This window comes from Paraburkholderia sediminicola (genome assembly GCF_046026855.1).
GTDB lineage: Bacteria > Pseudomonadota > Gammaproteobacteria > Burkholderiales > Burkholderiaceae > Paraburkholderia > Paraburkholderia sediminicola_A.
The window spans coordinates 115,344-173,014 of sequence record NZ_JAQQET010000017.1 but is presented as its reverse complement, the minus strand read 5'-3'; the positions used below and the strand labels follow the sequence as shown (position 1 = coordinate 173,014).

Sequence of the window (57,671 nt, the reverse complement as noted above, 5' to 3'; positions counted from 1 at the left end):
CGCCGTCTGTGGCGTGAAGCGATACATCAAGGCTTTGCCGTGTGCGTCTTCCTCGACCAGCACGAGGTATTCGCCCGACGCAAGGCGATGAGCGGTAAGCGGCATCGGCACATCGATCCAGCCGCTCGTCGAGCCGACTTCCTTGCCCGGTTCGAGCCGGCCCACATCGCGGCCGGTGGCCCGGTCGTAGACACGCACGATCGCGCTTCGGGTTTCGATGGCAAACACGTAATCACCCGCCACTGCGAAGCCGCTGATCGACGACCAGTCGGGCGCGCCGCGATCGGGCAAGCCGATGATGTAGCGCAGCAGTGGCTTGCCGTTCTTCCAGTGGTCGTAACGCGCCAGTTGCGAACCCGCGCTATTCCAGTTGTCCTGAATGAATGGATGCGCCGGCGTCGACCCGGAGACGAACATCGTGTCGTCGGCGGGGAAGTAATTCAGGCGCGCAATGCGGTAGAACGGCGCGGGCGGCGGATACTGCCGCATCGCTGTATAGCGGTAGACCGGATTGCCAACCCGGTCGAAACCCTGCAGCGGAAACGAGCGGATTCCCTGCGACTCAGTGCCCTGCCAGATATCGCCCTGGCTGTCGACCCACCACGCGCGCATCTGCGGCGCGTCGGTGCTGCCGGTGTTCTGGTCGAACGCGCCGGAGGAAAAGTCACCCTTGCCGCTCGCGTCGCGCCAGATCCATTCGCCTTGCGCCGGCTGGTTGGGCGGCCACGCGCCGTCGATGTGCGACTGCGAAAAGAGACCCGAAGGAATCGCCGTCTCGCGATCGGCGGTAAAGCGGTAGATGCGCAGAAACGACGAGTACATGTCCGTCGTATAGAGCAGCCGGTGTCCGCGAACATCACGCACGAGCGGCATGCCGCGCTGACCACCCAGGTACAGATGAAAGTACGGATCGTAGGGATAGCGAAAACGGTCGGCGGTGTAGCCGGCGTAAGACCATTCCTCGCCGGCAGGGCGTGTCAGGTCGAGTGTGAAACGCTTGCTGCCGCTATAGACCGAGGGCGGCTCGCCATCGACGAACTGCGCCCCATCGACGAACAACAGCCCTTGCAGACTGAAGCGCTGCTTGCCATCGGGCGCATAGCTCTCAATCAGCGCACCGTCGTAGGTGCTCAGACCGGTGCCGATGGGACGCGGTCCCGCGCCGTTCATCGACACATAAATGTTGCCGGCCCGGTCCACGCCTACGCCGGTCAATCCATTGAAGCGCCGCGGCCCCGGCGCACCGGCGCGGCCCGCATAAATGCCGCCCTCTTCTCCAAAACTCGCCGACAGTTGCATGCCCGCTCCCGGCTGCGCCGTGCGGGATGCCGTTACGCCAGGGTTCGCTGGATTCGCCGTGAAAATCAGGATCTGCTGGCGCGCGCCGTTGTCGGCGATCAGCAGCCGTCCGCGTGTGTCGACCGTCAGATCCGCGGGCACCACACCACGCGGCAATGCGAGCTCTCCAAGACGCGCGCCATCGCGTGCCCGGTGGACCACACGTTCGGCGCCATCGGTGCGGCTGTTCTCGACGATCCACAGCGAGCCATCGGGCGCGAGCGCGAGGCGCCCCGGTTCGTGGACCGGGAAACTGCCGACCGCCTGCATCGTTTGGGCATCGAAAATCTGAATGCGGTTGTCTCGCTGATTCGATACGAAGAGCCGCGTCTCGTCGGCGGCGAGTCCGCGGATCGCGTAATCCTCCTTGCTCGAAAAAGTCGAGACCAGCAGAAACGCCAACCGGCTACCGCCCGGCCAGCTCACCTGACCGGCGAACGGCACGCCGTCGCGGATATCGGCGCGGCTACGGCGAGCGACGCCGCTCCACTGCTCGCCCTCGCGCGGCATGCGCCGGTGTTGGGCCATCTCGTTGCCGAGACTGACAACCGTTTGCGCGACGAACACGTATTCGTCGTTCACGGCGATTGCGTCGCCGCCCATCATGCCCCAGCCGTGCGACTCGCCACCGTAGCGAACCAGTTGACCGTTACGGTACTGGCCGATCTCGCCGCCGCCTTCGTCCCAGGGCGCATTCGTGAAGACGTCGCCATCAGGCGTGGCAGCGAGCGCCTGCACATCGATCTGCATCCAGCGATGGTCCGCGTAGCCCCAGGTATTGCCAATCCACGACGTGCGGTACGACAGAGACGGATGCGCGACCGCCGCGCGCGCTTCGGCCGCGGGCTTGCCGGCAGACGCCACGAAGATCGCATCCGACGCGGCTCCGGCTGTCTGCGCCAGCGCAAGTGTCGCGCCGCCCCCTGGGTCGCTCGCCGCGATCAGTACGAGCACCGGTAACGCCAGAGCAGCGGCGCATACGAGGCGTTCGAAGGTTTTGCGTGCAAGACGTCGCATGATCTCTAACGCGTCAGAACGCGTCGATCGCTTCGCGGTAGACGTGCGCAACCTGCGCGGCGACTACCGGCCGGTCGAAATGCCGGCGGGCATACGCGCGGCACGCCTGCGAATCCGGCACCACGCGGCGGCCAAGCAGGACATCCGTGATGCCGTCGCCAATCGCCTTGAAGCCGCCCGAGGGCAACACCAGTTCGGCCGATAAGGGCGCCACCGCTTCCGGCAGGCCACCCACCGGTGTCACCAGCACCGGCGTGCCGGCCGCGAGCGATTCGATCGTCGTGAGCCCGAAGCCTTCGAGCGACACGGTCGGCACCACCGTCATATCGGCGGCGCGATACCAGAGCGGCACCTTGTCGTCGGGCACGTAGCCGGCGAGCCGAACGTGGCGCTCGAGCCCGCGCGCCACGATGCGCGCCTGCAATTGCGCCTCTAGCGGCCCTTTTCCGGCGATCATCAGGAGTACGTCGGGCAACACCGGCTTGACGATGGCGATCGCATCGATCAGGTCCTCGAGTCCCATGCGCGATACCAGACGCCGCATGCAGAACAGCAACGGCCGGTCCAGCGGCAAACCGAGGCGCTCACGTGCCTGCAGTTGCGTCACGCGCGTGTCGAATTGCGCGACATCGACGCAGCCAGGCACGATCCGGATGCGCTCGTCACGCACGCCATAGGTCTCGCGCAGAACCTTCCCGAACGCCTGCGATAGCACGATGTGACGCGTTCCGCCCCGGTACACGAAGCGCTCGAGCGCCACACGCATCGCGCGCGACCAGCCGCCACCGCCACCCGGATAGGACTCGGCGGCCCACGGTCCGTGAAAATGCACGACCTTCGGCACGCTTCTGAAGAGGCCTGCGGTCGGCGCGGCATAGAGCGCAAAATGCGTGGCGACGACGTCGGGCATCTTCGCCGCCCGCAGCGCACGCGACTGCCTGCGCGAGCCCCACAGGCGCGTGCCGAGCGGCGTCTCTACGCCCGCGAAGGCCAGCACGCTGCCGCCCGACGCGTCGAACACCCCTGGGGTGCCCGCCACCATCCCGCGGACATTGACCCCCTGCGCCGGCAGCGTATCGATCAGCGCCTTGAACATGCGATCGAGGCCGCCTGGCCGTTCGTTGAACCAGTGCATGCCGATCTGCAGCGAATCGATCGGCGCGCTCATAGTTCCACCGACGCGGTAGCACAACCGGCGGGCAACGATTGCGCCGTGCGCCGCGCATGCACCTGCTCGTAGAGCGACAGATAGCGCTCCGCCATGGCTTGCCAGCTCAAGGTTCCAGCGACTTCGCGCGCCGCCTGCCCCAGGCGGTGGGCGTATTCGGGATCGCTCGCGAGGCGTTCGATCGCCGCGGCAAGCGCAACCGCATCGTTGGGATCGTCGAGCACAATGCCGCTTCTGGATGAAATCACTTCAGCGCCGCCCGCGGTCCGTACGGTAATGACCGGCAATCCCGCGGCCAGTGCTTCGAGCAGCACCAGTCCCATCGGTTCGTAGCGCGAGGGAAACACGAACGCATCGACCGAACGCATCAACGCGGGCATGTCCATCACCATGTCCGTGAAGTGGACCCGTTCCGTCAGCCCGAGTGAAGCCACCAGCGCCGGATAGGGACTGTTATGCAGAATCCCCGCTACGGCGAGATGCACGTTGGCCGAGGTATGCACAAGCGCGTGCAGCACCGTGTCGAGATTTTTGCGCGACATGCGCAGGTCGCCTGCGAACAGCAGCATGAACGGCGCCGACGGCAAACCGAAGCGGGCCCGCTCAGGCGTACCGGGCGCGAATTCGTCGACATCGACGCCGTTATGAATCACTTGCAGCTGCGCCGGTGCGATGCCCAGCGCGCGCACCTCGGCGGCGACCGTGTGCGACACCGGCACGATGACCTCCGCATGCCTGAATGCCCATTTTTCGCAACCGATGTTCAACAGCGTGTAGATGACCTGATACGCATCGTAGAAGCTGCGTAACAGGCGAAACGGATAGAAACCGCAGCGATACCAGCCGTCATGAACGAAGTGCGCCGCATTGATATCGGCGCGCGCCCATGCAATGAAACCGTTCACGTGAATCACATCGAACTCCTGACGATGTGAACGGATCCACGCACCGCAACGCCACGCGAACATCTGGTACTGGGCGAGTTTGCCCGGCAACCTGCTTTCGCCAATCGGCACGAAGCACACGCGCGGGTGCTGCACCAGTTCAGGCGCAGCACCCGCGGCGAGCAGCGTCACGGAATGACCGGCCGCGAGCGCCGCCAGTACGATCTCGTAGTTGACGCGCCCTTGCCCATCGTTCTTGCGCACGACATGAGTGACGATCAAAATCCGCATCCGGGTGTCCTTCATCTGGATATCTTTTAGGGTCGTGCCGGGGCCGCGGCGATCACGCTGTGGCGTTCACGCGCGTAGCGCAGCGAAATCACCGGCAGGGTCACGCCGATAAAGAAAAACATGCCCGACACCGCGGTCAGCGTGTTAATGAAAACCATCATCGAGAAAATCGCCACGGCCACGCCGACGCCGGAGATCGCCAGCAGATCAGTCGGGTGCTGGCGGCTCGCGCGATACGCGCGCCACAGCAGCATGACGATGCCGGTGGTGTAGAGCAGCGTGCCTGGCCACCCCATCACGTAGGGCACCTCCATCAGGCCGCTGTCGAAGTTGAGCATCGCCTGTGCGCCCGTGTCGTCGGAGAGCTTGCTGCCAAGGCCGATCGTGCCGAGCCCCTGGCCGGCGATATCGGTTAGTGCCGACGACATGAATGATTTGTAGAATTCCGCGCGCGCCTGGTAGCTGTCGTCCTGAGCGAGATCCTGAATCGAGCTCAACCGCTGCGTCACCGGCTCCGCAACCTGATCGATCATCATCAGCGGCGCAGCCACCACGGCCAGCCCGAGTACTGCCGCGACCAGCCGCATGCGGCTTTTACCATCGAGCATGGCGAAGGAATACACCAGCGCGATCGCAAAACCACCCCACGTGCTGCGCGCGCTGGTGAGCAGCAGCACGGGAACCCCTACGCATCCGAGTACGATGCGCGCTTTACCGCGCGCGGCCAGCGACATCAGCAGAATCGTCATGAGCGTGACCGCGAACGGCCCGCACGAATTCATCGTGCTGCTCACACGCATGCCGAACGGCACCGGCTGCCCCTCGGACAGCATCTTCGAAGAGATCAGCCAGAAGGCGTCCCACGGCATCGGCGAAACGAACTCGAGCAAACCGTACACACTCATCAGGAGTCCGCCATAGACAAAGGTCTTCAGCAGAACCCGGTGATAGTCCGGATAGTGGCGCCACGTCACAGTGAGATAAAACGCCACCATCACGGGATACAGCCAGTTGATGAGCGTAAACGTCGCCGCCGCCGGACCGACCTGCGCCATACCGACCACAAAGGCATAGAGAAGCGCGATCACGATCAACACCAGCGGCGCCGCACGGCGCTGCCCCAGCAACGACACATGCTTGAGCAAGGTCAGGCCGGTGAGCGCGACGGCGAGCAGCGTCGCCACCATGATGGGACTCTGCGGATTGAACGTGCCGTTGACGAAGTCCGCGAGGCGCCGCACTTCCGGCGTCAGAAAAAACAGCCAGCAGACAAAACCGATGTAATGCGCGGGCGAGCGCCGATACAACACCAGCGCCACGCCGAACGCACCGAGAGGATAGAAATACTCGACCAGCCTGCCTTGATGCAGAAGGATCAAGGCCAAGGTCGCGGCAAACAGGAGCACCGGCAAGATCAGCGGATGACGCAAGCCTTTGCGCCGCGCGCGTGCTGCCTGAGTGGGACGGCCTGAACGTGGAGCCGGTTCGTCTGGCGAAAACGCCCCGCCGGGCAGAATTCGCCGCTGGCCCTGCGATGCCGGCAGTCCAGCCTGCATAGAAGGCGTGATCAGCATTCGCGCCATTACAGGAGCTCGAACGTGTTGACGAGCGCCACACCATCGCGCTCGCGGCGCCGCGTACCGAAGAGCGGCTGGCTGCCGCGCACCTGGCGCGTCAAGCCGATGAACGGCACGCCATGTTCGAGGTACGGCCCTTCCGTCTTACGAAAACCGAATTGCTCGTAGAAGTCGCGCAACCCGAGCGGAGCGCTCACGCGCGTGGCATGTCCCGGCCAACGCTCGGCGATCGCCTGCAGCACCCGTTCGAGCAAGAGTTCGGCGGTGCCGTCGCCGCGCCGCAACGGGCTGGTCAGCACCTTGTCGATGGTGATTTCCGGATCTTCGGCGTCGCCGGGTTGCAGGCGTGCGTAGGCCAGGACCGGCATGGGCCGTGCCATGTCCTCAACGGCGAAGACGTGCAGCGCGTTCTCATCGTGACCGTCGGCGTCAAGACAGACATGCGATTGCTCGACCACGAAGACCGCACTACGCGCACGCAAGATCAGATACAACTCGCGTGCCGAAAGCTGCTCGAATTCCAGCGTTTTCCAGTTCATCACGTTCCCCAGCGGTAAATAAGTTCAGCGAGCACGGCATCGCACGCCGCCCTCGACGGCCTGGCTCAACACGCCGGCCTGTTGTCATGGCTACACGGTACGTCTGCGAAACGCGCGTTTCCGTGCGCCATCGCACTGACGCTGGGCTTTGACAATTCTTAAATACGAGGCGTCGGAACACGGTGCCGCAGGAAACCGTAAAAAACGGTCTCAGGGCACCGTGCAAGCGCGGCAACGATGCGCGTCGATCCGCCACCAGACGCGCCGCGATGACGCCAAGCGCCGCGATAAACGCCAAAAACGACGATGTCCGTTCGTTTTACGACAGCAACATTCGAGAGACCGTTGACCAACAAGGGGGCACCTCAACATGAAAACCGCACTGCGACGCATCCTTTCCGAATCGGCCCGCCTCGACGTCCCGCCGGACACCCTGGCTGACGACGCCGACCTGTACGCCGCGGGCCTGTCTTCGCTCGCAACCGTGCATCTGATGCTGGCCATCGAAGATGAATTCGACATTGAAATTCCAGACCGCATGCTGACGCGCCGGTTGTTCTCCAGCATCGCTTCGATGGCCGCCGCGGTCGCCGAGCTGCAACAGGCGAAGGCGGCAGCATGAACGCCCCGTTGCTGGACACGGCCGCGGTCGCGACGCCGCTCGCCGCGACCGATGCTGCGCAACCCGCCAACGCCGCAGTCGTGCTGAGCGCGGTGGAAACCGAACCCGGCTGGCGCGCGGCGGCGCAGCGCTGCGCCGCCGTGGCCGCGCAGTTCGCCGATTCGGTGGACCGCGAAGCGCGTTTTCCCCTCGAGGCTTTCGACGCGCTCAAGCACGAACATTTGCTGTCGGCGATGGTGCCGGCCGCGTTCGGCGGCGCGGGGCTCTCGCTCGCGGATGTCGCCGCGATCTGCGACACGCTCGCGCAGGGCTGCGCCTCCACCGCGATGGTGTATGCGATGCATCAGATCCAGGTGGCCTGCATCGAGGCGCACGGCAGCGAGTCGGCGTGGCATCGGCAATTGCTCGCGCAACTCGTCGAGCATCAATGGCTACTGGCTTCGGCGACCTCCGAAGAGACCATCGGCGGCAATATGCGCACCAGCGCCTGCTCGGTCGAACTCGAAGGCGAGCCGGGCAAGCAGCGCTATCGCATCGAAAAGCTCGCGCCGACGATCTCGTACGGCGCACATGCGGACGGCATTCTGGTCACCGCGCGCCGCACCGCCGAGTCGGCCGCGGCCGACCAGGTGCTGATCGTCGCGTTACGCGAAGAAACTCAACTGGAAAAGCGCGGCGGCTGGGATTCGATGGGCATGCGCGGCACCTGCAGCGAGGGCTTCCGGCTCGTCGCCACGGGTCTCGCCGAGCAGATCCTGCCAACACCGTTCGCCGATATCGCCGATCAGACCATGCTGCCGGTCTCGCACACGCTGTGGGCCTCGGTATGGACTGGCGTCGCCAGTGACGCGGTGAATCGCGCGAAAGCTTTTTTCCGTGCGCAGGCCCGCTCGAAGCCCGGCTCGATTCCACCGGCCGGCCTGCGCCTCGCCGAAGCGGTCGGCCTTCTGCAGATGATGCAGGCACGCCTGTCGGTCGCGCTCGAAGCGGCACGCACCGCGCACCACGCGAAACACGGCGGCTGCCAGGCCGATGCGCCGCTGTCGGCCATGCTGGGGTTCGCCTCCGACATGAACACGCTGAAAACCAGCATCTCGACCACCGCGCTGCAGGTCGTGCAGGAAGTGCTGATGATCTGCGGCATGGCGGGCTACAAGAACGGCACGGAATACAGCGTGGGACGGCATCTGCGCGACCTCTATTCCGCGCCGCTGATGATCAACAACGACCGTATCGCGCAGAACACGGCGAGCCTGTTGCTCGCACAGCGTCCTGCCGCCCCGGGGAGAGCCTGACATGAACACGATGACCGATACCGCCGCGCTGGCCGCCGCAACGACCGCTGCGGCCCAGGAACAGGACCCCGCGGCGCCGACGTTCCGCGACGAACTGCTGGCCGCCGGCCTGTTGATCGATACCGGCGAAAACGGCCTGTACGGCCGCAGCCAGATTTTCGAAGACGTGGTGGAGCGTCTGAACGTGGCGATCACGCATCTCGGCGCGGACCAGCAGCCGGAAGTGCTGCGCTTTCCGCCCGCCATGCGCCGCACCGATTTCGAAGACAGCGAATACCTGAAGAGCTTCCCGAACCTGGCCGGCACGATTCACTCGTTCTGCGGCAACGACATGGGCCACCAGCGCCTGTTGCGCGCACTCGACGACGCGATGACCGAAAGCGACGACGAACGCAGCGAAGAATGGATGGCGCAGCAAAAACCAACCCGCGTGGTGCTGACGCCGGCCGCCTGCTACCCGATCTATCCGGTGATGGCGCGGCGCGGCCCCCTGCCCGCCGATGGCCGCACTATCGACGTGTTGTCGTATTGCTTCCGCCACGAACCGTCGCTGGATCCGGGCCGCATGCAGATGTTCCGGCAGCGCGAATACGTGCGCCTCGGCAACGCCGACCAGGTGATGGCGTTCCGGCAGATGTGGGTGGAACGCGGCTCGCTGCTGATTACGCTGCTGCAACTGCCGGTGGAAGTGGACCTCGCCAACGATCCGTTCTTCGGCCGCGGCGGCAAGATCGTCGCCGATAGCCAGCGTGCTCAGGCGCTCAAGTTCGAACTGCTGATTCCCGTGGCCGACCCGCGCGGCAAGACGGCGTGCCTGTCGTTCAACTATCACATGGAGCACTTCGGCGCGATCTGGAAGATTGCCTGCGAAGACGGCACGGTAGCGCATACGGGTTGCGTGGGCTTCGGCATGGAGCGCATTACGCTGGCGCTATTCCGTCATCACGGGCTCGACGTCAACGCGTGGCCGGACGACGTGCGCGCGCTACTGTGGGGCGACACGGAGGCGCGCGTGGCGCAAGGCATGCTGTCCATGCCAGCGGCTTCCACGGTGAATGCGCAGGGTGCCGGAGACAGCGTATGAATCCATCCGTGATCCCTGCGCCGAAGGGCGTGCAATCCACCTTCCCGATGCCCCGCCGGCTCGATCTGCCAGCTCCGGGCGGCGCGGCCGCGCCCATAGCACCGTTGCGCCAGCATGCGCCGCACGCGCTGCATCAAGGCGAGCGCGTCTGGCAGGAGACCAACTGCTACGTCGACCTGTGGATCGAGCTGCTGCACGGTTTCGGGCTCGATCCACGCGCGGCGTTCGGGTTCACCGTCACGCAGGATTTCGAAGGCGATCAGTTCACGTTCTTCAAATTCCCGCTCGAAGACCTCGAGCGGCTCTATGGCACCCAGGTGCAGGAACTGGCGATCTACGACTCGCTCGAAGCCCGCGTGCTCGCGCAGACCTTGCGCGGCCATACCGTGCTGGTGGAAGTGGACGGCTATTACCTGCCGAATACGCGTGCCACGTCGTATCGGCGCGAGCATCCGAAAACCACGGTGGGGATCGACTTCATCGATCCGCCTGCCCGCCGCCTCGGTTATTTTCATAACACCGGCTATCACCTGCTCGAGGGCGTTGACTACGACGGCGTGTTTCGCAAGCTGCCGCAATTCGCGCAGCAACCGGACTTGCTGTTTCCGTATGTTGAATTCGCCAAGCAGACGCGGCCCGCGCTGGAAGGCACGGCGCTCGCCGAAGCATCGGCGGAATTGTTGTGCGCGCATCTGGGCCGACGGCCGCTGACCAATCCGATCTCGCAGTGGCGCGCGGCGTTTCCCGCGCATCTCGAGACGCTGCTCGAACGCGGCGAGGCGTTCTTCCATCCGTACTCGTTCAACCTGATGCGGCAGCTCGGCGCGAACTTCGAGTTTCTCTCGAAGTATCTGCTGTGGCTGTCGGCACAAGGCTTCGAGGTGCCGGCGTCGATCCCGGCGGCCGCGCAGAGTATCGCGTCGGAGTCGATGGTGATGCAGTTCCGGCTCGTGCGGGCCATCACGCGCGGGCGCCGCGATTCGTGTGAAGACTGCTTCGATGTGCTCGAAAGTGCCTATGAAAAGACGCTGCCGCCACTCGCCGCGCTTGTGCTGTGACGCGCTCGTTTCGAGCTTCAGGAAATCGCCGTGGATGCGCTGACGACTGATCTGGTACCGGATGAAGACGAGTCGCTTCCGGCAGCGTTCGCTGAGACGGCTGCCGAAGCTGCCGAAGCTGCCGGCATTATCACGGCCGTTGCAGCGGCCAACGCTATACCCCAGGACCTCTGGCCGCAGCAACTCGACGCGGGGTGGCAGTGCATCAGCACGCCGGCCGGTGCATGCGCGTCGCCCGCCGACTTACCCGCGCAAGGCTGGCTCGCCGCGCCCGTACCCGGTACGGTGGCGAGCGCGCGCCGTGCCGCGGGCCTGCTGGACATAGCGAATCCGCCGCCGCTCGCCTTCGACGATCACTGGTACCGGCTCACGCTGACCGGCACAGGCAAACGCCGCTTGCGCCTGCACGGCCTCGCGACTCTCACCGAAGTCTGGTTCGACGGCGTCAGGCGCCTCGACTCCGATTCGATGTTCGTCGCGCACGATCTCGACATCGAACTGCTCGGCAGTGCGACACTCGCGCTGTGCTTTCGCTCGCTGACTCCGGCGCTGGCGGCAAAACGCTCACGTGCCCGCTGGCGGCCACGGCTCGTTACACCGTCCACCTTGCGCAACGTGCGCACCACCCTGCTCGGCCATATGCCCGGATGGTGTCCGTCAGTACAGGCAGTCGGCCCATGGCGGCCAATTGAATTGTTGAGTGACGCGCCGCACGCATTCGACACGATTGATCTGACAAGCCGCCTCGACGACGAGGACGGCGTTGTTTCGCTCACGCTACATTTCGTTCATCCGCACAACGTCGACACGTGTGCGGCCTCGTTGAATTGCGGCGGCTTTGTTTCGTCTTTGCAATGGTGCGATGCATATACACTGACCGGCAGCGTCTGTGTCCCGCATGCCAAACGCTGGTGGCCGCACACGCACGGCAATCCCACTTTATATCCTCTGACGTTGCAGCTTGATGACGAGCGCGCGACTTCCCATCCATTGGGATCGATCGGCTTTCGCAGCATCGAAGTGGATCACGGCGCGGACGGCGCGGGCTTCGCATTGCGCGTAAATGGCACGCCGGTGTTTTGCCGCGGCGCCTGCTGGACCAGTGCGGATCTCGTCACGCTCACCGGCACCGAGACGCAACTGCGCCACACTTTCGCGCTCGCCCGCGATGCGGGAATGAACATGCTGCGCGTAGGCGGCACGATGGTGTACGAGTCCGACACCTTCTACGCACTCGCTGACGAATACGGTCTGCTCATCTGGCAAGACTTTGCGTTGGCGAATTTCGACTACCCGAACGATGCCGCCTTCAGCGCTTCCATCGAGCGCGAAGCGACGCAATTTCTGACCCGCACGCGGCGCTTTGCCTCGCTCGCGGTACTGTGCGGCGGCAGCGAAGTCGACCAGCAGGCCGCCATGCTCGGCCTGCCCGCTTCGATGCGCGCGCAACCAGTATTTACCGAACAGCTACCCGCTATCGCCGCGCGCGAGCGGTCAGACATACCGTATGTGAGCAACTCGCCCTCAGGCGGCGCGTGGCCGTTTTCAACTAATGAGGGCATCACGCACTACTACGGTGTGGGCGCCTATCAACGCCCGCTCGACGACGTGCGCCGCTCGCTGGTACGGTTCGCCGCCGAATGCCTCGCGTTCGCCAACGTGCCCGACGATGCCACCTTGCACGATGCGCTCGGCACGATCCATCTGCATGACCCGCGCTGGAAAGCGGCCGTACCGCGTGACCCCGGCGCCGGCTGGGATTTCGACGACGTGCGCGACCATTATCTTCAGACGCTCTACGGTGTCGAGCCGGCGCAGCTGCGTTACGAAGACCCTGAGCGCTATCTGGATCTGTCACGCGCGGTGGTCGCCGAGCTGATGAGCGACGCGTTCGCCGAATGGCGGCGCGCCGGTTCGACGTGCGGCGGCGCGCTGGTCTGGCAGCTCCAGGATCTGCGCCCCGGCGCAGGCTGGGGCTTGATCGACGCCACAGGACGGCCTAAAAGCGCCCTGCACGGGCTCGCACGCGCGCTGCAACCCATCCAGATGCTCATGACTGACGAAGGCCTCAACGGCCTCGATATTCATTTGCTGAACGAACGTGCGGAACCATTGCTCGCGCAACTGGACCTGGTCTGCCTGCGCGACGGTAGCGTCAAGGTAGCGTCGGCTAGCCGCGCAGTCGAACTGGCGCCGCGCAGCACGCGGCGTATCGGCGCGGCGGAGTGCCTCGGCCAGTTCTTCGACTTCACGCACGCATACCGCTTCGGCCCGCGTGCCCACGACGTCACAATTGCGACACTGCGCGATCCGGCGAGCGGCCGGATCATTTCTGAAGCGGTTCATCTGCCGCAGCGGCGTGCCGGCGAGCGCCACGACCTCGGCCTGACAGTCCGTGCCGAGCGCACAGCCGACGGCTGGCAACTGATCATCGAAGCGAAGCGCTTTGCGCGCTTCGTTCATATCATTGACACGCATTACCGTGCCGCACTCGACTGGTTTCATCTGCCGCCCGACCGCCCTTGTGCCGTGCCGCTCATCGCCATTGAGAAACTCGTTGTGCACGCATCTAACGCAGCGTTTAAAGCTGACGCAACATGCGAGGCACCCGCCGGCGAAGTGCGCGCGATCAATGCGATATCCGCCACCTTCTACGGTTAACTGTCGCCCCTGAACGAGCTACCCCCTCGCAAGCCGCATAAAACCTCGCGCTGCGCGAATCCGCCTGTCTGGTCTACAGAATCACTGTTGGTTTTTTTACGACTTCCCGATCGTCAAAACGGACGCTTCGTACGGGACCGTACGCAACGTATAGAACACATCTGAATCAATTCCGGCACACCTTGGACGGCCCCCAACAACGCGCGCACAAGGGCTATTTCATCTCTGAGACACCCTCTGCAAAGATATGCTGCTCCGCCGCTAACCCAATCCGATCAAGGACTTGGCTCGAATAAAAATACCCTTCGAAGAAGGTACGCGTTAAGCAGGCGTTGTACAGAATTGAAACAAAAAGCCACGTTTGGCTTCGCGCGCCGCTGAGGCCTCGTTCGTTGCGCCGCACCAGCACTCGTTTCCCCTATGGCTGGCACGCTCCTCGCTAAAGAGAAAGTGCAACATCGCGTCGCCGCAACGATATCTACAAAGACGGCTGCGACGCATCAGGCCAATACGGGGCCGTTCCTGTTCATCCCTCGCTGCTCGCCAGGCAGCACGTCGTTTATTCAAGGATGCGGGCATCGGATCAAAAACACGAAGTCACGCTGCGCGCGGCTTCAGCGAGGACCGATCATGTTGACACTTCAATCAGATCTGCACGGCAACCATTTGCTCGGCGCATTGCCGTCACACGAATGGCAAGCTCTTGCCCCTCATCTCGAACTGGTTCACCTGCGCAACGAGCAGTTGCTGTGCGATTCAGGTCAACGCATCCATCACGTCTACTTCCCGACCACTGCGATCATCTCCATGCTCTCGACGATGGAAGACGGCAGCTCCGTCGAAATCGCCGCGGTCGGCCGCGAAGGCATGACCGGCGTGCCGGTGCTGACCGGCGGCGAAACCATGCCGAACCGCGTGCAGGTGCAATGCGCCGGCTTCGCCTACCGGATGAGCGCACAGGCACTCAAGCAGCAATTCGCACGCTCTGACTTCCTGCGCCGCCTGATGCTGCTGTATATGCACGCTCTGCTCACGCAAGTCGCACAAACCGCCGCCTGCAATCGCCACCACGCGCTGAACAAGCAGTTGTGCCGGTGGCTGCTGATCGAAGTGGACCGCGTGGCATCGAACGAGCTGACGGTCACCCAGCAACTGATCGCCGACATGCTCGGCGTGCGCCGCGAAGGCATTACGGAAGCGGCCGGCAAGTTGCATGACGAAGGCCTGATTCATCACAGCCGCGGCCACATCAGGATCCTCGATCGCAAAGGTCTTGAAGCTCGCGCCTGTGAATGCTACGGCCTCGTCAAGCGCGAATTCGACCGCCTGCTGCCGCGCCTGCGCCAGGCTGAAACGGTCGAGTAAGCAGTCAACCAAGGCTGCATCGTTCGATTACAGGGTAGATCATCATGTTCAGGAATACTGCGCGATGTCTCGACGCACTCTTTGTGATTGCGGGCGGGCTGCTCGCTCACGGAATGCGCTTTTCGACGCCGATTGCATTGTCGGACACCGAGCGTCTTCTGATCGCCTTCAACTGCGTACTCGTGCTGCTGATGTTTCCCGGCTTCGGCGTGTATGAAACGTGGCGCGGCAAGGCGCTGCCTTCCATGCTGTTGAGAGTTGCCGCCGCGTGGCTGGTGGTGGTCGCCACCGCCCTCGTGCTGGCGTTTACCTTGCACCGCATGGATGCCGTTTCGCGGCTGTGGTTCGGTTACTCGACGCTGATCTCCGGCGTGCTGATCATCCTCACCAAGTGCCTCGTGCATGTGGCGCTGCGCAGCGTGCGCCGGCGCGGCATGAACTTCCGCACGGTGGCGATCGTCGGCGCGCCTGGTTTTTCGCGCACACTGCTCGCGCATCTGGACCGTGCGCCGCAAGCCGGCTTCAAGCCGGTCTGCGTCTTCGACACCAGTATCGAAGCGGCCGGCACGTACGGCGTGCGCCTCAATCGCCTGCCGGTGCTGACCGATCTGAATGCGTTCGCCGCCAAGGTGCGCGAAGAGCATGTGAACGAAGTGTGGCTCGCGTTGCCGCTCTCGGAAGAACATACGATCTATCGCTTCACGCGTATGTTCAGACATGACTTCGTGAATTTGCGCTTCATCCCCGATGTACGCAGCCTCTCGCTGTTCAACCACGCGCTGGTCGATGTCGTCGGTTTACCGACGCTCAATCTGAGCGCCACGCCCGTCTCGCCGCCGCAGATGTGGCCGAAGCTGATTTTCGACCGCCTGTTCGCCGCGGCCGCGCTGCTGGCGCTCGCGCCCGTGTTCATCGTGCTCGCGATCGCCATCAAGCTGGGCTCGCCAGGGCCGGTGTTCTTTCGCCAGACCCGCAAAGGCGTGGATGGCCAGCCGTTCGCGATCTACAAGTTCCGTTCGATGACCGTGCACCACGAAGCGCACGGCCAGGTCACGCAGGCCGCGCGCAATGATGTGCGCATCACGAAACTCGGCGGCTTCATGCGCCGCACCAGTCTCGACGAACTGCCGCAATTCCTGAACGTGCTGCTCGGCCAGATGTCGGTGGTCGGCCCACGTCCCCATGCCGTTGAACACGACGATCTCTACAAGGATCAGGTGTACGGCTATATGAACCGCTACCGGATCAAGCCGGGCATTACCGGCTGGGCGCAGGTGAACGGCTATCGCGGCGCCACCACCAAAGTCGAAAAGATGGAGACGCGTGTCAAGTTCGATCTCTTCTACATCCATAACTGGTCGTTCTGGTTCGACATGAAGATCGTGTTCGTCACGATTTTCAAGGGTTTCGTCGGCCGCAACGCATTCTGACCATGCCACTCCGGGAACCGTTTGTGAAAGTCTCCGTGATCGTGCCGACGTACCGGCGCACCGCCGACCTCGCACGCTGCCTCGCGGCACTCGATGCGCAGGAGCGCCGCGCCGACGAAGTGATCGTGATCGCCCGCCACGACGATTACGCGACACTCGACTGGCTGCGCACGCGCGAAACGAACCGGCCCGACCCGCGCCGCTGGATCGTGCTGGTGCACAAACCGGGCGTGGTGGCGGCCTATAACCTCGGTGTCGACAGCGCCAGCGGCGACGTGCTCTGCTTCACCGACGACGACGCCGCGCCGCATTCCGACTGGATCGCGCGGATCGCCCGCGCATTCGAAAACGATCCGGCGCTCGGCGGTCTGGGCGGACGCGACATCGTGCATGAACGCAATGGCATTCTCCAGGGGCAGAAACCAAGCGTGGGCCTCGTGCGCTGGTATGGCCGGACCATCGGCAATCATCATATCGGCCACGGCGCGGCCCGCGAAGTGCAGGTGCTCAAGGGCGTCAACATGGCGTTTCGCCGCGAGGCGATCGGCACGCTGCGCTTCGACGCCCGCCTGCGCGGCACCGGCGCGCAGGTTCACTGCGAGATGGCCTTCAGTCTGGACGTGCAGCGGCGCGGCTGGACCCTGATTTATGACCCGTCACTGCTGGTGGAGCATTTCCCGGCCCAGCGCAGCGACGAAGACCAGCGCTTCACATTTAACGACGCCGCTTTCTATAACGCGTCATTCAATCTCCGACTCATCATGTGCGAATACCTGACGCCACCCGGCCGATGGGCGTTCGTCGTTTACTCGACGCTGATCGGCGATCGCGCGGACCCGGGGTTCCTGCGCGCATTGTCGTTGGCATTCGAGCGCGGCGGCGTGGCACTCGCGCTTCGCAAATGGAGAGTGGGTTTACGCGCAATGCGCGGGGCATGGCAGGAGGCGGCGCGCTGATCGATCAGCGCGCTACTTCACGCGAGGGACCACCAAAATGACTATCAAAACAATTGCCGCAGGGCTCGCGGCCGCATCTCTATGCGCCTGTTCACTGGCGCCCGGACCCTATCTCGACACCAAGCGGCTGGAGCCGCCTGCTCCGCCGGAGCAAACCGCGGAGAAGTTTCCGGTGCACACGATCGACGTCGGGTATTTTCGCCAGCAACGCGCGGCCGCCGTACCGGCTGTCTGCCCGCTGTCGTGCCTGACGGCGAAGACCCGTGGCGCTTACGACTACCGGCTCGGCATCGGCGACCAGTTGAGCATCATCGTGTGGGATCACCCGGAACTGACCGGTGGCGGCACGGGCGTGAATATGCCTCCGCTTCCTTCCGCCAGCAGCGGCTCAACGCCTTCGCCTGGCCCTACGCAGACGCAAGGCGCGACACCGATCGCGCCGACGCTGACGGGCGGCGGAGAAGGCGGACTAACCGTGCGGGTTGCCAATAACGGCACGATCTTCTTCCCACGCGTAGGCCGCATCAAGGTGGTCGGCATGACCGCGCAGCAGGTCCAGGAATCGCTAACGAAGGGGCTCTCGAAGACGATTCGCAATCCTCAGCTGGACGTGCGCGTGTCGGGCTTCAACAGTCAGTCGGTGCAGGTGACCGGCAATCTGCGCACACCCGCCTCCGAAGCGATTACCGATACGCCGCTGACCGTGCTCGATGCGATCAATCGCGCGGGCGGCGCGCTGCCCGACGCGGATCTGCAGAACGTCGGCGTGACCCGCGACGGCAAGCGCTACACGGTCGATGTCGCCTCACTGCTCGAAACCGGCGATCCGCAACAGAACGTTTTGCTGAAAGACGGCGACATCATCGATGTGCCGGATCGCTCAAACAGCCGTGTCTTCGTGCTCGGCGAAGTGAACAAGCCGACCTCGCTGCCGATGAACCGCGGCCGCCTGACGCTCGCCGATGCGCTCACCGGCGCCGGCAGCCTCGATGTCAAAACCGGCGATCCGCGTTTTGTTTACGTGGTGCGCGGCGCCGACAAGACGCTCACGCCCGACGTCTATCAGCTCGACATGACCCAGGTCGACGCGTTGATGCTGATGACCAAGTTCGAATTACAGCCGAAGGATGTGGTGTACGTACAGGTCTCGAGCGCAGCACGCTTTAACCGTGCACTCGAACAGATCACGCCGACCCTGCAGTCCATCTTCTACACGGTGCAGTTGGGCCGGTAAAAAAACGCACGCAACGGAGTATCCCTATGAGTACGTACGACATGCTGGACCACGGACCCGCGCCCAGCAGCGACGAGGATGCGGTGATGCGCGACTTGCTGCGCATGATCATGGATCAGATCTGGTGGGTGATCGGCATTGCCGGCTGCGTGATTCTCGCTGCGGTGATCTACACGAAGATCGCCACGCCAATCTATTCCGCCGACGCGCTGCTTCAGGTCGACGCACAGACCAACGGCATCGGCTCGCAAAGTCAGAGCGCGCTGTCGCTTATGCCGTCGATTGGCCCGATGCGCACCGAGGCGGAAATCGAAATCATCAAGAGCCGCGCGGTGGTCGAGCCGGTGGTCGAGCAGTTCAAGCTGAACTTCAGCACGTCTGCGAAGACCATGCCGGTGCTTGGCAAGATTTCGTCGTGGTTCGCGCATCCGGGCCGTCCGCTCGGCGCCGCGTTCGGCATGAATTCGTATGCGTGGGGCGGTGAGGAATTCGAGGTCGGATCGATTACGGTGCCGAAATCACTGGAAGGCGCACGCCTGACACTACGCGTGCTCGATTACGGCCGCTATGAAGTGACCGACTCGTTCGGAACGCAGATCCTCACTGGCGTGGCGGGTCAGCAAGCGAGCGGCAACGACGTCACGCTGTTCGTCAAAACACTGGTGGCCCGTCCCGGCACCGAGTTCTATGTGACGCGCTTCAACCAGCTGGACGCGGTCGCCGGGCTCTCATCCGGATTGCAGGTAGGCGAAAAAGGACGCGACACCGGCGTCGTTCAATTGTCATACATGGGCCCGGATCCGCACGCGATCACGGCGATCACCAATGCGGTGGCGGCGTCGTATCTGGCGCAACGCACCGAACGCGCGCAGGAAGAAGCGAGCCACATGCTGAGCTTCCTGAATAGCGAATTGCCACGTCTGCGCGCCGAGGTGAAGAAAACCGAGACCGCATTATCGGAGTATCAGTCTAAAGCCGGTTCGTTCCAGCCGACTCAGGAAGCAGGCGTCTATCTCGCCGGGGGTCTCGACTACGAAAAGCAGATTGCAACGCTACGCATCCAGCGCGCGCAACTACTGCAGCGCTTCACCGAAGAGAGCCCGGAGGTGCAGCAGGTGGACGCGCAACTGGCGGCGATGTCGCGCGAAAAGGCTCGTTTCGAAGATCACTTCAGCACCCTGCCGAGCTCCGAACGCAACGCGCTCTCCTTGCAACGCGACGCGAAGGTTGCCGAGGAAATCTATGTGGCGCTGCTGAACAAAACCCAGGAGCTGTCGATTTCGCGTGCCGGTACGATCGGCAACGTGCATATCATCGACGAAGCCTTGCTGCCGTCCCAGCCGGTGCGGCCCAAGTCTGTTCTGATCATTTCGGCTGGCACGCTGCTAGGCGTCATCGCGGGCATTCTGTTCGCGTTCTGCCGTCGCACGTTCTTTACCGGCGTGGCCGATCCCGAGTTCGTCGAGCGACGTTTCCAGTTGCCGATCTTTGGCTCGATCGCCTTCAGCCCGGAGCAGGCTCGTAGCGACCGGCAGTTGAGCGCAGCACGCGCCGCGGCGCTCCCCAGCCCAAGGTCGACACCGACCGAAGTGTCGGCGCAGTCGTCGGGCATGACGCGAATACTTCGGCCTGGTTCGGTGCCGGGTAGCCACGACAGGGTGCAGGTCGGTACGCAAACTGTCGTTGCGTCGCACAAGACACCCATGCGGCCGCTGCTGGTGAAGACCCATCCGTACGACTCAACGGTGGAGAGCCTGCGCGGATTGCGCGCCACGCTGCAATTCGGCCTGATCGATGCGCCCAACCGCATCGTAGCGATCACAAGCCCGGCACCCTCGGACGGCAAAAGCTTTCTGTGCGCCAATCTGGCTGCTCTGATTGCGGAATCGGGCAAACGCGTGCTGCTGATCGATGCCGATCTGCGGCGCGGCCGCCTCGCGCAGTATCTCGGCCGCTCACCCAATGGTGGCCTGACCGAACTGCTGACGGGTCAGGTTGATCTTGAAGTCGCGGCTCGCGCTACGGGCGTAGATGGCTTGCACTTCATCGCAACGGGCGCTTATCCGCCGAATCCTTCGGAAATTCTGACGTCGGCGCGCTTCGGTGAGATCCTCGCGCGCTTCGAGCAGGAGTTCGATCTGGTGATCGTCGATACCCCGCCGCTGCTAGCGGTGGCCGATGCGGCGGTGATTGCCCATATTGCCGGTTCGACGGTGCTGGTGATGCGGGCCGGCGCTCATACAGAGGGCCAGGTGGCCGAGGCACTGAAGAAGCTGCGGCGCGCACGAGCCCGGGTGGTGGGCGGCGTGATGAACGCGGTGCCGCTCAAGAGCCACAACAAGAACGGCACGTACGACTATGCGTATGCGTACACCTACTCCGCCAGCGATCCGCTCGATACTCACGGACCACGATAGATCGGATTAAAGGCTGGTCAAAGAAAAAGGGCTGTGCCGGATCGAGGCACAGCCCTTTTGCATTGGTGTGAGGTTCAGGCGTATAGAACGCGGCGACGCTCTTACAGAAACGCGCTGACATCGGTACGAAAACGCACGGCCAGCGCCTTCGCCACCTTTTTGCTGATGGCGCGCCGGCCTGCGAGGATATCGCTCACCACGGTGGGCGATGCGATACCGATCAGATCCTTCTGCTTGAGCCCGTGCGTCTCCAGCAGATGCCGCAACACCTCGCGTGGCTCCGCTTTCGGGATCGTCACGTTGTGCGCTTCCCAGCTTTCGATCAGGTCGGTGACGATCGCGAACAGATCGGCCAGCGGATCCTCCTCGTTACCGTTCAGGTGATCGGCGAGCGCGTTGGCGAGCCGCACCATCTTCTGATAATCCTGCTCGTTGCGAATGGGCGTGATCGGCAACTGGCTTTGCAGTGCAGCCCAGGTTTGAGCGATGTCGGGAAAGGCTCCCGGAAGGCGATCGGCATTCATGAGTTTAAATTCTTCCTCGTCCAAAGGTCGTATTCCGCATGCGTCAATACATGACGAACGAACAACGACTGCCTGTTGTAGTGAATCGCCGCGACGATCCGGAACCGGTTGCCGCCTACATCGAAAACGGTGTATTGCGGTGACACGTAGTCCACGCCCGCGAACGTCTGCTTCAGGTCGTTATAGCCATACGCGAGGCAAGCCTGCGCCAGTGAGTACCACGTCAACAACGCACTGCGCGCCTCCGGATGTCGCTTTATAAAGTCCAGCAATACTTTCTTCGAAATGACCCGCATCGGATTTCCTCACACGTACACGCGCACTGAACATGCACGCTCTACCTGTAAGGCTAAAGGGATGGGATCGACACCGATAGCCAGCCGGACGGCATAGTCCGAACAGCTAGCAACGTCTTGCTGCAGTAAGACAAAATCCATTTTATTCGCATATCGAGAAGTTCGCAATATGCGAATATAGAGATATTCGATTGTGCTTTGAGACCCTTTCGCGAACTCACGCCACCCGTGTCACGACTGCACTCGAACTCGCCGGCGTCAGCGTCCCCAACTGCCGCCCTGCACGCGTTCGGCGGGCCACGCGAGGTCTTCGGCGACCAGATCGTCTTCGATCCGCTCGACCGCCGCCACCCGCAGACGCCAACCCGACGCCGCGATCGTGCGCGTCACCTCGGCCATGAAGGCGCGCCGGAAAACCGCCGCGGAAAAACGCTCGGCATTCGCGCGGCATGCCGCCGGCGTGATCTGGTCACGCTGCCGTTCGAAGCGGTCGATTGCGTCGAGCATCGACACGACTGTTTGGCGTCCGAAATACACGCCGGTAGGATGCGCCTCGCCGACCGGTATCACCGTTTCGAGCGCCCCACCCTTGCCGAACGCAATGACCGGCGTGCCGCACGCCTGCGCTTCGAGTGCGACGATGCCGAAGTCTTCTTCGGCGGCGAACACGAAGGCGCGCGCGCGTTGCAGATGATCCTTGAGAACCTTGAACGGCTGATAGCCGAGGATCGTCACATTCGGACCAGCCTTGGCGCGAATCGCAGCCATCTCGGGGCCATCGCCAATCACGATCAGCTTGCGGTGCGGCGTGGCGTTGAAGGTTTCGACGATCAGATCGATGCGCTTGTACGGCACCATCCGCGAGGCGGTCAGATAGAAGTCGTCCTTGTGCGTGCACAGTTCGAATTTGTGCACGTCGACGGGAGGCGGAATGACCGCGGCATCACGCCGGTAAGTCTTCATCACGCGCCGCGCAACGAATTGCGAATTCGCGATCAGCCGGTCGACACTGTTCGCCGAGTGCGAATCCCAGCCGCGCAGATAATGAAGCAACGCACGCACGGCCCATGACTTCGGCCCGCGCGTCAGCTTCGCTTCGCGCAAATACTGGTGTTGCAGATCCCACGCGTAGCGCATTGGCGAATGCACGTAGCTCACGTGCGTCTGATCGGGGCCGATCAGCACACCCTTGGCGACTGCGTAGGAACTCGTGATGACGAGGTCGTAACCCGAGAGATCGAACTGCTCGATCGCCAGCGGCATCAACGGCAGATACGCGCGATAGCGACGCCGCGCAAACGGCAGGTGCTGGATGAACGACGTCGTGACAGGTTTGCCGCCAACAGGTCCGCGATCCTCGAGAAAATCGACGAGACTGAAGAGATCGGCATCGGGGAAGCACTCGATGATCTGTTCGAGCACTTTCTCGGCGCCGCCGGGTGCGACGAGCCAGTCGTGCACGATCGCCACTTTCATGATCTCCCCACCTATTAGTAAACGACCCATGGCCATAGCAACGAGTGTATGTGCCACATCATTTACGTTGCGTGCGTATGCCCACATTCGACGCGTGACAGTCCGCGAATAATGAGGACTCGCTATTCGCCTCTTGCGAATCGTGTGTTCAATCATTTCGCCCGACTTCGCACCTTATGCGCCCGACGATCGACGTTTCTCCACTCGCCCATTCTTTGCCACTGGTTCAGCCAGCCCGGATCGATCCCTCCGCCGCGCCGGCATCATCGGTACCGACGGCAACATCGGCAACACTTTCGCCGACGATGCCGAGTGTGCTATTTGTCGATCAGAGCGGCCAGCTTGGCGGTGCCGAATTCGCGCTCCTGCAACTGGCCGGAAGCTGCATCGCACGCAGCGAAGTCGTGCTGCTTTCCGATGGCCCATTCCGCAGACGTCTCGAAGCGCTCGGCGCTCGCGTGCAGGTGCTCAACGACGCGCGCGTGTCTGGCATCGTTCGGCAAGCGTCCGGATTGAACTGTCTGCGCGTCGTGCCAGGCATTGTGCGCCAGGTCCGTGCGATCGCGGCGCGTGCGCGCACATTCGACGTGCTGTTTCTCAACACACAAAAAGCACTCGTGCTGGGTGCGCTCGGCAAACCGCTGCATCGCAAACCAGTGATCTGGTATCAGCACGACATTCTCACGCGCGAGCATTTTGGACGCGTGCAGCTGAGCGTCATCAAGTGGCTGGTGCGTTTCGCCGTTGATCAGGTGATAGCGAATTCGCAGGCATCGAAACGATCGTTGATGGCGCTGACCGGCATCGCGGCCGACTCGGTGCCGGTCGTCTACAACGGTATCGACGCCGGCGCGTTCAAGCGTATCGATGGCACCGACATGGCCGCGCTGCGCCGGCGTCTGGGCTTGCCCGAGCATGCGTGGCTCGCGGGTTTGTTCGGTCGTCTCGCGTCATGGAAAGGTCAGCACATTGCGCTCGAGGCGATGGCGCGGTTGCCCGACGTGCACCTGGTGCTGGTCGGTGCGCCGCTATTCGGCGAGGACGCGTACGCGCAGCGTCTGCATGAGCAGGCCGATGCACTGGGCGTAGCGGATCGCGTGCATTTCGCGGGCTTTCAGGACGACGTGCCCGCATGGATGAAAGCGATGGATGTGATCTTGCACACGTCGACCGAGCCGGAGCCGTTCGGGCGGGTGATCGTCGAAGGGATGGCGGCTGCGCGTCCGGTGATTGCAGCGGCCGCGGGCGGTGTGACCGAGATCGTCCGGCATCAGCGCAATGGCTGGCTGGTGAAACCGGGGGACGTGGCCGCGCTGGCCGATGCGATCGGCGCATTGCGCGCCGATCCGGCACTAGCGCAGCGTCTCGCGGATCAGGCGCTTGCCGATGCGCAAAATGAGTTCTCAGTGGATCAGTATTTGCAGCGGATGATGCAGGCGATCGGGCAAGCTGCGGGCTAGCGCTGGTTGACGTTGATTAGTGCGGGCAGACGTTGGACTTTGCGGGAGCGGGAGCGTGCCGAAGTAGGCTGGTGCCGGTCAACGCGGGCTCATACTGGGTCAATGCTGGCGCGCGAGTCCGCCGAAGCAGGCTCGCGCTTCACTGCAGAAGCGCCCTACTCAGCTCCTGCTGTATTCGATCGTCTCAACGCCCGTATCCGTGCCGAGCATGCACAGATTCGCGCCGCGGCCTGCGAAGAGGCCCGCCGTCACCACACCCGGCCATGCATTGATGTGCATTTCCAGCGTGCGCGGGTCGCTGATGCGCAGACCCTTGACGTCGATAATCTCGTTGCCGTTATCGGTAATGAACGGCACGCCTTCCTGGGTCACACGCACCACCGGCACACCGCCGAGCGCCGTCACGCGACGGCCGATCGCGGTACGCGCCATCGGCACGACTTCGATCGGCAGCGGGAAGTTGCCGAGCGTGTCGACCAGCTTGCTCGCATCGGCAATGCAGACGAATACGTCCGACACCGATGCGACGATTTTCTCGCGCGTCAGCGCGCCGCCGCCGCCCTTGATCATCGCGCCGCTATGGTCGATCTCGTCGGCGCCGTCCACATACACCGGCAGCGAATCGATTTCGTTCAGGTCGAGCACCTTGAAACCGTGCGACTGCAGACGCGCGGTGGTGGCGAGCGAGCTCGACACCGCGCCGCGATAGCGGGTCTTGCTGGCGGCCAGCGCGTCGATGAAACAGTTCGCGGTGGAGCCAGTGCCGACGCCGATCACGGAGCCTTCCGGCACGTTGGCGTTCACATAGTCGGCGGCGGCCTGGCCGACCAGTTGTTTGAGTTCGTCTTGGGTCATGGGAAATGCAGGCGAGCAGTAAAAACGATGAGTTTACCGGAGTGGCGAGCGAGCGCCGGATTTACCCGGCGCGGCGGCTGGCAAAAGTGCTCGCCACGCGCGTCCGAACGCTGCTTCTACCGGCGATATGCGAGCCGGCCCTGCCATGAGCATGGATAGCTCGGCGAACGGACCGGCGTCGAATGATCAGGGGATTTACTTCTTCTTCACCGAGCGCTGACGCACGGCTTCAAACAGGCACACACCGCTCGCCACGGAAACGTTCAGGCTTTCGACCGTACCCGCCATCGGAATCTGCATGATCATGTCGCAGGTTTCGCGCGTGAGGCGCCGCATGCCCTCGCCTTCGGCGCCCATCACCAGCGCGACCGGACCGTCGAGTTCGGTCTCGTAGAGGCTCTTGGTCGCCTCTTCGGCGGTACCGACCACCCACACGCCCGCATCCTTCAACTCACGCAGCGCGCGCGCCAGATTCGTGACGGTGATGTACGGCACGGTGTCGGCTGCGCCGCTCGCCACCTTCGCGGCCGTCGCGTTCAAACCCACCGCGCGGTCACGCGGCACGATCACCGCGTGCGCGCCGGCCGCATCGGCCACGCGCAGGCAGGCGCCGAGATTGTGTGGATCGGTCACGCCGTCCAGCACCAGAATCAACGGCGAACCGTTGATGCCGTCGAGCAGTTCGGCCAGATTCTGCGCGAGCGGCATGTCGGTCGCACGCGCGACCACGCCCTGGTGACGCTCGGTATGCGCGAGACCCCACAGACGCGTTTCGTCGGCGGCGATCAGACGCACGCCGGCTTCTTTCGCCGTGTGCAGGAACTCGGTCATGCGACGGTCTTTGCGCGTGGCGTCGTAATAAACCTCTTCGACCGTCGACGCGTCGTGCCGCAGACGTGCGGTCACTGCGTGGAAACCGTATAGAACCTTGAGACGTGACATGACTGAGAAACCTTTGATTGAACGCGCCTTGAAACGCGCGCTGCTGTGATGAATACGAGCTTGCTTACTTTGATGCTTGCTGTGTTGCCTGAGTACCCGCTTCGGTACCTGACCTGATCACGATAAAACGAAGACCGCGCGCATCGGGTACGTATCAACGTACCCGATGCGCGCGGTTCAAGCCGTCATGCGATTTCAGCGCTTCTTGCGGGCCTGCGGTTTCGATGCCGGCTTGGCCGGAGCCCCACCATGCTTCTTCGCCGCACCGCGCGCCTCGCGCGCTTCCTTGACGGCCGCGGTTTGCGCCGGCGCTGCCTTCTTGCGCCGACCACCCGCACCTGCCGCCCCGCCGCCTGCTCCGCCATCCCCCGGCGGCAACGAACGCACACGTGCGCCGCCGCTTTCGGCTGATGTCTTGTCGGCGAGGGCCGGCCGATTCGTCGGCGGCTTGATCGGCGTATCGCGCACGAGGCGGAAGTCGATCTTGCGCGCATCGAGATCGACGCGGCTTACCTGCACCCGCACGCGATCCGACAGGCGGTAGCGAATGCCGGTGCGCTCGCCGCGCAACTCGTTCTTGATTTCGTCGTACTGGAAGTAGTCCGAGCCCAGTTCGGTGACGTGCACGAGGCCTTCGATAAAGAGCGAGTCGAGCTGCACGAAAATGCCGAACGACGTCACGCCGCTCACCATGCCGCCGTACTCTTCGCCGAGCTTGTCGCGCATGAAGTAGCACTTGAGCCACGCTTCGACGTCGCGCGATGCTTCGTCCGCGCGGCGTTCGTTAGCCGAGCAATGCAGACCGAGTTCTTCCCAGATCGCCACGTTGTTCGAACGCTGGCGGCCACGCTTTTCGTCGTCGGCTTGCTGCATCGCGCGGGCGCGCGGCGACAGCGCCGTATTCAACTCGACGCCATGCGGCGGCTCCGGCTGATATTTGCGGCCTTGCAGGATCGCGTAGATCGCGCGGTGCGTGAGCAGATCGGGATAGCGGCGGATCGGGCTCGTGAAGTGAGCATAGGCTTCGTACGCGAGACCGAAGTGGCCGATGTTGTCCGGGCTGTAGACGGCCTGCTGCATTGAACGCAGAAGCATGGTTTGCATCATCTGCGCGTCGGGCCGTTCACGGATTTGCGCCATCAGCGCCGCGTAGTCGCTCGCATGCGGCTTGTCGCCGCCGCCGAGCGAAAGTCCCATGCCGCGCAGGAACGTGCGCAGATTCTCGAGCTTCTCGACAGTCGGCCCGGCGTGCACGCGGTACAGACCCGGATGCTTGTTGCGCTTAAGGAAGTCAGCCGCGCAGACGTTCGCGGCCAGCATGCATTCCTCGATCAGTTTATGTGCGTCGTTGCGGGTGCGCGGCACGATCTGCTCGATCTTGCCCTGCGCATTGCAGACGATGTAGGTCTCGGTCGTATCGAAGTCGATCGCGCCGCGCTTCTGGCGTGCGGCGAACAGCGACTTGTAGACGCCGTACAGGTTCTGCAGTTGCGGCAGCAAGGCGGCGCGGCGTGTCGCTTCCGGACCCTTGGTGTTCTTCAGCACCGCGGCGACTTCGGTGTACGTCAGGCGCGCGGCGGAATTGATCACCCCGGGATAGAACTGATACGCCTTCACTTCGCCGCGTGCGGTGACGATCATGTCGCACACCAGTACGCAACGGTCGACATGCGGATTCAGCGAGCACAGCCCGTTCGACAGTTTCTCCGGCAGCATCGGAATCACGCGGCGCGGAAAGTACACCGAAGTGCTGCGTTCGAGCGCGTCCGCGTCGAGCCCGCTCTTCGGATGCACATAGTGCGAGACGTCCGCGATCGCGACGATCAGGCGGAAGCCTTCACCACGGCCGACCTGAACCGGCTCGCAATAGACCGCGTCGTCGAAGTCGCGGGCATCTTCACCGTCGATCGTGACGAGCGGCACGTCGCGCAGGTCGATGCGATGACGCGCGTCGACTGGACGGACTTCGTCGGGCAGCTTGGCGGCTTCGTCGAGCGCTGCCTGGCTGAATTCGTGCGGCACGCCGTACTTGCGCACCGCGATTTCGATTTCCATGCCGGGGTCGTCGATATCGCCCAGCACTTCCACCACGCGGCCGAGCGGCTGCGAATGACGGCTCGGGAAATCGGTCAGCTCGACCACCACCACCTGGCCGACCTTGGCCTTCTTGGTGTTCTGCTGGATCAGGATGTCGTGGCCAATGCGCTTGTCTTCGGGCGCGACGATCAGCGCGCCGTTCTCGTTGAGCAGGCGGCCGATCACGCGTTTGTTGGCGCGATCCGTGACTTCGACGATATGCCCTTCCGGCCTGCCGCGGCGGTCATAGCCGACGATACGCGCAAGCACGCGATCGTTGTGCATGACCTTCTGCATTTCGCCGGTGGGCAGGAACAGATCGTCCTGACCGTCGTCGCGAATGAGGAAGCCGTAGCCGTCGCGATGGCCCTGCACGCGGCCCGCGACGAAGTTCGACGGATGGGTCAGCTGATAGAGATTGCGCTGATCGAGCCGAATCTGGCCGTCGCGCTCCATGGCGCCTAAGCGCTTGAAAAATCCTTCGCGCTCCTGGCGCTTGATCGACAGGGCTTCGGCGATGTCGTTCGCGGCAAGCGGCGCTTCACTCAAGCGCAGGACGCCGAGGATTTCTTCGCGGCTTGGGATCGGATACGGGAATTTGCTCAAGGGCTTGTCGATGATTTTTTCTCGTTGCATGGACGTCGGTCGGCGATGTGGCTCGGCTTAAGAAGCGTTTGGGTTGCGCTTAAGTTGCACTTGCGATTGCACTGGAATGACTGCTCGGGTCCGGCTCGTTCAAGTCTGAGTCCGACGGGCGTGTGCACCGTGCCAACGAACTACTGCGAGGCATTCTAACACCCGTCTTGCGCGCCACGCGGCCCGGCAATAATCGCTGTGAGCCGCATGCAGGCTCGCTGCAGCGATGTTTAAGCGACTTTTGAGAAACGCTTGACAGCCCTGAATCTGTCGCTATAATGGCGTTCTTTGCTGTTCATCACCTGCCCAGGTGGCGAAATTGGTAGACGCACTAGGTTCAGGTCCTAGCGGTGGCAACACTGTGGAGGTTCGAGTCCTCTCTTGGGCACCAGATTCAAAAGTAAAGCCGCCTGATGTTTCACATCGGCGGCTTTACTTTTTGTGTGAAGCTATGTGTGATCCGCTTCTGATTTTTCGATCGGATCATGTGGCTGGCAGGACGGTTGTGCCGACGCAAGTTGGCATGGTCAAGCAGTGAAGTTTTGCTTCGCTGCATGGCACAACCGGGCGGTTGATGACGCAATGGTTTGTTTGCATGTGGGGATTGACACACTGCATCATCGCGCTAAAATATCGGTCTAGCTTGAAGACGTGCCCAGGTGGCGGAATTGGTAGACGCACTAGGTTCAGGTCCTAGCGGTGGCAACACCGTGGAGGTTCGAGTCCTCTCCTGGGCACCAACAGTTGTTCCGGCGTAAGCCGAAGAAGTCCGAGAAACCCCGTAAGATCAACGTCTTACGGGGTTTTTTGTTTTCTACAGATCCCTTGCGTTCCACTGACATCGACGATTTTTGCGTATACGCCTGCGTATACACGGAATCGCGCACGGAATCGACTGGCAAACCACTGCCCAGACGGGTGCCTTCGAGCCCCCCATCATGGTTGCCGTGACAAATCGAAAATAAGCGCCGCTTCGACCCATTTTTCACCGGGCGGGGTCCACGGCGTTGGGGCCTGAAACTTCGACATCAGACTCTGCCATTCCGCCAGCACAGGATCATTTGCTTCAGCATCCGCAAACCGTTGAGCGCTGAAGATTGCGCCATCTGTCTCCATCAGCATGCACAGCCGGGTGCCCAAACGGAAAATTTCCATACGGGTGATACCGTGAGTGCGCAGATAATCCGCCACCTCCGGCCAGATCTCGCGATGCATGGCTTCGTACTCGGCAATCAGATCGCGGGAGTCCTTGAGATCCAACATCAGGCAACGTCTCATTGGGTTCTCCAAAGGTCGTGCACGCCCGTCACCACGCCTCTCTCCGGCTGCGCGCGGTCCATCATCTGCCTCCGGCCGCGACACGCTCAGCGGGCGTTCCAATCGACCTATGTACGTGCTGCCTCGCGCGAATCGCGTCCCAGTCCCAATCGATGCCAAGACCTGGCTCGTCCGGCGCGACCGCATACCCCTGCTCAATCTTCACACGCGAACCCGTGAGCGTGTCGATCTGCGGGATGTATTCGACCCATGCGGAATTCGGCACCGCTGCGCACAGGCTCACGTGGAGTTCCATCAGAAAATGCGGGCAGATCGCGATGTTCATCGCCTCGGCAAAATGAGCGATCTTCAACCACGGCGTGATCCCACCGACGCGCGCAACGTCCGCCTGCACAATCGAACAGGCGTCTGCCTTCATATATTCGGCGAACTGCGCAGGATGGTATATCGATTCGCCGACCGCGACCGGCACCGCCGTGGCTGCACTCAGTTGCCGATGGCCGGCAATGTTTTCAGCGGGCAGCGGCTCCTCCAGCCACGCGAGGTGCAGCGGCTCGAATGCGTGTGCTCGCCGCAGCGCCTCCGAAAGCGTGAAGCCCTGATTCGCGTCGACCATCAGCTCGAAATCGTCGCCCACCGCATCCCGCACGGCCACAAGTCGCCGCACATCTTCGGAAAGATGTGGGCGCCCGACCTTCAGCTTCGCACCGCAGAATCCCGATTCCTGCGCCTGCAAGGTCTGCTCGACAAGCTCGCCCTCCGACAGGTGCAGCCAGCCGCCCTCCGTCGTATAAGTCCGCACGCGTGGCTTTGCACCGCCCGCGGCAATCCACAACGGCAGTCCGGCCACACGCGTATTGCGATCCCACAGCGCGGTGTCGATCGCGGCCAGCGCGAGACTCGTGATCGCACCAACCGCCGTCGCGTGCGTGTGATAGAACAGATGCCGCCAGATCGCTTCATATTCCGCGGGATTGCGGCCGATCAGCTGCGGCGCCAGATGGTCGTGCAGCAACGCGACGATCGACGAGCCCCCTGTGCCGATCGTGTATGTGTAGCCTGTGCCTTCGCTGCCGTCGCTACAACGGATCGTGACCAGCACTGTTTCCTGAACGACGAACGACTGGATGGCATCCGTGCGCCGCACTTTCGGCTGAAGGTCAACCTGCCGGATTTCTACGGTTTCGATGTGGGTCATGGTTGTTCTATCCTTTGACGCCGCCAAGCGTAAGACCTGCGATCAGGTGTTTCTGAACGATAAATGTAAGGATGATGGCCGGAATAATGATGATTACGGCCATCGTGCACATGCCGGCCCAGTCCACCGTGAACTGCGCTGTAAAGTCCATCAAGCCGACGGGCAGCGTTTTGGTATCGGGGCTGCGGCACAGTTGCGACGCCAGCGCGAACTCGTTCCAACTGGTCAGAAACGCAAAGATCGCCGCCGACGCCACCCCCGAGCGCGCAAGCGGCAGCTCGATATGCCAGAACGCCTGCCAGCGGCTGCACCCATCGATCTGAGCAGCCTCGGCCAGTTCCGCCGGCACTTCGCGAAAGAACCCGTCGATCAGCCAGACCGTGAACGGTACGTTCATCGCAAGGTAGACAATGATCACGCCGATATGCGTGTCGAGCAGACCTGTCCACGCCCACAACATGAAGATCGGCAGCGAGAGCGCGATGCCCGGAATCGCACGCGTGAGCATCAGCACCACGAACAAGAGCTTTTTGTGGCGGAACTCGAAACGCGCAAACGCATAACCACCGGCCACCCCGACCACGATCGCAGCGATCGTGCTCGCCAGAGAAATCACCACCGAATTTACGAAGTACTGACGAATCGGCAGCGACGCCATTCCGCCAAAACCCAACACATTGCGGAAGTTATCGAGCGTATAGCTGCCGGCATCGAGCAGCGGCTCGTTCGACAGGATCGCGACATTCGAGCGGAAGGCGTTGAGCATGACCCAAAGGCCGGGCAGGCAGATGACCGCCATGACAAGGAAGACCGCGAGCCACAAAGCTCCCCGTTTCACCGGTGCTCGCAGCGAATCGAATGTGGATGCACGATTGGAAGCGCGATTGAATGTAGTACCCATGATGTCAGGCCGGCCCCATGTGTTTGCGCGCCGCGTTGAGTTTGCGGAAAAAGTACAGCGTGAACAGCACCGATACGAGCACCGACACGTAGCCGATGGCATTCGCGTAACCCATGTGCGAATCGTCGTAGGCGATGCGGCCCACCATCGTCCAGAGCAGTTCGGTACGGCCGCCCGGACCGCCGTTGGTCATGATGCGCACGATGTCATAAGCCCGGCCGACGTCCAGCGAACGGATCGTCATCGCGATATAGATGAACGGCATCAGGTAAGGCAGCGTTACGTAACGGAAGGTTTGCCACGGCGTGCAGCCGTCGACTTTGGACGCTTCGATCGGATCCTTCGGGAGTGCCATCAGACCGGCGAGGAGAATGACCGCGAACACCGGCGTCGAATTCCACACCTCCGCCGCGATCAGCGAAGCGAGCGCCGATTGCGCGTCGACCAGAAACGGAATCGTGGTCTTCAGTCCGAATACCGTTTGCAGTACATGGTTGACGACACCGGTGCTGTCGTTAAGCATGAACTTGAACTGAAAACCGACGAGCACTGGCGAAAACATCATCGGGAACATCATGATGGTGCGCAGCGCGCGCTGGCCTTGCACAATCTGGTTGAGCAGCAACGCGATTCCGAGGCCCAGCAACAGTTCCAGATTCAATGCAATCGTCAGGAACAGCACGGTACGACCGAACGCGGCCCAGAAATCCCCATTTGCAAACGCGCGCATATAGTTTCGCAGGCCGACGACGTTCCAGATCGTGTCCGGATCGATAAGCCTGTACGCGGTGAAACTCGTGTAGAGCGAAAAAAGCAGCGGCAGCACAACGACGATCGCTACCGAAAAAAAAGCCGGCAGTAGCAGCCTCAACGGAACTGCCAGGCTCTCATTCAGAACCGGTCCGGGAGATTGTGCGGCAGGCGAATAGCGGATATTGAATCGCATATTGGAGCGCATGCTGAGGCAGGGGAAAACGGATCGACTGCATGGCGCGGCGCGCAGGCCGCGCCATGCATGTCACTAGTTGGATGCGTCCTGCATGATGTCGGAAACTTTTTTCGCCGCATCGTCAAGCGCCTGCTGGGACGATTTGTCGCCGATCAGCGCCTTCTGCAGTTCTGGCCACAGCGCGTTGGATATCTCGTCCCATTGCTGAATCCGCGGAGGCGTAAAGGCATCCTGCTGAGCCGCCGTGCTGAACACCGAGATCGCATGCGCCATATACGCATCCTGTTTCGCCTCGAACTCCTTCACGATCGCCTGCTGCGCATCGACCCGCGACGGAATCGTGCCGAGCCGCGCCTCCACCATCTGCGAATCGAGGCTGGTCAGGAACTGGATGAAGCTCGCTGCGACTTCCGGGCGGTCACAGGTCTTCGTGATCGAGAAGCTATGCGAGCCTGACCAGCCAGGCCGCTTGTTGGCAATGCCGAGCGGCGCCGGCACCACGCCGACGTTGCCAGCCAGTTTTGAAGTCTTCGGATCGTTGTAGAACGAAGCAAAGCCTGGCCAGTCAAGATCCAGTGCCACTTTGCCTGCAGCAAAGTTGTTGCCGAGATCGTCCCATACATAGCTCGGCACCCCCTTGGGTACGGCTCCCGCCTTGTATAGGTCCACGAACCAGTTCAGCGTCTTGACGCCGATCGGCGAGTTAAACACAGGACGATTTTTCCCATCCAGCAACTGCCCGCCATTGGCGATCAGGAGCGAATAGAACGTGCCTGTGATTGCCTCATCCTTGCCGGGGAATTGCGTGCCGTAAAAGTTCGGCGCTTTGGTGAAGAACTTCGCCTGCTGCGTGAATTCAACATAGTTCTTCGGCGGCGCGAGCGGCTCGCCAAACTGCTTGTGATAAGCGCTCTGGTTGGCCGGATCGGCGTAGGCCGCTTTGTTGTAGTAGAGCGCCTCAATGTCGACCGAGCGCGGAATCTGCACCAGATGCCCCTTTATTTCGGACTGCTTGAGCAGACTCGGCGAGAACGCCGCCAGGTAACTGGCCGGGAACAGGCCCTTCAGATCACGAAAAATCGGGTACTGTGCCGAGAAATTCGTGTGGTTGGACGACACGCAATAGTCGATATGACCCGATGCGATGTCCTGTTTCAACTCGCGATCGAGCTCGAAATGGCTCTTGCGCGATACGATCTCGACTTTCGCACCCGTCTGTTTTTCCCACAGCGGAATGCGCGTGTAGAGCGCCTCATACTGGACGCCGCCGATCAGCTTGACCCGCAGCGTGTAGCCTTTGTATTCGCCGTCGGCATGTGCGAGACCCGACGCGACAACACCCGCGAGCGCAAATACCGAAGCTGCGAGCCTGAACATGGTTTTATAACGCATCATTGTCTCCTCCTTTATGGATTCCGCCGTGGACCGCGCAGCTTGCCGGCGGCAACTGTGCAATGCGAGCCTCGCGGCGGTTTGGCTCGCCATCCTGTTTAGCGCAGCCGTCGCCCGCTGCTGCGGTCGAACACGAGTACCTTGGCGGGGTCCGCTAGCAGCGCGATGGTCGTGCCGGCACGCACATCGGTACGGCCGGTCAGCATCACGCAACAGGCCTGGCCGACGACCGTGCCGAACAATTCAGTCGCTGCACCGGTCGGCTCGACCACTTCGAGCGCGAACGGCATGCCGTTCGCGCCGGCAAGGCTCAGATGCTCGGGACGAACGCCGTACGTCACCTGCTGTCCATTCGTGGCGTTGACGAGCGGCGCCGGCAACGCAAGCCCGCCGACGCGCACGCATGCGCCATCCCCCTGCCGTTCGTAAGTACCCGCGAAGAAGTTCATCGCAGGCGAGCCGATGAAGCCCGCTACGAAGAGATTGTCGGGATCGTCATATAACGCAAGCGGTGTGCCGATCTGTTCGATCACGCCACCGTTGAGCACGACGATGCGGTCTGCCATCGTCATCGCCTCGATCTGGTCGTGAGTCACATAGACTGTTGTGGCACGCAGGCGCTGGTGCAGCGCCTTGATCTCCGCGCGCATCTGCACGCGGAGCCTCGCATCGAGATTCGAGAGCGGCTCGTCGAACAGGAACACCTTTGGGTCGCGCACGATCGCGCGGCCCATCGCCACCCGTTGCCGCTGACCGCCCGACAGATGGCGGGGATGACGATCCAGCAGATCCTGCAAACCCAGCATGGTCGCCGCCTTTTGCGCGCGCGAGGCAATCTCCTGCGGATCGCGATTGCGCAGCTTGAGCGCGAACGTCAGATTTTCGAGCACGGTCATGTGCGGATAGAGCGCGTAGTTCTGGAAAACCATCGCGATATCGCGATCGCGCGGCGGCCGTGCATTGACGACCTCGCCGTCTATCAGGATGCGCCCGTGGCTGACGCTTTCGAGGCCCGCCAGCGCACGCAGCAGCGTGGATTTCCCGCATCCGCTCGGCCCGACCAGTACGACAAACTCCCCGTCCGGAACCTGCAGGTCGATCTGCTTCAACACCTCCTGTTCACCAAACGATTTTCTGACCTGCTCGAATGCTACGGCTGCCATCCGCCCTCCTTTCCGGGTCATTCAGTAACCGGCCGTTGAGCGCAGTTGACTACTCTCGCCGTACCTCCAAGTAAATTGTATATATGAAACTCTATTTCATTGATGAAAAGTTAGTAGGTGTTTTCCCCGTCCGTCGAACGGGTCGTTTAACGCTCACACAACCTTCAGTCGCCCTACAATCCGTCTGGTTATCATGTGCGCCATTTCATCTGCGATTTCAGGAGGAAACTTGAACGCCAACGCACCGCGCTATTCGGCACCTGCACTGGAAAAAGGTCTGGACATCATCGAATTGCTGGCGGACCACGCGGAGGGTTTGTCTCTTGCGGAACTCGCAAAAGAACTCGGCCGTACCACCGCCGAAATATTCCGGATGGTCGTGACGCTGGAAACGCGCGGCTACCTTTGCAGCATCGGCGACCGGTACGTTCTATCGCTGCTGCTTTTCCAACTGGCGCACCGGCATCAGCCCGTGCGCTCGCTAGTATCGAGCGCGCTGCCGCTGATGACACAACTCGCCAAAGAGGCCAGCCAGTCGTTTCATCTGTGCGTATATCAGAAGGGACGCGTGCTGATCGTCGCCGGCGTCGAAAGTCCGGAGCGTTGGGGCTTTGCGTTGAAGGTCGGCACGTTGATTGGGCTCACCGATACCGCGTCGGGACAGGTACTGCTCGCCTTCCAGGAAGAACCGCAACGCGTCGAGATGTTCGAACTGCACGTTCCGGTGGACGGCGAACGGGCCATGGAACCGCAACAGCTTGCGAAGGACCTCGCGCAGATCCGCAAACACGGTAACGCACGTATGTCCAGCCGGCAGGTCAAGGGGGTGAAGAATCTGGCCTACCCTGTGTTCGGCCGGGACGGTCATGCCATTGCGGCACTGACGACGCCCTATATCGAGCGAATCGACGAGGCCCCCGTGCCGTCGATGGCCGAAGTCGGCGACATGATGAAACAGGCAGCGGAAACGCTCACTTCATTGATGGGTTTCAACGTCTATTGGGATGCGGCTTCGCAGCCCACCCAGCAATCCGATCGTCGATGAAACTGAAGGTGACCGGTCAGGCTAGGGTGCAAATTACGGGCGCGAGCGAATAAAGGCTCATTCGCCATTGCATCATCCGACACGTGCCCTCGTATCGGACGCGCTGCCGAATGAGTGATAACGCGGCCTAAATAATTTCAAAAAGCTTTCGGCGAATATTGCCACTCGCCGTGACAGCCGTCCCCCCAAAAACCCCACGTTCAACCGTCCGTTGCCGCAGGCTGCCTGCTGGAATACACCCGACGGCGTCTTTCAGACCCCAACATGTTTCACGCTGGTAACTCAAGCCTTGCGCACACCCGGTACATTGATGCCATGCCTCGTCGCAATCGCTGTCCACCCGCTTCCACCAAGGCAAACATGAGCAATACACGGTCTGTCAGCAAGGCCCTCCCGGCAGTCAGCGACTCGCCGCACGCGCTATCCCGCCGGGCCATCTTGACCAAACATTACCGCCGATTGCAAAGCGGGTTCATCGTCATGGGTCCAATCGCGAGGCCATAACGTCGCCTTGTACCGGTCACCATGTGATGCATTTTGCGCAATCGCTTTGCTTGCGATTAGCTAACACCATGCCAAAAGCTCATTGAGTTGTGACAACGCACGAGAACCGTGGCATGTTCCCAAAATCCCGGCAGAGAATGACTCCCCGCCCGATCATCAACGGCAGCATCTGTTTTCGGAGATACCTATGAGCGAAGCCGTGTCCAAGCAACCAAAGCGCTCCCGACGCGGGCTCATTCTGTTTGCGGTTGTCGTGCTGGCGCTGATCGCGCTTGTCCTTGTCCACCTGTTGACCCGGAAGAAACCCACGAACAACGTCGCGCCCATCGTCGTCACCGTGGCGAGCGCGACACTCGGTTCGATGCCAGTGACGTTGAGCGAACTCGGCACGGTCACGCCGACCGCCACCGTCACCGTGCTGCCGCAGCTAAGCGGCTACCTCACGGCCGTCGGGTACCACGAAGGCCAGGAAGTACAGAAAGGCCAGTTCCTCGCCCAGATCGATCCGCGCCAGTATCAGATCAGCAAGCAGCAGGCTCAGGCGACACTCGCCAAAGACCGCGCAACGCTGGCCCAGGCGCATGCCGATCTTGTCCGCTTCACGCAGTTGAACGAGCGCAAGTCGATCGCCCAGCAGACCTTTGCGGATCAGCAATTCCTCGTGCAGCAGGACGAGGCTGCGGTCCAGGCCGATCTCGCCAACATCGCCCAGTTCGACCTCGACCTGACCTATTGCCGCATCACCGCGCCGGTCTCCGGCAAGGTCGGCCTGCGTCTGGTCGACCCGGGCAACTACGTGACGGCGTCATCGTCGACGGGGATCGTCGTCATCACCACCATCAAGCCGACTACCGTGCAGTTCACGGTGCCGCAAGACGCGCTGGCCTCCATCGTGCAGCGCCTGAATGGCGGCGCTACCTTGCCGGTCACCGCCTATTCCAGCGACAACGCGCGCGAGGTTGCCACAGGCGTGCTCTACGCCGTCAGCAACCAGATGGCCACGGCGACCGGTACCGTCACCTTGCGCGCGACTTTCCCCAATGAAGACGAAGCGCTGTTCCCCAACGAGTTCGTCAACGTCAAGTTGCTGGTTGATACGATGCAGAATGCCGTGCTGGTGCCGACCGCCGCCGTGCAATCTGGCGCGCCGGGCGACTTCGTCTATCTGGTCAATGCTAACAATACGGTCTCCGTGCACAAGGTCAAGCTCGGCCCGAGCGACGGTAAGAACACGGTCATTGTGTCCGGCCTTGCCGCAGGCAATCACGTGGTCACGGACGGCACAGACCGGCTGAACGACGGCGCCAAAATCCAGGCGGCCAAGCCGAAACCCGCGGTGGGCGCCTCCGGCACGGCCACCGCCAGCGCGCCGGCCAGCGGCGCAGCAAGTGGCGCCGCCGCCGAGCCTGCCGCCTCCGAACCCGCTGCTGCATCCGCGGCGGCGTCGGCCCATGCTGCTTCGTCGTAGCAGGCTCACGCGCCGATGAACATTTCCCGCCTGTTTATTCTTCGACCGGTAGCCACGCTGCTGCTGATGATCGCCCTCGTGCTGGTGGGCCTCGTCGCCATGCGTGTGCTGCCGGTTTCATCGCTGCCCAACGTCGACTATCCGACCATCCAGGTGCAGACGTTCTATCCGGGCGCGAGCCCGGACGTGATGGCCACCACGGTCACGGCGCCGCTCGAAGTGCAGTTGGGCGAGATCCCCGGCTTGCAACAGATGACGTCGTATAGCTCGGACGGCGCGTCGGTCATCACGTTGCAGTTCGATCTGTCACTGAACCTCGACATCGCCGAGCAGAACGTCCAGCAGGCCATCAATGCGTCCAACAGCTACCTGCCCTCCGGCCTGCCGGCGCCGCCGACGTATGCCAAGGTCAATCCGGCCGACCAGCCGATCCTGACGCTCGCGGTCACGTCGAGGTCGATGTCGCTGACCCAGCTTGAAGACGTCGCCAACAACCGTCTCGGCACCAAGATTTCCGAAGTGTCGGGCGTGGGCGTGGTCACAACCAGCGGCGGCAATGTGCCGGCCATCCGTGTCGAAGCGGATCCGCACAAGCTGGCCGCCTACGGCCTGAACATCGACGATCTGCGCACACTGCTCAGCTATGTCAATGTCAGCCAGCCGAAGGGCAATTTCGACGGCCCGGACCTCGACTACACGATCAACGGCAACGATCAGATCACCGATCCGAAAGACTATCTGGACACGGTGATCGCCTACCAGAACGGCGCTCCGGTATTCATGCGCGACGTCGCGCGGGTCAGTCAGGCCGCCCAGGACGTTGAGCGCGGTGCCTGGTACAACGGTACACCGGCCATCGTGCTCAACGTGCAGCGGCAACCGGGCGCGAACGTGATCGCGACCGTCGACCAGATCATGAAGCAACTGCCGCAGCTCGAATCCACGCTGCCGGCCGGCATGAAAGTGACCGTGGTGTCGGACAGCACGGGCGTGATCCGCTCGTCGGTCCACGACGCGGCGTTCGAACTGATCCTTGCCATCATCCTGGTGATTGCGGTGATCTTTGTGTTTCTGCGCAACGTGCCGGCCACGCTGATCCCGAGCGTCTCGGTGCCGGTCTCGCTGATCGGCACGCTGGCCGTGATGTACCAGATGAACTACTCGATCGACAACCTTTCGCTAATGGCGCTCATCATCGCCACCGGCTTCGTGGTCGACGACTCGATCGTGATGATCGAGAACATCGTGCGTTATCTGGAGGAAGGCAAGACACCGCTCGAAGCCGCAATGGAAGGCGCGGGGCAGATCGGCTTCACGATTCTGTCGCTGACCATCTCGCTGATTGCCGTGCTGATTCCGCTACTCTTCATGGGCGGCGTGATCGGGCGTCTGTTCAGCGAATTCGCAGTGACGCTTGCCGTCACCATCGTGATATCCGCAATCGTCTCGCTGACCGTGGTGCCGATGCTCTGCGCGCGCATGTTGCGCGCGCAGGCCGAACGTCATCCCAGTCGCTTTGAGCGGATCAGCGAGGGCCTGTTCGACAAGACGCTCGCCGCCTATGAACGCGGGCTGCGCTGGGTGCTGGATCACCAGGTGCTGACGCTCATGGTGGCCGTCGGCACGGTCGTGCTGACCGGCATCCTGTACGTGGTGATTCCGAAGGGCCTCTTTCCCGTGCAGGATGTCGGCGTGATCGAGGGGATCAGCGTGGCCGATAACTCGGTGTCGTACACCGCGATGGTGAATCGCCAGGGCGCGCTTGCCGATGCGATCCTGAAAGACCCGGACGTCACCTCGCTGACCTCCTACGTGGGTATCGACGGCACTAACTCGACGCTGAACAATGGCCGCTTCCTGATCAATCTTCGCGATCGCGACAAGCGTTCCGACACGGCGCAAGAGGTGGCGCGCCGTCTGCAACAGGAAGTCGCCAGTGTGCCGGGCGTCAGGCTCTACATGCAGCCTGAGCAGGATCTGACGCTCGACACGACGGTCTCGCCGAACCAGTACAGCTTCGTGCTGCGCGGACCGAGCCAGCAGGCGTTCCAGAAGTACGTGCCGGAACTGGTTGCGAAGCTGAAGCAGATTCCGTCGCTCGCCGACGTGCAAAGCGACATGAATACCGACGGCCTCAGCGTGAACGTCGAAGTCAACCGGCAACTGGCGGCGCGCTTCGGCATTACGCCCGCGACTATCGACAACGCGCTGTACGACGCGCTCGGCCAGCGGATCGTCTCGACCATCTTCGAGCAGTCGAACCAGTACCGCGTGATTCTCGTCGCCAAACCGGAATCGTTGCCGAACGTGCAGTCGATCGGCAACCTGTATCTGCCGAGTCAGACCAGCAGCACGGGCCAGGTGCCGCTGTCGGGCATCGCGAAGATCCAGATCACGAAGTCGCCGCTCGTGATCAGTCATCTGGCGCAGTTTCCATCGGTCACCATCTCGTTCAACCTCGCGAAGGATGCGTCGTTGAGCACGGCGGTCAAGGCCATCCATCAAGCCGAACAGTCGGTGAACCTGCCGCCGTCGATCACCTCGTCGCTGCAGGGCGCGGCCCAGGCATTCGAAGATTCTCTGTCGAGCGAAGTCTATCTGCTGATTGCAGCGCTGGTCGCGGTGTATATCGTGCTCGGCGTGCTGTATGAGAGCTTCATCCATCCAGTGACGATTCTGTCCACGCTGCCCTCGGCGGGCATCGGCGCCCTGCTCGCGCTGATGATCGCCGGCAGCGACCTGGATGTGATCGGCATCATCGGTATCGTGCTGCTCATTGGTATCGTCAAGAAGAACGCCATCATGATGGTCGACTTCGCACTGGACGCCGAACGCAATCACGGCAAGCCGCCGCGCGAGGCGATCTTCGAGGCGTCGCTGCTGCGTTTTCGCCCAATCCTGATGACCACGCTCGCCGCCATGCTCGGCGCGCTGCCGATGCTGCTCGGCTCCGGAACGGGTTCCGAATTGCGCCGGCCGCTGGGGATCGCGATCATCGGCGGTCTGACGCTAAGCCAGATGCTGACGCTCTTCACCACGCCCGTGATCTATCTGTTCTTCGACAGAATGGCCGAGCGTACGAGACGCTGGCGCAACCGCAATAAACCGGAGAATTCACCGCCCGGCGCAGCGGAGGATACGCCTTGAACATCTCGGCGTTATTCATCCGGCGGCCCGTCGCGACCACGCTTCTGGCCATCGCGATCCTGATCTCGGGGGCACTCGCCTACTTCCGGCTGCCGGTTGCGCCGTTGCCGAACATCGCCTTTCCGGTGATCGTGGTGCAGGCGAACATGGCGGGTGCGAGCCCGAACATCATGGCGTCCACAGTGGCGGAGCCGCTCGAGCGGCGACTCGCCACTATTGCCGATGTCGAAGAACTGACTTCGATCAGCTACGTCGGCTCGTCGATGATCATTATCGAGTTCGGGCTGAAGCGCGACATCAACGGCGCCGCGCGCGACGTCGAAGCGGCCATCCAGGCGGCGCGCGCCGACTTGCCGACCACGCTGCGCAGCAATCCGAGCTATCGCCAGTACAACCCGGCGGATGCCCCCATCATGGTGCTCTCGCTGACATCGGACACGCTCACCAAGGCACAGCTCTACGATTCCGCAGATTCGGTCATCCAGCAGCAGCTCTCGCAGGTCAACGGTGTGGGCCAGATCACGCTCGGCGGCGGCGCGTTGCCCTCGGTGCGCGTCGAGTTGCAGCCGGGTAAGCTGAACAGTTACGGCATCGGTCTGGAAGACGTGCGCGCGGCGATCAGCGCAGCCAACGCGAACAGCGCGAAGGGCCATCTCGACGAGGGTGACCAGCGCTACGTGGTCACGTCCAACGACCAGATTAGTCACGCTGCGCCGTACAAAGACCTGGTGGTCGCCTACCGTAACGGCGCGCCGGTCCAGTTGCGCGACGTGGCTCAGGTCAGGGACTCGAACGAAAATATCCGCAATGCCGGGCTCTTCAATGGCAAGTCCGCCATTCTCGTGATCGTGTATCCGATGCCCGGCAGCAATGTCGTGAGCACCGTCGCGCAGATCCGCAAGGTCCTGCCGTCAATCGAAGCGACACTGCCGAGCAGTGTGCACGTGGACATTGCGGTCGACCGCTCGGAGTCGGTCAGAGCGTCGGTGGGCGACACGGAGCGCACGCTGTTCATCGCCGTGCTGCTGGTGGTGGGTGTGGTGTTCATTTTCCTGCAATCGCCGCGCGCCACGCTGGTGCCGGCCGTCGCGCTGCCGCTGTCGATCGTGGGCACCTTCGGGCCGATGTACCTGCTCGGCTACAGCATCGACAACCTTTCGCTGATGGCGCTCACCATCGGTACCGGCTTCGTGGTCGACGATGCGGTCGTGGTGCTGGAAAACATCGTGCGTCACATGGAGTTGGGGCTCAGTCCGAAAGAGGCGGCCTTGAAAGGCAGCGGCGAGGTGGGCTTCACCGTGATCTCGATGAGTCTGTCGCTGATTGCGGTGTTCCTCCCCATCATGTTGATGCCGGGCGTCGTCGGCCTGCTGTTCCATGAGTTCGCGGTCACGCTGTCCGTCGCCATCCTGATCTCGCTGGTGATTTCGCTAACGGTCACACCGGCCATGTGCGCCTATGTGCTGAGCCGCGACAACGCCGGGCATTCGAAAGCCCGTTGGGCGACGTGGATCGAAAAGCAGTTCGATCGCTTCAAGAATGCTTATGCGCGCTCGCTCGCGGCCGTACTGGACCATGCACTGCTGGTCATCCTGCTGTTGATTGGCCTCCTCGTCGCCAACGTGTTCCTGTTCAAGCTGGTGCCGGCCACCTTCTTTCCCGAGCAGGACACGGGCATCCTGATTGGCCAGATCATCGCTGACCAGAGCATCTCCTTTCCAGCGATGCAAAAGAAGCTCACGCAATTGCAGGAGATCGTGCAGAAGGATCCGGCAGTGGCCTCGGTCGCCGGCTTTACCGGCGGCCGCGCACTCAATAGCGCGAACGTGTTCATCGAACTCAAGCCGCTGGCGCAACGCCATGCCACGGCCACCGAAGTCGTGAACCGCCTGCGGCCCAAGCTCAATGGGGTCTCGGGCGCGCGGCTCTTTATCCAGGCACAGCAGGATCTGCGAATCGGCGGACGGCAATCCGCCGCCGAGTATCAGTACACACTCACCAGCGACGATTCCGCCGCGCTGTTCAAGTGGACGCCGCTACTCGTCGCTGCGCTCGGCAAGGAGCGCGGGCAATTGCTCGATGTGAACTCGGATTTGCAGCAAAACGGTCTGCAGACCTACGTCACCATCAATCGCTCGACGGCGGCGCGCTACGGCTTTGCGCCGAACCAGGTCGACAACGTGCTGTATGACGCGTTCGGCCAGCGGACGGTGTCGACCATCTATAACCCGCTCAACCAGTATTTCGTGGTGATGGAAGTGGCGCCGGATTACTGGCAGTACCCGCAAGCGCTCAATCAGATTTACCTGAGCACGGCGTCGGGCAACGCCACCGGCACGGCGGGCACGCAGATGCCGGGTGCCACCGTGTCCGGCGTGACAGTGGCGACCGAAGCCGGCACCACCACTTCGTCGGGCACAAACACGCTCAACTCGAACGCGCAAGCCAACGCGACCACCAATAGCATCGCCAACAGCAAGGGCGGCAATTCGACCGGCAGTGCAGACAGCACGTCGGCTGAAACCATGGTGCCGCTGGCGGCGCTGGCATCGTACTCGAACAGCCACACGTCGACACAGGTGAACCACCAGAGCGGCCTCGTGGCCGCGACGATTTCGTTCAACCTGCCGGCAGGCGGTTCGTTGAGCCAGGCGGCCGTGTCGATCAACAACACGATTCGCGAGATCGGCATGCCCGCCAGTATCCACGGATCGTTTGCCGGTGCGGCGGCGGCCTACTCGCAGTCCATGGGGACGGTGCCGCTGCTGATCCTGGCGGCGCTCGGCGTGGTGTATATCGTGCTCGGCGTGTTGTACGAAAGCTCGATCCACCCGCTGACCATCCTGTCGACACTGCCGTCCGCGGGCATCGGCGCGACGCTGGCATTGCTGATTTTCGGCACACCGTTCTCGGTGATCGCGATGATCGGCATCATCCTGCTGATCGGTATCGTCAAGAAGAACGGCATCATGATGGTCGACGTCGCGATCCACTTGCAGCGCAGCGAAGGCATGCCAGCGAAGGAAGCGATTCACTCGGCCGCCGTGGTCCGTTTGCGGCCGATCATGATGACCACATTCGCGGCCGTGCTCGGCGCGGTGCCGCTGGCCATCGGCATTGGCCAGGGCGCGTCGCTGCGCCAACCACTCGGCATCACGGTGATGGGTGGCCTGATCCTGAGTCAGGTCTTTACCCTGTACACGACGCCGGTGATCTACCTCTACCTCGACCGCTTGCGTTTCAAGCTGGTCAGATGGTCCGCCAACCTGCCATGGAATCGCGACGCGCAGCAACCCGGACAACCGGATACGAGGGCATGACGATGAAGATTTCCCGTAACCGCTTTGGGTCGCCTGGTGAGCCACCTGGTGGGTCGCCCAGTGGACCGCCCGGTGGCTCACTTAACCGCGTTGGCCGCCTTGGCTCCCTGCGGCCGCTGGCCGTCGCGACGCTTGCCCTGCTGGCGAGCGGCTGCATGGTCGGCCCAGACTACCACCGGCCGCAAGTCAACGTGGCCGCCACCTACTCGGAGTTGCCGGGCTGGACGCAAGCCGAACCCGCGGCGGAGAAACCGAAGGGCGACTGGTGGACGGCCTTCAACGATCCGCTGATCGACCAGCTCGAACCGCTGGTGTCGGTATCGAACCAGACCGTGCGCGCGGACTACGCGAACTATCAGGAAGCGCTGGCAGAAGTGCGAGCAGCGCGTGCCGGTCTGTTCCCGACCATCGGCGCAACCGGTTCGGGCACCAAGGCGCGTAGCTCGGTCGGCAATGCCGCCAGAGTGGTCAACTCGGCCTCGCTGGAAGGCAACGTCAGCTGGGCGCCTGACCTGTGGGGCCAGGTGCGGCGCACGATCGAAGAAAACGCCGCGACGGCGCAATCGAGCGAAGCGACGCTCGCCAATGCGACGCTCTCCGAGCAGGTGGCGCTGGCCACGGCGATTATCCAACTGCGCACCAGCGACGCCAATATCGACCTTCTGCAGAAGACGGTCGTGGCCTACCAGCACTTTCTGGACGTCGTGTCCGACCAGGATCAGGCGGGCACCATCCCGCCGTCCGACGTGATCTCTGCCCGCACCCAGCTCGAGACGGCGCAGTCCAATCTGATCGCGCTCGGCGTGGCGCGCGCTCAAGACGCGCACGCGATCGCCGTGTTGGTGGGCAAGAATCCGGAAGAGCTGTCAATTACGCACAGCACCACGATGCCGACGCTGCCGGGCGTGCCCGTCGGCGTGCCGTCGACGCTGCTCGAACGCCGGCCCGACATCGCCGCCGCCGAGCGCAAGATGGCTGCGCAAAACGCGGCGATCGGCGTGGCGGTGTCAGCGTATTACCCGGCGATTTCCCTCTCCGGGCTGGCCGGCCTCACGCAGTCGCCGTTGTCCGGTCTGTTCAACGTGGCCAACTACGTCTGGTCACTGGGCGGCAGCGCCACCGAAACGCTGTTCGACGGCGGCTTGCGCAGCGCGGACGTCGACGCGGCGAAAGCAGCCTACGACGCGGCCGTCGCGAACTACCGGGGCACGGTGCTGACGGCATTCCAGAACGTTGAAGATGACTTGAGCGGCTTGCGGATCCTGACCGAACAATCGGCCGTCCTGGATACGGCCGTGAAAGACGCGACCCGTGGCGCCGAAATCGCGTTCAACGAGTATCAGGCCGGTACGGTGGACTACACGACGGTGGCGACCGCGCAGGCCACACAGTTGAGCGCCCAGCAGACCGCGCTGAATGTTCAGGAGACGCGCCTGCTGGACGCGGCGTCGCTATTCGGCGATCTGGGCGGCGGCTGGTCGGCAGACCGGTTGCATGATCCGCGGCACCCGGACCGGCAGGCAGCGCCTGCGCAGACGGGGGATGCGGCAGCGGGAACGGTGGACGCGAAGGCGCAGTGATTTTGAAGGGTCGCGGAGGGTGGCTTCTCCGAAGTCATCATCTCCCCGCCTCCCTTTACCCTGCGAATGTCCTGGCGCACGCATGCCGTACCTGTTCGATAACCGCAGGCCATTTCCCGCCCAAAGGCTGGCGGAACAGGCGAATCGTCTCGGGATACCAGGGGGAGTCTGTGCGTTCGTGCATCCAGCGCCAGTCGACCTCCTCTGCCGGCAGTATGACCCAGCACGGCGTACCAACCGATGCGGCGAGATGCGCAATCGACGTATCCACACAGATGACGAGATCGAGTTGCGCGACGATCGCGGCGCTATCGGCCATATCCGCTACGTCAGACCCGAGATGCAGCAATGGTTGGCCAACAGGCGGCGATTGGGCCTCGTCCTCGCCCTCACCCTTTTGCAGACTCACGAAACTGACGCCCGGGATGCTCCAGAGTGGCGCCAGCATCGCAAGAGATCGCAGCGACCGGTTTGCATCGTTCTGATGTTGGGCGCTGCCTTTCCATACGAGACCGATCCTGCGACCGGAAGGAAGTCCTGCGAGGCGCGCGCACCAGGATTCGACGAGCGACGGGTCCAGTTCCAGTCGGACGGGCGGCGGGATCGTTTCCATCGTTGTGCCCATATACAGCGGCGCGCTCAATGGGCTCGTCCAATAGTCGTAATTCGCCGCGGCCGCCCATCCTGCCTCGTGAGTCAGCACCACGTCTACGCCCTCAACCGCAGCGAGGAGCCGGTGCAGCGCGGGAGCGCAGGCGAACGCGATTTCGGCCGCCCCTTGCACCTTGAGAAGCGAAAAGTAGCGGCCAAAATGAATCGCATCGCCAAGTCCGCCCTCCTGCCAGACCAGCAGCTTTTTTGCTGCCAGCGCTTCGCCGCGCCAACGGGGACGGTTAATGACTTTCTGCGTCTTATGTTGCATGGACCTGGGATCCGCGTGACGCTCGTCATATAACCGCCATCCTTCCTCGAAGCGCCCCATGCTGATTAGCAGGATGGCCAGAGCGAACTTCGCCATGGGGTAATCGCCGCGAATCGAGAGCGCCTGCCGGTAGGCGGCCTCGGCTTCCGGCAGGCGTCCGAGCTCCTTCAGTACGTTGCCGAGGTTGCTGTAGCCCATGATGAAGCCAGGGCTCGTTTCAACTGCCCGCTGATACGCTTGCGCGGCTTCGCACCAACGGCCGAGCGGCCTTAGCACGACGCCGAGGTTGTAATGAAACTCAGCGCGATCAGGGCACATGAGCGACGCTTGCCGATAAGCCGCCTCTGCTTCGGAGAAGCGCCCCTGGTCCTGCAGCATCGACCCAAGCTGGTTGTGGACATCGGCAAGATCTGGGCGGACTTCCAGCAATTGCCGAAAAAGCACCTCCATGTCATGCAGGCGGTTGAGTCCTTTCAGCAGGGTGCCGAGATTCATGTACGCGTCCACGAATCCCGAGTCCGCTTCGATCGAACGGCGCCAATACGACTCGGCATCGCCGAGCAGGCCCAGGCCGAGCGAACTGACCGCTGCGATCTGCAACGCCTCGGCCAAAAGGTTGTCCGCTAACGGCGGCTGCATCTCGAGCAGCGGCTTCACCTTCTCCAGGGCATCGGTGAATCTTGCCGATTGATCTGGTTGCGCTGTCGGTCCGTTGTTACCCGTGTCGGCGGGCTCACCGTCAGATGATGAACGCATAGTGGATAAGAGCGATTAGAACGTAACGTTTTGTATTTGCGCTGGATAGCATGCGTGCATATCAAATCGAAGAACCGGCGACAATCAGCGTTAGCATGAAGGACTCGTCACACGACCTGCTCGCCCGAATCCACGTCTTCACTCACGCCGGAACACAACGAAATCACGAGTTTATGCGACCCGGCATCAAGCGGCACGCGCACCCGTCCATCACCACATTCGACATGCGCGCCGTCGAGCATCGCACGCATCGCACCGCGCTCGTCAGCGGCTTCGACGCGGACCTCATATCGCGTCGAATGCATCGTCACGGTTGCTTCAAACCCTGGCCATGTGTCCGGAATACAAGGATCGATCACCAGAAAATCCCCCTCGCGACACATTCCAAGAATACCCTCGACGCCCGCCCGGTACATCCATCCAGCGGATCCCGTGTACCAGGTCCAGCCACCTCTCCCGGCATGCGGCGCCACGGAATAGACATCGGCGGCAACGACATAGGGTTCGACCTTGTAGCGGTCGACTTCCATCGGTGTGCGCGCATGGTTGACCGGATTAAGCAGTGAAAACAGCGCGGCGGCCTTGTTGCCATTGCCCATTTTTGTGAACGCGAGGATCGCCCACATTGCAGCGTGGCTATACTGCCCGCCGTTTTCACGAAGCCCCGGCGGGTAGCCCTTAATATAGCCGGGATCGTGCAACGTTTTATCGAACGGCGGCGTGAACAGCAAAGCAAGCCCGTCGTCTCGACGGATAAGGCGCTTTTCCAGCGAGGTCATCGCCAACGCCGCGCGCGCCGGATCTGCCGCGCCTGACAGCACAGCCCAGGACTGGGCGATCGAATCGATCTGACACTCGTCACTGTCTTTCGAGCCAAGCCATGTGCCGTCGTCAAAGGTCGCGCGGCGATACCATTCGCCGTCCCACGCATCGCGCTCCAGCGCCTCGCGCACCGACACCGCATGAGCGTGCCAGCGCGCGGCGCGGCCAACCGAAACCGCATCGCGCGATTCAGCCAGCGGAGCGAACAGCGCAATAGTCCGCAATAGCAGCCAGCCGAGCCAAACGCTTTCTCCCTTGCCGTCCGCGCCGACGCGGTTCATCCCGTCGTTCCAGTCACCCGTGCCGATCAGAGGCAAACCATGCTCGCCGGTCAATTCGATGCATTGATCGAGGCCGCGCGCGCAATGTTCGAACAGTGACGCGGATTCATCTGCGACCATCGGCTGGAAAAACGCATCGTGCTCGCCGGGCCGCAGTGGCGGTCCATCGAGAAACGGCACGATCTCGTCGAGAATCGCGACGTCGCCCGCACAGCGGATGTACGTTGCCGTCGCGAACGCGAGCCACACGCGGTCATCGGAAATCCGCGTGCGCACGCCCTGCCCCGACTGGGGCAACCACCAATGCTGGAAATCGCCTTCGACGAACTGCCGCGCCGCGGTGCGCAGCAAATGCCGCCGTGTCTCCTCCGGCTGCGCATGAGTCAGCGCCATGCCGTCCTGCAATTGGTCGCGGAACCCGTATGCACCGCTCGCCTGATAGAACGCCGAGCGCGCCCAGATACGGCACGCGAGCGTCTGATACAGCAGCCAGCCGTTTAGCATCAGGTCCATCGCGCGGTCGGGGGTCTTCACCTGGACGGTACCGAGCACGTTCTCCCAATGGCTCGTCACTTCGCTGAGAACAGCGTCGAGATCGGCCTTGCGATAGCGCTCGATCAACGCCCGAGACTCTTCGACGCCAACGCATTGCCCGACGAACCACACCACTTCGACGATCTCGTCCACGCCCAATTCAATCACGCGCTGCAGCGCCGCGCATGGATCGAGTCCCGCGCCGGTTGCGCCAGACAGCAGCGCGTCGCCGGTCAGCGCGGCGGGTGCCGCAGTCCGGCCGTTGCGGCCAAGAAATTCGGTGCGATCCGCCGTCCACGCGGTCTGCCGGCCGCCGAGGTCGGCGAACGCCACACGCCCAACGAACCCCATGCTCCACGGATTGCGCGCCAGCATCGCGCCGGTAGCGGAGTCGATTTCCGTCACGATGAAGGGTCCCGATGCGCCGCGCGATGTGCCGAGCACCCATTCCATCCACGCCGTCACGGACAGACGGCGCGGCATGCCGGACAGATTGCGCAACGTCAGCCGGGAAATCTTCAGCGGGTCGGCGAGCGGCACGTATTGCAGCAAGTCGAGCGCGATGCCATTCGCCTCGTGCTCGAAGCGGCTGTAGCCATGCCCGTGACGCACGACATACGTCCCGCCATCGCGGATCGGCAGCGCGGTGGCGCCCCACACATCGCCACTGACCTCGTCGCGCACATAGATGGCTTCGCCAGTTGGGTCTTCCACCGAATCGTTCGACCACGGCGTGAGTTGATTCTCGCGGCTGTTTTCGGCCCACGTGTAACCGCTGCCTTCCGCCGCGACCTGAAAGCCAAAGCCGGGGTTCGCGATCACGTTGATCCACGGCGCGGGTGTCGTGGCGCCCGCCGCGAGAATGGTCACGTATTCCCGGCCGTTTTTATCGAAACCGCCCAGACCGTTGAAAAACTCGAGCCTCGCCGGAACCGAAGAAAGCGCACGCGGCAGATGAGGCGCCGCAGGCCACGGCGACGACATCGGCGGCTTCGGCCGGCGCAGCGCCGACGACTGCCCCTGCGACTGCGGCAACCGGGCGAGCTGGTCGGCGATTGAACCGCGACGTGCGATCAGCGCGACACGCGCGACCGATTGCAGCAGCGCACGCGCCTCCACGCTCATCAAATCGGCGCGCAGCGTAAAGACCGCCCCTTGCGCGAGTTCTTCGCCGAAACGCGGCCGCGTCTGGCTGCTACGCACGGCCGTTTCGATCGCGCCCTGCAGTTCCTGGATATACGACGAAGCCCGTTCGTTGATGATGACGAGATCGACGCCCAGCCGCTTCATCCGCCAGTACTCGTGTGCCCTCAATAACTGCCGGACCTGCGCGATGTCTTCGACGTCGTCGATACGTAGCAACACGATCGGCAGGTCGCCGGAAATCGCGTGCGGCCAGAGGCCCGACTGCGCGCCGCCCCCGCGAATGATCGTGTCCGACGGCGCCCTGAAACGCGCATCGGCATAGATGACGGGCGCTGCGAGGCGCTGAAAATCCGCCGCCTCTTCGGCTTCGATGTCGAGATGGCGCAACTGTACCTGGGCCTGCGTCCAGGCTAGCGTTTTGGCACGATCGAACGCGTTGCGGTCATGGTGTTTGTCGATCAGATCGAGCAATAGCGCTCGCGACTCGGCCACCACGGTCCAGAACGTCACACGTGCGACCTTGCCCGGCGGCACCAGCACGCGATACCTGAGCGCAAAGACCGGATCGAGTACGGTCCCGGTGGTGTTGGTCAGCGGCTGATCGCCGAAGATCGCCGCTGCCGTGCCGGCGTTGCGCCCACGTCCCAGAAAGCGCGCGCGATCCGATTCGTACTGCGGATCGGCGACGATCTCGCAGTCGACAACCGCGAAATGCGCAGCCCACACCTGTTTTTCATCGTGCGAACGCGGACGGCGCGTGGCCACCAGCGCGCCGAATTCCGCGAGGTGCTCGGTCTGGACAAACATCCGCGAGAAGGCCGGATGCGCGTTGTCGGCGGCGGGTGTCGCGAGCACGATTTCGGCGTAGGAAGTCAGTTCAATCTCGCGCGCGCGGCGTCCGCTGTTTGCCAACGATACACGTCGAACTTCGCCGTCTGCTTCACCGGAAACCAGCACGTCCATCGTCGTTGTCAACGAGCCGTCGCGGCGAATGAATTCCGCATGGTCCTCGCCGAACACCACCTCTTCGTACTCGGCTTCGCTGCCAGCCGGCTGTTCGCCTGCCGACCACACGTGGCCGCTCTGCGTATCGCGCAGGAAGATGAATGAGCCCCAGTCGTCGCGGGTTGCGTCTTCGCGCCAGCGCGTCACGGCCATGTCGCGCCAACGGCTGTAACCGGCGCCGGTCGCAGTCAGCATGACTGCGTAGCGCCCATTTGACAGCAGGTGTGTCACCGGCGCAGTCCCGGCCACAGCCGACGCCGCGAGGCGCCGTACGGTCGGTGGCAAGACGCCGGCGACGGCTGCTGACGTGCTCACCTCTTCGGCACGCGGATGCGCAACGGCGACATTGCGCGGCATACGTTCCTGCAGCAACAGTTCGCTCGCCTGAATCATGGGTTCGCGATGAAAACGTGCACGCATCTGCGCGTCGAGTAACGTGTTCGCGATCGACACGATCGTCATGCCCTGGTGGTGCGCCATGAAATTGCGCACGATCGCAACGTCCTCGTTGTCCGGCAGCCGCGAGCGGGTGAAATCGAGTGCTTCGTAGAAACCATATTGACCTAGCGCGCCCAGCGCGGCGAGTTGTGCGTAGTTCTCTCGCGCGGCTTGCGGGTCGACCATCGCCGCCAGCCCCGTTGCATACGGCGCGATCACGCGGTTCTCTGAAAGCCCCCGCTTGAGGCCGAGACCGGGCACGCCGAAATTCGAATACTGGTAGGTAAATTCGATATCGCGCGCGTTGTACGCCGATTCCGAAATGCCCCACGGAATGCCGAGCGAACGCCCATACGAGGCTTGCCGTTCCACCACCAGACGGCTCGTCTGCTCGAGCAGGCTGCCGACAGGCGCGCGCATCACCAGTGACGGCATCAAATATTCGAACATCGACCCCGACCACGAGATCAACGCCGAGCCGTTTCCTACTGGCGTCGCGGCGCGACCGAGACGGAACCAGTGACGCGTCGTCACGTCACCTTTCGCGATGGCGAACAGGCTCGCGAGGCGCGCTTCGGACGCCAGCAGGTCGTAGCAGTTCAGGTCGAGGCTGTTGTCGGATTGCGAATAGCCGATCGATAGCAGCTTGCGTTCCGGATCGAGCAGGAACGCGAAGTCCATTTCGAGCGCCATCGCGCGCGACGTATCGGCGAGCGACTTCAGGCGTGCCTGCAGAAGATCCGGCGCTTCGGCGAAATGTTGCCGGTCGCGGGCATGTTCAACCACGCTTTTGCTCAACGCGTCGATCCAGAACATCAGGTCAGCAGAACTGTTGTCACCGCCGGCGGGCGTCAGTTCACGCGTTGCCTTCGCGGCCTTTTCCGTCAGCCGCGTGAGCGACGGGGACAGCGCTTCGAGCGTCTGCGGGCCGTGCAACTGCGTGCTGATCTCTTCGAGGATCGCAACCAGCTGCTTGCCACGTTCACCGCCTGCGGCCGGCAGCGCGTCGATGGCTTCCAGCGCGAGTTGCAGGTTGTCCACCATGCCGGGACGCCCGGCCGGCGCGAGCAATTCATGCGGCCACTCTTCGCAGGCGTTGGCGAGAACGATCAGATGACCTGCCAGATTGCCGCTGTCGACCGACGAAACATACGCAGGCGCCAGCACCTGAAGATCGAGCGTCCCGTACCAGTTATAGAAATGCCCCTTGAAACGCTTGAGCTTGTGCATCGAAGCGAACGCCGCTTCGAGTCGTTCGACGGTTTCCGTCGTCCCCGCCCAGCCAAAATCGCGCGCGGCTATCGCCGACAGCAGATAGAGTCCAAGATTGGTCGGCGAGGTACGGTGTGCGACGACTGGCTTCGGATCTTCCTGGAAATTGTCGGGCGGCAGCATGTTTTCTGCCGGTGTAACGAAGGTCTCGAAGAAACGCCACGTACGCCGCGCAATGAGGCGAAGGCTGCGCGCGTCCGGGTCCGCCATCGCGAAACGCCGCGCGACGGTCGGCGAACGGCTCGACCACAGCGCGAGCGCCGGCGCGGCAAGCCATAACAACGCAAACGGCAGCACGAGCGGCCAGTGCGACGGTGCGAACGCAATCGCACCCGCCGGCAGCACGAGGCCGAGCGCGATACCACCTGTCATCTGCCGATAAAAGCCACGCAGATCGAGGCGCGGGCTGCCCTTCGACTGCGCAGCGGTCGTCCATTCGAGCAGTCGGCGATGCGTCACGAACAGCCGTATCAGCGTCCGGACGATCGCATCGCCCATGCGCCATGCCTGGTCAGCGAGAAATGTGGCCGACAGAACGGTTTGCAAGGCGGCGAGCCGCACGTCGGCAGCCAGCACGTCCAGATGATTGCGCAAATGGATGCCACTGCGGCGCGGCAGGATCGCGAACAGCGTCGGCAGGAAAGCGGGGATCGCGAGCGCGCCCAGCATCAGCAGCGCGCCTGCAATCCCGGCACGGATCGGCATCAGCCAGCACAGGCCGAGCGCGGCGACCATGAAGGGAGCGAACAGCGAACGGCGCAAATTGTCGAGCATCTTGAAGCGGCCGATCGACGGCATCGCATGTCGGTCCCGGCCACGATGGCCGACGATCCATGGCAGCAATTGCCAGTCGCCACGCGTCCAGCGATGCTGCCGCTTGCCAATCACGTCGTAACGGGATGGCACTTCCTCGACCACCTCGACATCCGACGCCAGCCCGGCGCGCGCAAAAATCCCTTCGAACAGATCATGACTGAGCAACGCGTTTTCCGGCACACGTCCATGCAAAGCCGCTTCAAACGCATCGACGTCGTAGATGCCCTTGCCGGTATACGACCCTTCGCCGAACAGGTCCTGATAGACATCGGACACAGCCGCCGCGTACGGGTCCATCCCGCCGGGACCAGAGAAGACCCGCTGATGCAGCGAGCCTTCCTGGCCGACGGGCAGCGACGGTGTGACACGCGGCTGCAGAATCGCGTAACCGTTGATGACGCGTTGTTCTGCATCGCTAAATGTTGGCCGGTTCAGCGGGTGCGCCATCTTGCCGATTAGCCGAAGCGCGGCGTCTCGTGGCAGACGCGTATCGGCGTCGAGTGTGATGACGTAGCGCACGTCGGACGGTACCTGCGGCGCACGGCCGGCGATCGGCATGAAGGTCGTATCCGTCGCCCCGCGCAGCAGGCGGTTGAGTTCGTGCAGCTTGCCGCGCTTGCGTTCCCAGCCCATCCATTTGTTCTCGCTCGCGTTGAACACACGGCGGCGGTGTAGTAACAGGAAGCGGCTGCCACCCGGGCCTGGCTCGTAACGGCGGTTCAGCGCTTCGATGGCTTCGGCGGCCACGGCGAGCAGATGCGCATCGCTGGCCAGCACTTCCTGATCCGCATCGAGTCCATCCGCCAGCAACGCGAAGGACAGGTCCCCGCCGGCTCCCGCGAGGTGATGCACCTCAAGACGTTCGACCTGCTCGCGCAGATCGGCTTCGTTTGTCAGGAGCGTCGGCACGGCAACCAGCGTACGCAACGAGGACGGCACGCCGGCAGTCAGTTCGAGACCCGGCAACGTGATCGCGCCGAAACTCCATGTCACCGTGCGATTGATGAGCGCGGTCGCGATCTCGGTGACGGGCAAGAATCCGCATACAGCAAACAGCACCAGTATTCCGGGTTCGAGACCGCTCGGCGCGAGTGTCCACATTGCCCACAACGCCAGCGCGAGTAATGTCGCGGCGAGCGCCAGGATCGTGCCGACGTAACCCCCGATGCCGAGGCGGACGTTGAACCGCGTGATCCGCAGACGCGCCGGCGGACGGAATCCGATCGCCTGCTCCAGTGCGCGCCGGCCTTCGGCGATCAGGTGATAGCCGGGGTCGCCGGCGCGTTCCGCATGCGCGGCATCGCCGGCCTCCAGTAGCGCCGCCTGCGCCGATTCCAGCGCCAGCCTGGCAACTTCGAGTTCGGTGAAGGACGAGCCGCGCGCCAGTTGCTCGATCGCGCTGCGATACAGATTACGCGTCGGAAAATCCATCGTGGCAAAGCTGCTGTTCGCGCGCAAGCTGGCGTCGACAAGACTCACACTCTCGAACAGTTCCGTCCAGTCAATGTCGGAAATCAGCCGCATGCTGGTGATCACATTGCGCACGGTGACGTTCGACGCGCCCTGCCGCTGCTGCGCGTGTTGCACGACCTTGTCGACGGAGACGCCCTGAAGCTTGAGCCGCTCCTCCAGCCAGCCAAGTGCCGGCGTGGTGCGCGGATCCTGGTCACGCAGCCGTTTAACGAGCTGTGCCGCGAACAGCTCCGACAACATGTCTGAGGAGCGCGTGGAAATGTCCGCTTCGAGCGCCGACCGGGCGCTGCCCGATTCGAGCAGACGGTCGGTGAGCGCGTCGGCGTCGGCGCGTGCGCTGCGGCCTGCAGTGATCTGCTCAGTCAGGCGTCGCAGGTTCTCGATCAGCACGATGCGCAACGTAATCGCCACGGCCCACAATTCACCGATCGTCAGCGGCTGAACCCGCTGATACGCGCTGATGAAACGCCGCAGGATCTGCGGGTCGAAGTGACTGTCGGTATGCGCGACGAACGCCCACGCGAGACCAAACACGCGCGGGTAGCCTGCGAACGGGCCGGCGGCAAGCTTGGGCAACTGACGGTAGTAGCCGGGCGGCAAGTCGTCGCGAATCTCGCGGATCTGCTCCTCAACGAGATGATAGTTGTCGAGCAGCCATTCCGCGGCGGGCACCACGCCCCGGCCGCTCTCCAGTTCTTCGGCGCTCGCACGGTAGGCCGCTAGCAGAACGGCGGCATTGTCGTTCAATCTCGTATGCAGAGAAAAAACGGCAGGTGGTGTCTTTGTTACCGGTTGTGCGGCAGCGAGGCTTTCCGCATGCTGCTCGAGCCGTTCGACGCCGAACAGCTCCTCGCGCACCGGCGCCATGTCAGTCCATGGCGGCGACAGCGAGCGACGTCCCGTGACATATCGAAGGATCGCTTTCACAGGCGCACTTCCTGCGATGTTGGTGAGTTCGGTGAGTTCGGTGAGGTGAACCGGTCGCTGTGGCGTGCCACGTTAGCGACGCGCAAATCGTTCGCCATCGTTGTATCGGCGGACAGTTCATTGAGTTGGGACA

Annotated in this window: 36 protein-coding genes and 2 tRNA genes (2 of these 38 cut by a window edge); 18 read left to right on the top strand and 20 right to left on the bottom strand. The window is 62.8% G+C overall.

From position 1 onward, the window contains the following. The 5 genes in view from PQR40_RS20350 to PQR40_RS20330 are tightly spaced (at most 26 nt apart) and all read right to left on the bottom strand, a layout consistent with a single transcriptional unit that may run on beyond the window. On the bottom strand, nucleotides 1–2,355 hold the 5' portion of the coding sequence (locus PQR40_RS20350; protein ID WP_408509740.1) for an NHL repeat-containing protein. Its footprint begins 51 nt before the window's first position; the window shows 2,355 of its 2,406 coding nt (coding positions 1–2,355); its start codon is at nucleotides 2,353–2,355; the stop codon falls past the left edge of the window. Between the two features lie 13 nt (nucleotides 2,356–2,368). Beyond that, nucleotides 2,369–3,523 carry a glycosyltransferase family 4 protein gene (locus PQR40_RS20345; protein WP_408509739.1) on the bottom strand — a complete coding sequence of 385 codons (1,155 nt, stop codon included), beginning with the start codon at nucleotides 3,521–3,523 and terminating at the stop codon, nucleotides 2,369–2,371. Further along, nucleotides 3,520–4,698 carry a glycosyltransferase family 4 protein gene (locus tag PQR40_RS20340; RefSeq protein WP_408509738.1) on the bottom strand — a complete coding sequence of 393 codons (1,179 nt, stop codon included), beginning with the start codon at nucleotides 4,696–4,698 and terminating at the stop codon, nucleotides 3,520–3,522. Before PQR40_RS20340 ends, PQR40_RS20345 begins: the two co-directional genes overlap by 4 nt. A 26-nt stretch (nucleotides 4,699–4,724) precedes the next feature. After that, a complete protein-coding gene (locus tag PQR40_RS20335; protein WP_408393624.1) occupies nucleotides 4,725–6,281 on the bottom strand; it encodes an O-antigen ligase family protein in 1,557 nt (518 codons plus the stop codon). Continuing rightward, nucleotides 6,281–6,814, bottom strand: a complete 534-nt coding sequence (locus tag PQR40_RS20330) for a GNAT family N-acetyltransferase (protein WP_408393626.1) — start codon at nucleotides 6,812–6,814, stop codon at nucleotides 6,281–6,283. The genes PQR40_RS20335 and PQR40_RS20330 overlap by 1 nt, the downstream gene beginning before the upstream one ends. Before the next feature lie 370 nt (nucleotides 6,815–7,184). Here PQR40_RS20330 and PQR40_RS20325 point away from each other — a divergent pair, with 370 nt between their 5' ends. The 10 genes from PQR40_RS20325 to PQR40_RS20280 all read left to right on the top strand — a co-directional run bounded on the left by PQR40_RS20325 (nucleotide 7,185) and on the right by PQR40_RS20280 (nucleotide 20,936). Then, on the top strand, nucleotides 7,185–7,436 hold the full coding sequence (locus PQR40_RS20325; protein WP_408235441.1) for an acyl carrier protein: 252 nt from the start codon (nucleotides 7,185–7,187) through the stop codon (nucleotides 7,434–7,436). Beyond that, complete coding sequence (locus PQR40_RS20320; RefSeq protein WP_408484089.1) at nucleotides 7,433–8,731, top strand: acyl-CoA dehydrogenase family protein; 1,299 nt, start codon at nucleotides 7,433–7,435, stop codon at nucleotides 8,729–8,731. The genes PQR40_RS20325 and PQR40_RS20320 overlap by 4 nt, the downstream gene beginning before the upstream one ends. Before the next feature lies 1 nt (nucleotide 8,732). Next, nucleotides 8,733–9,815, top strand: a complete 1,083-nt coding sequence (locus PQR40_RS20315; RefSeq protein ID WP_408235435.1) for an amino acid--[acyl-carrier-protein] ligase — start codon at nucleotides 8,733–8,735, stop codon at nucleotides 9,813–9,815. After that, a complete protein-coding gene (locus PQR40_RS20310; RefSeq protein WP_408235432.1) occupies nucleotides 9,812–10,873 on the top strand; it encodes a DUF1839 family protein in 1,062 nt (353 codons plus the stop codon). Before PQR40_RS20315 ends, PQR40_RS20310 begins: the two co-directional genes overlap by 4 nt. 30 nt (nucleotides 10,874–10,903) lie before the next feature. Next, the gene (locus PQR40_RS20305) at nucleotides 10,904–13,534 is read left to right on the top strand and encodes a glycosyl hydrolase 2 galactose-binding domain-containing protein (protein ID WP_408509737.1); all 2,631 of its coding nucleotides are present in this window, start codon (nucleotides 10,904–10,906) and stop codon (nucleotides 13,532–13,534) included. A 630-nt stretch (nucleotides 13,535–14,164) separates the two neighbouring features. Continuing rightward, nucleotides 14,165–14,899: a Crp/Fnr family transcriptional regulator gene (locus tag PQR40_RS20300; RefSeq protein WP_408235426.1), complete on the top strand. Its 735-nt coding sequence runs from the start codon at nucleotides 14,165–14,167 to the stop codon at nucleotides 14,897–14,899. A gap of 44 nt (nucleotides 14,900–14,943) precedes the next feature. Further along, nucleotides 14,944–16,329, top strand: a complete 1,386-nt coding sequence (locus tag PQR40_RS20295) for an undecaprenyl-phosphate glucose phosphotransferase (protein WP_408235424.1) — start codon at nucleotides 14,944–14,946, stop codon at nucleotides 16,327–16,329. Between the two features lie 2 nt (nucleotides 16,330–16,331). Continuing rightward, entirely contained in the window at nucleotides 16,332–17,285 is a 954-nt protein-coding gene (locus PQR40_RS20290) for a glycosyltransferase family 2 protein (protein ID WP_408235421.1), read from the top strand. Between the two features lie 37 nt (nucleotides 17,286–17,322). Continuing rightward, the gene (locus PQR40_RS20285; protein WP_408235418.1) at nucleotides 17,323–18,519 is read left to right on the top strand and encodes a polysaccharide biosynthesis/export family protein; all 1,197 of its coding nucleotides are present in this window, start codon (nucleotides 17,323–17,325) and stop codon (nucleotides 18,517–18,519) included. A gap of 26 nt (nucleotides 18,520–18,545) precedes the next feature. Next, nucleotides 18,546–20,936, top strand: a complete 2,391-nt coding sequence (locus PQR40_RS20280; RefSeq protein ID WP_408509736.1) for a polysaccharide biosynthesis tyrosine autokinase — start codon at nucleotides 18,546–18,548, stop codon at nucleotides 20,934–20,936. 101 nt (nucleotides 20,937–21,037) lie between these two features. Here PQR40_RS20280 and PQR40_RS20275 read toward each other — a convergent pair whose 3' ends face one another. From PQR40_RS20275 to PQR40_RS20265, 3 genes are all read right to left on the bottom strand, one after another. Further along, nucleotides 21,038–21,460, bottom strand: coding sequence for a helix-turn-helix domain-containing protein (locus tag PQR40_RS20275; RefSeq protein ID WP_408211543.1), 423 nt, complete (start codon nucleotides 21,458–21,460; stop codon nucleotides 21,038–21,040). After that, complete coding sequence (locus tag PQR40_RS20270) at nucleotides 21,457–21,756, bottom strand: type II toxin-antitoxin system HigB family toxin (protein ID WP_408235412.1); 300 nt, start codon at nucleotides 21,754–21,756, stop codon at nucleotides 21,457–21,459. The genes PQR40_RS20275 and PQR40_RS20270 overlap by 4 nt, the downstream gene beginning before the upstream one ends. A gap of 258 nt (nucleotides 21,757–22,014) precedes the next feature. Beyond that, nucleotides 22,015–23,232 (bottom strand): glycosyltransferase family 4 protein, encoded by a 1,218-nt coding sequence (locus tag PQR40_RS20265; protein WP_408235409.1) that lies wholly within the window; start codon nucleotides 23,230–23,232, stop codon nucleotides 22,015–22,017. A gap of 305 nt (nucleotides 23,233–23,537) precedes the next feature. On the opposite strand from PQR40_RS20265, the gene PQR40_RS20260 reads away from it, so the two are divergent. Then, a complete protein-coding gene (locus PQR40_RS20260) occupies nucleotides 23,538–24,692 on the top strand; it encodes a glycosyltransferase family 4 protein (RefSeq protein ID WP_408235406.1) in 1,155 nt (384 codons plus the stop codon). Between the two features lie 159 nt (nucleotides 24,693–24,851). Here PQR40_RS20260 and rpiA read toward each other — a convergent pair whose 3' ends face one another. The 3 genes from rpiA to rnr all read right to left on the bottom strand — a co-directional run bounded on the left by rpiA (nucleotide 24,852) and on the right by rnr (nucleotide 29,201). Further along, nucleotides 24,852–25,547 (bottom strand): ribose-5-phosphate isomerase RpiA, encoded by a 696-nt coding sequence (rpiA, locus tag PQR40_RS20255; protein ID WP_408340494.1) that lies wholly within the window; start codon nucleotides 25,545–25,547, stop codon nucleotides 24,852–24,854. Nucleotides 25,548–25,742: 195 nt separating this feature from the next. Then, entirely contained in the window at nucleotides 25,743–26,489 is a 747-nt protein-coding gene (gene rlmB, locus PQR40_RS20250) for a 23S rRNA (guanosine(2251)-2'-O)-methyltransferase RlmB (RefSeq protein ID WP_408235400.1), read from the bottom strand. 195 nt (nucleotides 26,490–26,684) lie between these two features. Continuing rightward, complete coding sequence (gene rnr, locus PQR40_RS20245) at nucleotides 26,685–29,201, bottom strand: ribonuclease R (protein WP_408393644.1); 2,517 nt, start codon at nucleotides 29,199–29,201, stop codon at nucleotides 26,685–26,687. A gap of 304 nt (nucleotides 29,202–29,505) precedes the next feature. Between rnr and PQR40_RS20240 the strand changes: the two genes are divergently transcribed. Both PQR40_RS20240 and PQR40_RS20235 read left to right on the top strand, forming a co-directional pair. Then, a tRNA-Leu gene (locus PQR40_RS20240) sits at nucleotides 29,506–29,592 on the top strand. 262 nt (nucleotides 29,593–29,854) lie between these two features. After that, nucleotides 29,855–29,941 (top strand) — tRNA-Leu (locus tag PQR40_RS20235). A 196-nt stretch (nucleotides 29,942–30,137) separates the two neighbouring features. Here the strand turns inward: PQR40_RS20235 and PQR40_RS20230 are convergent. From PQR40_RS20230 to PQR40_RS20205, 6 genes are all read right to left on the bottom strand, one after another. Then, on the bottom strand, nucleotides 30,138–30,479 hold the full coding sequence (locus PQR40_RS20230; RefSeq protein ID WP_408235379.1) for an L-rhamnose mutarotase: 342 nt from the start codon (nucleotides 30,477–30,479) through the stop codon (nucleotides 30,138–30,140). A 61-nt stretch (nucleotides 30,480–30,540) separates the two neighbouring features. Further along, nucleotides 30,541–31,677, bottom strand: a complete 1,137-nt coding sequence (locus PQR40_RS20225) for a mandelate racemase/muconate lactonizing enzyme family protein (RefSeq protein WP_408235376.1) — start codon at nucleotides 31,675–31,677, stop codon at nucleotides 30,541–30,543. 7 nt (nucleotides 31,678–31,684) lie between these two features. After that, complete coding sequence (locus PQR40_RS20220) at nucleotides 31,685–32,578, bottom strand: carbohydrate ABC transporter permease (protein WP_408235373.1); 894 nt, start codon at nucleotides 32,576–32,578, stop codon at nucleotides 31,685–31,687. 4 nt (nucleotides 32,579–32,582) lie between these two features. Continuing rightward, nucleotides 32,583–33,524, bottom strand: coding sequence for a carbohydrate ABC transporter permease (locus PQR40_RS20215; RefSeq protein ID WP_408509735.1), 942 nt, complete (start codon nucleotides 33,522–33,524; stop codon nucleotides 32,583–32,585). A 75-nt stretch (nucleotides 33,525–33,599) separates the two neighbouring features. Next, the gene (locus PQR40_RS20210) at nucleotides 33,600–34,922 is read right to left on the bottom strand and encodes an ABC transporter substrate-binding protein (protein WP_408235367.1); all 1,323 of its coding nucleotides are present in this window, start codon (nucleotides 34,920–34,922) and stop codon (nucleotides 33,600–33,602) included. Nucleotides 34,923–35,017: 95 nt separating this feature from the next. Continuing rightward, nucleotides 35,018–36,082, bottom strand: coding sequence for an ABC transporter ATP-binding protein (locus PQR40_RS20205; protein ID WP_408339703.1), 1,065 nt, complete (start codon nucleotides 36,080–36,082; stop codon nucleotides 35,018–35,020). A 229-nt stretch (nucleotides 36,083–36,311) separates the two neighbouring features. Here PQR40_RS20205 and PQR40_RS20200 point away from each other — a divergent pair, with 229 nt between their 5' ends. From PQR40_RS20200 to PQR40_RS20180, 5 genes are all read left to right on the top strand, one after another. Further along, on the top strand, nucleotides 36,312–37,127 hold the full coding sequence (locus PQR40_RS20200; RefSeq protein WP_408509734.1) for an IclR family transcriptional regulator: 816 nt from the start codon (nucleotides 36,312–36,314) through the stop codon (nucleotides 37,125–37,127). Nucleotides 37,128–37,818: 691 nt separating this feature from the next. Next, complete coding sequence (locus tag PQR40_RS20195) at nucleotides 37,819–39,099, top strand: efflux RND transporter periplasmic adaptor subunit (RefSeq protein WP_408509733.1); 1,281 nt, start codon at nucleotides 37,819–37,821, stop codon at nucleotides 39,097–39,099. Between the two features lie 15 nt (nucleotides 39,100–39,114). After that, nucleotides 39,115–42,246: an efflux RND transporter permease subunit gene (locus tag PQR40_RS20190; protein WP_408235355.1), complete on the top strand. Its 3,132-nt coding sequence runs from the start codon at nucleotides 39,115–39,117 to the stop codon at nucleotides 42,244–42,246. Then, the gene (locus PQR40_RS20185) at nucleotides 42,243–45,566 is read left to right on the top strand and encodes an efflux RND transporter permease subunit (RefSeq protein WP_408235352.1); all 3,324 of its coding nucleotides are present in this window, start codon (nucleotides 42,243–42,245) and stop codon (nucleotides 45,564–45,566) included. The genes PQR40_RS20190 and PQR40_RS20185 overlap by 4 nt, the downstream gene beginning before the upstream one ends. Continuing rightward, nucleotides 45,563–47,146 carry an efflux transporter outer membrane subunit gene (locus tag PQR40_RS20180; RefSeq protein ID WP_408393650.1) on the top strand — a complete coding sequence of 528 codons (1,584 nt, stop codon included), beginning with the start codon at nucleotides 45,563–45,565 and terminating at the stop codon, nucleotides 47,144–47,146. The genes PQR40_RS20185 and PQR40_RS20180 overlap by 4 nt, the downstream gene beginning before the upstream one ends. Before the next feature lie 55 nt (nucleotides 47,147–47,201). Here the strand turns inward: PQR40_RS20180 and PQR40_RS20175 are convergent, their stop codons facing one another. The 3 genes from PQR40_RS20175 to PQR40_RS20165 form a co-directional block, all read right to left on the bottom strand. Further along, nucleotides 47,202–48,824 carry a tetratricopeptide repeat protein gene (locus PQR40_RS20175; protein ID WP_408509732.1) on the bottom strand — a complete coding sequence of 541 codons (1,623 nt, stop codon included), beginning with the start codon at nucleotides 48,822–48,824 and terminating at the stop codon, nucleotides 47,202–47,204. 107 nt (nucleotides 48,825–48,931) lie between these two features. Beyond that, nucleotides 48,932–57,478 carry a glycoside hydrolase family 94 protein gene (locus PQR40_RS20170; protein WP_408509747.1) on the bottom strand — a complete coding sequence of 2,849 codons (8,547 nt, stop codon included), beginning with the start codon at nucleotides 57,476–57,478 and terminating at the stop codon, nucleotides 48,932–48,934. A gap of 56 nt (nucleotides 57,479–57,534) precedes the next feature. Then, nucleotides 57,535–57,671 carry the 3' portion of a hypothetical protein gene (locus tag PQR40_RS20165; RefSeq protein WP_408235343.1) on the bottom strand. 1 nt of this gene lie beyond the right edge of the window, so 137 of the gene's 138 nt are visible here — the last part of the coding sequence; its start codon straddles the right edge of the window (only 2 of its three bases are visible, at nucleotides 57,670–57,671); the stop codon is at nucleotides 57,535–57,537.

Bases quoted from the DNA above. Each gene is read 5' to 3' on its own strand.
- rpiA (WP_408340494.1), bottom strand. From the start codon at position 25,547: ATGACCCAAGACGAACTCAAACAACTGGTCGGCCAGGCCGCCGCCGAC.
- PQR40_RS20320 (WP_408484089.1), top strand. From the start codon at position 7,433: ATGAACGCCCCGTTGCTGGACACGGCCGCGGTCGCGACGCCGCTCGCC.
- PQR40_RS20195 (WP_408509733.1), top strand. From the start codon at position 37,819: ATGAGCGAAGCCGTGTCCAAGCAACCAAAGCGCTCCCGACGCGGGCTC.
- PQR40_RS20310 (WP_408235432.1), top strand. From the start codon at position 9,812: ATGAATCCATCCGTGATCCCTGCGCCGAAGGGCGTGCAATCCACCTTC.
- PQR40_RS20335 (WP_408393624.1), bottom strand. From the start codon at position 6,281: ATGGCGCGAATGCTGATCACGCCTTCTATGCAGGCTGGACTGCCGGCA.
- PQR40_RS20220 (WP_408235373.1), bottom strand. From the start codon at position 32,578: ATGGGTACTACATTCAATCGCGCTTCCAATCGTGCATCCACATTCGAT.
- PQR40_RS20325 (WP_408235441.1), top strand. From the start codon at position 7,185: ATGAAAACCGCACTGCGACGCATCCTTTCCGAATCGGCCCGCCTCGAC.
- PQR40_RS20280 (WP_408509736.1), top strand. From the start codon at position 18,546: ATGAGTACGTACGACATGCTGGACCACGGACCCGCGCCCAGCAGCGAC.
- PQR40_RS20180 (WP_408393650.1), top strand. From the start codon at position 45,563: ATGACGATGAAGATTTCCCGTAACCGCTTTGGGTCGCCTGGTGAGCCA.
- PQR40_RS20270 (WP_408235412.1), bottom strand. From the start codon at position 21,756: ATGCGGGTCATTTCGAAGAAAGTATTGCTGGACTTTATAAAGCGACAT.
- PQR40_RS20315 (WP_408235435.1), top strand. From the start codon at position 8,733: ATGAACACGATGACCGATACCGCCGCGCTGGCCGCCGCAACGACCGCT.
- PQR40_RS20340 (WP_408509738.1), bottom strand. From the start codon at position 4,698: ATGCGGATTTTGATCGTCACTCATGTCGTGCGCAAGAACGATGGGCAA.
- PQR40_RS20190 (WP_408235355.1), top strand. From the start codon at position 39,115: ATGAACATTTCCCGCCTGTTTATTCTTCGACCGGTAGCCACGCTGCTG.
- PQR40_RS20225 (WP_408235376.1), bottom strand. From the start codon at position 31,677: ATGACCCACATCGAAACCGTAGAAATCCGGCAGGTTGACCTTCAGCCG.
- PQR40_RS20285 (WP_408235418.1), top strand. From the start codon at position 17,323: ATGACTATCAAAACAATTGCCGCAGGGCTCGCGGCCGCATCTCTATGC.
- PQR40_RS20170 (WP_408509747.1), bottom strand. From the start codon at position 57,478: ATGGCGCCGGTGCGCGAGGAGCTGTTCGGCGTCGAACGGCTCGAGCAG.
- PQR40_RS20275 (WP_408211543.1), bottom strand. From the start codon at position 21,460: ATGAATGCCGATCGCCTTCCGGGAGCCTTTCCCGACATCGCTCAAACC.
- rlmB (WP_408235400.1), bottom strand. From the start codon at position 26,489: ATGTCACGTCTCAAGGTTCTATACGGTTTCCACGCAGTGACCGCACGT.
- PQR40_RS20260 (WP_408235406.1), top strand. From the start codon at position 23,538: ATGCCGAGTGTGCTATTTGTCGATCAGAGCGGCCAGCTTGGCGGTGCC.
- PQR40_RS20330 (WP_408393626.1), bottom strand. From the start codon at position 6,814: ATGAACTGGAAAACGCTGGAATTCGAGCAGCTTTCGGCACGCGAGTTG.
- PQR40_RS20175 (WP_408509732.1), bottom strand. From the start codon at position 48,824: ATGCGTTCATCATCTGACGGTGAGCCCGCCGACACGGGTAACAACGGA.
- rnr (WP_408393644.1), bottom strand. From the start codon at position 29,201: ATGCAACGAGAAAAAATCATCGACAAGCCCTTGAGCAAATTCCCGTAT.
- PQR40_RS20230 (WP_408235379.1), bottom strand. From the start codon at position 30,479: ATGAGACGTTGCCTGATGTTGGATCTCAAGGACTCCCGCGATCTGATT.
- PQR40_RS20215 (WP_408509735.1), bottom strand. From the start codon at position 33,524: ATGCGATTCAATATCCGCTATTCGCCTGCCGCACAATCTCCCGGACCG.
- PQR40_RS20345 (WP_408509739.1), bottom strand. From the start codon at position 3,523: ATGAGCGCGCCGATCGATTCGCTGCAGATCGGCATGCACTGGTTCAAC.
- PQR40_RS20300 (WP_408235426.1), top strand. From the start codon at position 14,165: ATGTTGACACTTCAATCAGATCTGCACGGCAACCATTTGCTCGGCGCA.
- PQR40_RS20210 (WP_408235367.1), bottom strand. From the start codon at position 34,922: ATGATGCGTTATAAAACCATGTTCAGGCTCGCAGCTTCGGTATTTGCG.
- PQR40_RS20290 (WP_408235421.1), top strand. From the start codon at position 16,332: ATGCCACTCCGGGAACCGTTTGTGAAAGTCTCCGTGATCGTGCCGACG.
- PQR40_RS20295 (WP_408235424.1), top strand. From the start codon at position 14,944: ATGTTCAGGAATACTGCGCGATGTCTCGACGCACTCTTTGTGATTGCG.
- PQR40_RS20265 (WP_408235409.1), bottom strand. From the start codon at position 23,232: ATGAAAGTGGCGATCGTGCACGACTGGCTCGTCGCACCCGGCGGCGCC.
- PQR40_RS20205 (WP_408339703.1), bottom strand. From the start codon at position 36,082: ATGGCAGCCGTAGCATTCGAGCAGGTCAGAAAATCGTTTGGTGAACAG.